The organism is Alteromonas sp. MTD1, assembly GCF_042848195.1.
Lineage (GTDB): Bacteria > Pseudomonadota > Gammaproteobacteria > Enterobacterales > Alteromonadaceae > Alteromonas.
The window spans coordinates 230,686-288,356 of sequence record NZ_BTGG01000007.1 but is presented as its reverse complement, the minus strand read 5'-3'; the positions used below and the strand labels follow the sequence as shown (position 1 = coordinate 288,356).

Annotated in this window: 51 protein-coding genes (2 of these 51 only partly in view); 27 read left to right on the top strand and 24 right to left on the bottom strand. The window is 43.2% G+C overall.

Features of this window, described 5'->3' with window-relative positions:
• Together ACGHAV_RS11620 and ACGHAV_RS11615 are read left to right on the top strand one after the other, a co-directional pair.
• Positions 1-1,446, top strand: partial view of a WD40/YVTN/BNR-like repeat-containing protein gene (locus ACGHAV_RS11620; protein ID WP_390380648.1) — the 3' portion only. It extends 1,818 nt beyond the left edge of the window; the window shows 1,446 of its 3,264 coding nt (coding positions 1,819-3,264); the start codon falls outside the window, past its left edge; its stop codon occupies positions 1,444-1,446.
• A gap of 142 nt (positions 1,447-1,588) precedes the next feature.
• A complete protein-coding gene (locus tag ACGHAV_RS11615; RefSeq protein WP_390380645.1) occupies positions 1,589-3,715 on the top strand; it encodes a TonB-dependent receptor in 2,127 nt (708 codons plus the stop codon).
• 48 nt (positions 3,716-3,763) lie between these two features.
• Here the strand turns inward: ACGHAV_RS11615 and ACGHAV_RS11610 are convergent, their stop codons facing one another.
• Complete coding sequence (locus ACGHAV_RS11610) at positions 3,764-4,306, bottom strand: PepSY domain-containing protein (RefSeq protein WP_390380642.1); 543 nt, start codon at positions 4,304-4,306, stop codon at positions 3,764-3,766.
• 365 nt (positions 4,307-4,671) lie between these two features.
• Here ACGHAV_RS11610 and ACGHAV_RS11605 point away from each other — a divergent pair, with 365 nt between their 5' ends.
• Positions 4,672-5,487 (top strand): DUF547 domain-containing protein, encoded by an 816-nt coding sequence (locus ACGHAV_RS11605; RefSeq protein ID WP_390380639.1) that lies wholly within the window; start codon positions 4,672-4,674, stop codon positions 5,485-5,487.
• Positions 5,488-5,728: 241 nt separating this feature from the next.
• The gene (locus tag ACGHAV_RS11600) at positions 5,729-6,328 is read left to right on the top strand and encodes a DUF1456 family protein (protein WP_390380636.1); all 600 of its coding nucleotides are present in this window, start codon (positions 5,729-5,731) and stop codon (positions 6,326-6,328) included.
• Between the two features lie 165 nt (positions 6,329-6,493).
• Here ACGHAV_RS11600 and ACGHAV_RS11595 read toward each other — a convergent pair whose 3' ends face one another.
• From ACGHAV_RS11595 to ACGHAV_RS11540, 12 genes are all read right to left on the bottom strand, one after another.
• Entirely contained in the window at positions 6,494-6,616 is a 123-nt protein-coding gene (locus ACGHAV_RS11595) for a hypothetical protein (protein WP_390380633.1), read from the bottom strand.
• A 242-nt stretch (positions 6,617-6,858) separates the two neighbouring features.
• On the bottom strand, positions 6,859-7,467 hold the full coding sequence (locus ACGHAV_RS11590; protein WP_390380630.1) for a hypothetical protein: 609 nt from the start codon (positions 7,465-7,467) through the stop codon (positions 6,859-6,861).
• A 122-nt stretch (positions 7,468-7,589) separates the two neighbouring features.
• The gene (locus ACGHAV_RS11585; RefSeq protein ID WP_390380627.1) at positions 7,590-8,057 is read right to left on the bottom strand and encodes an RNase H family protein; all 468 of its coding nucleotides are present in this window, start codon (positions 8,055-8,057) and stop codon (positions 7,590-7,592) included.
• Positions 8,058-8,073: 16 nt separating this feature from the next.
• Positions 8,074-8,832 carry a hypothetical protein gene (locus ACGHAV_RS11580; RefSeq protein WP_390380624.1) on the bottom strand — a complete coding sequence of 253 codons (759 nt, stop codon included), beginning with the start codon at positions 8,830-8,832 and terminating at the stop codon, positions 8,074-8,076.
• Positions 8,833-8,836: 4 nt separating this feature from the next.
• Positions 8,837-9,598 carry a hypothetical protein gene (locus tag ACGHAV_RS11575; RefSeq protein ID WP_390380621.1) on the bottom strand — a complete coding sequence of 254 codons (762 nt, stop codon included), beginning with the start codon at positions 9,596-9,598 and terminating at the stop codon, positions 8,837-8,839.
• A gap of 1,140 nt (positions 9,599-10,738) precedes the next feature.
• Entirely contained in the window at positions 10,739-11,302 is a 564-nt protein-coding gene (locus tag ACGHAV_RS11570) for a recombinase family protein (protein ID WP_390380618.1), read from the bottom strand.
• Between the two features lie 495 nt (positions 11,303-11,797).
• Positions 11,798-12,298: a hypothetical protein gene (locus ACGHAV_RS11565; protein WP_390380615.1), complete on the bottom strand. Its 501-nt coding sequence runs from the start codon at positions 12,296-12,298 to the stop codon at positions 11,798-11,800.
• Positions 12,299-12,858: 560 nt separating this feature from the next.
• Positions 12,859-14,211: a tyrosine-type recombinase/integrase gene (locus tag ACGHAV_RS11560; RefSeq protein ID WP_390380612.1), complete on the bottom strand. Its 1,353-nt coding sequence runs from the start codon at positions 14,209-14,211 to the stop codon at positions 12,859-12,861.
• Positions 14,212-14,363: 152 nt separating this feature from the next.
• Positions 14,364-15,578, bottom strand: coding sequence for a TonB family protein (locus tag ACGHAV_RS11555; protein WP_390380608.1), 1,215 nt, complete (start codon positions 15,576-15,578; stop codon positions 14,364-14,366).
• Positions 15,571-15,963, bottom strand: coding sequence for a BlaI/MecI/CopY family transcriptional regulator (locus ACGHAV_RS11550; protein ID WP_390380605.1), 393 nt, complete (start codon positions 15,961-15,963; stop codon positions 15,571-15,573). Before ACGHAV_RS11550 ends, ACGHAV_RS11555 begins: the two co-directional genes overlap by 8 nt.
• Before the next feature lie 283 nt (positions 15,964-16,246).
• Positions 16,247-18,229: a class I adenylate cyclase gene (locus ACGHAV_RS11545; protein WP_390380603.1), complete on the bottom strand. Its 1,983-nt coding sequence runs from the start codon at positions 18,227-18,229 to the stop codon at positions 16,247-16,249.
• A 112-nt stretch (positions 18,230-18,341) separates the two neighbouring features.
• Positions 18,342-18,911 carry a DUF4136 domain-containing protein gene (locus ACGHAV_RS11540; protein ID WP_390380600.1) on the bottom strand — a complete coding sequence of 190 codons (570 nt, stop codon included), beginning with the start codon at positions 18,909-18,911 and terminating at the stop codon, positions 18,342-18,344.
• Between the two features lie 179 nt (positions 18,912-19,090).
• Here ACGHAV_RS11540 and ACGHAV_RS11535 point away from each other — a divergent pair, with 179 nt between their 5' ends.
• Positions 19,091-19,921, top strand: a complete 831-nt coding sequence (locus tag ACGHAV_RS11535) for a hypothetical protein (protein WP_390380597.1) — start codon at positions 19,091-19,093, stop codon at positions 19,919-19,921.
• Between the two features lie 60 nt (positions 19,922-19,981).
• Here the strand turns inward: ACGHAV_RS11535 and ACGHAV_RS11530 are convergent, their stop codons facing one another.
• Positions 19,982-21,655 (bottom strand): acyl-CoA dehydrogenase family protein, encoded by a 1,674-nt coding sequence (locus ACGHAV_RS11530; RefSeq protein WP_390380594.1) that lies wholly within the window; start codon positions 21,653-21,655, stop codon positions 19,982-19,984.
• Between the two features lie 152 nt (positions 21,656-21,807).
• Between ACGHAV_RS11530 and ACGHAV_RS11525 the strand changes: the two genes are divergently transcribed.
• Positions 21,808-22,920, top strand: a complete 1,113-nt coding sequence (locus ACGHAV_RS11525) for a hypothetical protein (protein ID WP_390380592.1) — start codon at positions 21,808-21,810, stop codon at positions 22,918-22,920.
• Positions 22,921-23,186: 266 nt separating this feature from the next.
• On the top strand, positions 23,187-23,660 hold the full coding sequence (locus ACGHAV_RS11520) for a DUF3718 domain-containing protein (RefSeq protein WP_390380589.1): 474 nt from the start codon (positions 23,187-23,189) through the stop codon (positions 23,658-23,660).
• 104 nt (positions 23,661-23,764) lie between these two features.
• On the opposite strand, the gene ACGHAV_RS11515 is transcribed toward ACGHAV_RS11520, so the two are convergent.
• Complete coding sequence (locus tag ACGHAV_RS11515) at positions 23,765-25,087, bottom strand: M24 family metallopeptidase (protein WP_390380586.1); 1,323 nt, start codon at positions 25,085-25,087, stop codon at positions 23,765-23,767.
• Positions 25,088-25,483: 396 nt separating this feature from the next.
• Here ACGHAV_RS11515 and rlmF point away from each other — a divergent pair, with 396 nt between their 5' ends.
• Together rlmF and ACGHAV_RS11505 are read left to right on the top strand one after the other, a co-directional pair.
• Positions 25,484-26,395: a 23S rRNA (adenine(1618)-N(6))-methyltransferase RlmF gene (gene rlmF / locus ACGHAV_RS11510; RefSeq protein WP_390380583.1), complete on the top strand. Its 912-nt coding sequence runs from the start codon at positions 25,484-25,486 to the stop codon at positions 26,393-26,395.
• A 110-nt stretch (positions 26,396-26,505) separates the two neighbouring features.
• The gene (locus ACGHAV_RS11505) at positions 26,506-27,024 is read left to right on the top strand and encodes a DUF962 domain-containing protein (protein WP_390380580.1); all 519 of its coding nucleotides are present in this window, start codon (positions 26,506-26,508) and stop codon (positions 27,022-27,024) included.
• A 93-nt stretch (positions 27,025-27,117) separates the two neighbouring features.
• Here the strand turns inward: ACGHAV_RS11505 and ACGHAV_RS11500 are convergent, their stop codons facing one another.
• The 3 genes from ACGHAV_RS11500 to ACGHAV_RS11490 all read right to left on the bottom strand — a co-directional run bounded on the left by ACGHAV_RS11500 (position 27,118) and on the right by ACGHAV_RS11490 (position 28,370).
• Complete coding sequence (locus ACGHAV_RS11500) at positions 27,118-27,774, bottom strand: crotonase/enoyl-CoA hydratase family protein (protein WP_390380578.1); 657 nt, start codon at positions 27,772-27,774, stop codon at positions 27,118-27,120.
• A 65-nt stretch (positions 27,775-27,839) separates the two neighbouring features.
• Complete coding sequence (locus ACGHAV_RS11495; protein WP_390380575.1) at positions 27,840-28,025, bottom strand: hypothetical protein; 186 nt, start codon at positions 28,023-28,025, stop codon at positions 27,840-27,842.
• A 15-nt stretch (positions 28,026-28,040) separates the two neighbouring features.
• Entirely contained in the window at positions 28,041-28,370 is a 330-nt protein-coding gene (locus ACGHAV_RS11490; protein ID WP_390380572.1) for a hypothetical protein, read from the bottom strand.
• A gap of 136 nt (positions 28,371-28,506) precedes the next feature.
• Here ACGHAV_RS11490 and ACGHAV_RS11485 point away from each other — a divergent pair, with 136 nt between their 5' ends.
• The 11 genes from ACGHAV_RS11485 to ACGHAV_RS11435 all read left to right on the top strand — a co-directional run bounded on the left by ACGHAV_RS11485 (position 28,507) and on the right by ACGHAV_RS11435 (position 38,498).
• On the top strand, positions 28,507-30,504 hold the full coding sequence (locus tag ACGHAV_RS11485) for an aminotransferase class I/II-fold pyridoxal phosphate-dependent enzyme (RefSeq protein WP_390380569.1): 1,998 nt from the start codon (positions 28,507-28,509) through the stop codon (positions 30,502-30,504).
• Positions 30,485-30,739: a hypothetical protein gene (locus ACGHAV_RS11480; protein WP_390380566.1), complete on the top strand. Its 255-nt coding sequence runs from the start codon at positions 30,485-30,487 to the stop codon at positions 30,737-30,739. Before ACGHAV_RS11485 ends, ACGHAV_RS11480 begins: the two co-directional genes overlap by 20 nt.
• Positions 30,740-30,742: 3 nt before the next feature.
• Positions 30,743-31,048, top strand: a complete 306-nt coding sequence (locus ACGHAV_RS11475; protein ID WP_390380563.1) for a hypothetical protein — start codon at positions 30,743-30,745, stop codon at positions 31,046-31,048.
• A 199-nt stretch (positions 31,049-31,247) separates the two neighbouring features.
• On the top strand, positions 31,248-32,018 hold the full coding sequence (locus tag ACGHAV_RS11470; RefSeq protein WP_390380560.1) for a TrmH family RNA methyltransferase: 771 nt from the start codon (positions 31,248-31,250) through the stop codon (positions 32,016-32,018).
• A gap of 64 nt (positions 32,019-32,082) precedes the next feature.
• Positions 32,083-33,087, top strand: a complete 1,005-nt coding sequence (gene ylqF, locus ACGHAV_RS11465) for a ribosome biogenesis GTPase YlqF (protein ID WP_390380557.1) — start codon at positions 32,083-32,085, stop codon at positions 33,085-33,087.
• A gap of 206 nt (positions 33,088-33,293) precedes the next feature.
• Complete coding sequence (locus ACGHAV_RS11460) at positions 33,294-33,497, top strand: hypothetical protein (RefSeq protein WP_390380554.1); 204 nt, start codon at positions 33,294-33,296, stop codon at positions 33,495-33,497.
• Positions 33,479-33,721 carry a hypothetical protein gene (locus ACGHAV_RS11455; RefSeq protein ID WP_390380551.1) on the top strand — a complete coding sequence of 81 codons (243 nt, stop codon included), beginning with the start codon at positions 33,479-33,481 and terminating at the stop codon, positions 33,719-33,721. The genes ACGHAV_RS11460 and ACGHAV_RS11455 overlap by 19 nt, the downstream gene beginning before the upstream one ends.
• Positions 33,722-33,886: 165 nt before the next feature.
• Positions 33,887-35,944 (top strand): glycoside hydrolase family 97 protein, encoded by a 2,058-nt coding sequence (locus tag ACGHAV_RS11450; protein ID WP_390380548.1) that lies wholly within the window; start codon positions 33,887-33,889, stop codon positions 35,942-35,944.
• 323 nt (positions 35,945-36,267) lie between these two features.
• Complete coding sequence (locus tag ACGHAV_RS11445) at positions 36,268-36,489, top strand: DNA-binding protein (protein WP_334013479.1); 222 nt, start codon at positions 36,268-36,270, stop codon at positions 36,487-36,489.
• 141 nt (positions 36,490-36,630) lie between these two features.
• A complete protein-coding gene (gene upp / locus ACGHAV_RS11440) occupies positions 36,631-37,260 on the top strand; it encodes a uracil phosphoribosyltransferase (RefSeq protein WP_390380546.1) in 630 nt (209 codons plus the stop codon).
• A 212-nt stretch (positions 37,261-37,472) separates the two neighbouring features.
• The gene (locus tag ACGHAV_RS11435) at positions 37,473-38,498 is read left to right on the top strand and encodes a LacI family DNA-binding transcriptional regulator (RefSeq protein ID WP_390380543.1); all 1,026 of its coding nucleotides are present in this window, start codon (positions 37,473-37,475) and stop codon (positions 38,496-38,498) included.
• A 6-nt stretch (positions 38,499-38,504) separates the two neighbouring features.
• Here the strand turns inward: ACGHAV_RS11435 and ACGHAV_RS11430 are convergent, their stop codons facing one another.
• The 5 genes from ACGHAV_RS11430 to ACGHAV_RS11410 form a co-directional block, all read right to left on the bottom strand.
• Positions 38,505-40,010 (bottom strand): tryptophan halogenase family protein, encoded by a 1,506-nt coding sequence (locus ACGHAV_RS11430; protein ID WP_390380540.1) that lies wholly within the window; start codon positions 40,008-40,010, stop codon positions 38,505-38,507.
• 115 nt (positions 40,011-40,125) lie between these two features.
• Complete coding sequence (locus tag ACGHAV_RS11425; protein ID WP_390380537.1) at positions 40,126-43,029, bottom strand: TonB-dependent receptor; 2,904 nt, start codon at positions 43,027-43,029, stop codon at positions 40,126-40,128.
• 322 nt (positions 43,030-43,351) lie between these two features.
• Positions 43,352-43,933 (bottom strand): thymidine kinase, encoded by a 582-nt coding sequence (locus tag ACGHAV_RS11420; protein WP_334013474.1) that lies wholly within the window; start codon positions 43,931-43,933, stop codon positions 43,352-43,354.
• Between the two features lie 5 nt (positions 43,934-43,938).
• Positions 43,939-45,957 (bottom strand): putative bifunctional diguanylate cyclase/phosphodiesterase, encoded by a 2,019-nt coding sequence (locus ACGHAV_RS11415; protein ID WP_390380534.1) that lies wholly within the window; start codon positions 45,955-45,957, stop codon positions 43,939-43,941.
• Between the two features lie 247 nt (positions 45,958-46,204).
• Positions 46,205-48,454: an acyl-CoA dehydrogenase gene (locus tag ACGHAV_RS11410; RefSeq protein ID WP_390380531.1), complete on the bottom strand. Its 2,250-nt coding sequence runs from the start codon at positions 48,452-48,454 to the stop codon at positions 46,205-46,207.
• A 260-nt stretch (positions 48,455-48,714) separates the two neighbouring features.
• Between ACGHAV_RS11410 and ACGHAV_RS11405 the strand changes: the two genes are divergently transcribed.
• From ACGHAV_RS11405 to ACGHAV_RS11375, 7 genes are all read left to right on the top strand, one after another.
• Complete coding sequence (locus ACGHAV_RS11405) at positions 48,715-51,009, top strand: RND family transporter (protein ID WP_390380529.1); 2,295 nt, start codon at positions 48,715-48,717, stop codon at positions 51,007-51,009.
• 1 nt (position 51,010) lies between these two features.
• Complete coding sequence (locus ACGHAV_RS11400; protein WP_390380526.1) at positions 51,011-51,805, top strand: outer membrane lipoprotein-sorting protein; 795 nt, start codon at positions 51,011-51,013, stop codon at positions 51,803-51,805.
• Positions 51,802-52,986, top strand: coding sequence for a hypothetical protein (locus ACGHAV_RS11395; protein WP_390380523.1), 1,185 nt, complete (start codon positions 51,802-51,804; stop codon positions 52,984-52,986). The genes ACGHAV_RS11400 and ACGHAV_RS11395 overlap by 4 nt, the downstream gene beginning before the upstream one ends.
• Before the next feature lie 13 nt (positions 52,987-52,999).
• Positions 53,000-53,530 (top strand): hypothetical protein, encoded by a 531-nt coding sequence (locus tag ACGHAV_RS11390; protein ID WP_390380520.1) that lies wholly within the window; start codon positions 53,000-53,002, stop codon positions 53,528-53,530.
• Between the two features lie 74 nt (positions 53,531-53,604).
• On the top strand, positions 53,605-53,862 hold the full coding sequence (locus ACGHAV_RS11385) for a DUF3081 family protein (RefSeq protein ID WP_390380518.1): 258 nt from the start codon (positions 53,605-53,607) through the stop codon (positions 53,860-53,862).
• A 123-nt stretch (positions 53,863-53,985) separates the two neighbouring features.
• On the top strand, positions 53,986-54,915 hold the full coding sequence (gene lpxL, locus ACGHAV_RS11380) for an LpxL/LpxP family Kdo(2)-lipid IV(A) lauroyl/palmitoleoyl acyltransferase (RefSeq protein WP_390380515.1): 930 nt from the start codon (positions 53,986-53,988) through the stop codon (positions 54,913-54,915).
• A gap of 176 nt (positions 54,916-55,091) precedes the next feature.
• Positions 55,092-55,709: a TcpQ domain-containing protein gene (locus tag ACGHAV_RS11375; protein WP_390380512.1), complete on the top strand. Its 618-nt coding sequence runs from the start codon at positions 55,092-55,094 to the stop codon at positions 55,707-55,709.
• On the opposite strand, the gene glnE is transcribed toward ACGHAV_RS11375, so the two are convergent.
• On the bottom strand, positions 55,706-57,671 hold the 3' portion of the coding sequence (gene glnE, locus ACGHAV_RS11370) for a bifunctional [glutamate--ammonia ligase]-adenylyl-L-tyrosine phosphorylase/[glutamate--ammonia-ligase] adenylyltransferase (protein WP_390380509.1). Its footprint extends 950 nt past the window's final position; the window shows 1,966 of its 2,916 coding nt (coding positions 951-2,916); its start codon lies off the right edge, out of view — the gene reads right to left on this strand; the stop codon is at positions 55,706-55,708. The genes ACGHAV_RS11375 and glnE overlap by 4 nt on opposite strands.

Genomic DNA, 57,671 nt, shown 5'->3' with positions numbered 1-57,671 from the left:
ATTGAGCTAAGCACTATTGAAGGTATTCCTTCAACGTCTTACGTAAACGATATTCGTGCTGACCTATTTGATGAAAATACCGTTTACGTAGCACTAGATAACCACAAGTACGGCGACTACAAACCTTATTTAATTAAGTCTACCGACTTAGGTGCTACCTGGACTTCACTAGCAGACAAGCTTCCAGAGAAGCACTTGGTGTGGCGTATTGTGCAAGACCATGTAAACAAAGACCTTATGTTTGTTGGTACTGAGTTTGGTATTTTCTTTACCGTAGACGGTGGTAAAGCGTGGGTTGAACTTGAAGGTGGTATGCCTACCATTTCAACGCGCGATGTGAAAATTCAGCGCAGAGAAAATGACCTAGTTGCAGGCACATTCGGTCGCGGTATTTACATTCTTGATGACTATGCGCCACTGCGTGAGCTAAACGAAGAAGCGCTAGAGCAAGATGCCTTGCTATTTGCCCCTAGCCGCCCCGTTAAGTGGTTTAATTTAGACGACAATCACACTGACTCAGACGGTGATGACCGCTACGTTGCTGAAAACCCAGAGCACGGTGCAACGCTTACTTACTACCTGAAAGACAGCATTTTAACAGCGAAGGAAAAACGTCAAGAAGCCGAGAAAAAGCTGATTGAAGACAAGCAATATCCTAAGTATCCAAGCTGGGACGCGGTTGAAGCTGAGCTTGAAGAGGCTGCACCTGCTGTATATCTTGAAATAAAAGATAGCAGTGGTGATGTGGTTAATCGTGTAGCGGGTAGCGTGAAAAAAGGTCTACACCGTGTAACGTGGGATATGAAGTATGCGTCTTCAATTCCTCTTACCAGCAAAAATGCGAAAAACAATGGCCTAATGGCATTGCCAGGTAAGTATAGCGCAACCTTGTTTAAGCGTGAAGATGGTAAAGTGTCGCAGCTTGCCGAGCCTGTAAGCTTTGAATTGACCTCTATTTACAAAGGTGCACTTGAAGGGGCTTCTGCTCGCGACATTAAAGCGTACAGAGCATCGCTAACCGCTGCACAAAAACGCGCTATGTCGTCGTCTGCTGTGCTGAAAGATGTTAAAGCAACAATGGAGCTGCTGCGGGTTGCGATTGACCGTACGCCATCTAACGTTCAAAAACTTGAGTCGACCTATGCGAGTTTGCATAGCGAAATAAACAGCATTAATAACGTGCTATACGGGCTTGAAGCAAGAAACCGTAAAGGCATTAAACCTGCAAACGTTATGAGCCGTTTAGGCTATGCGACTTCAGCGCTTTGGTCGTCTTATGGTCCAACGCAGCAGCATAAAGACCAGCTTGGCTATGCTAACGATGGCTTAGATGATGTGGTTAAACGCATTAAAACACTTCAAGAGAAATCGTTACCTGCACTACAAGAGCGTATTGTTAAAGACGGTGGCCCTTGGACATCTGGCTTAACAGTAATTACCAAGTAGTTAACGCTAAGAAGTAGTTAACGCTCCAAAGCGGTTAACGCTTTAAAGCAATAGTGTAATTACAAAGCACAAACGGCAGCCTTAGCGCTGCCGTTGTTTTTATACCTATTATCTGTTTTTAATTTTGAGTAAGTTCGTTTTTGTGAAGATAAGTAAAAAGCTAAGTGCTATTTTGAAGCGCTTGGTTTATCTATTTGTATGGTGCGTGATAACGCACAGTACAGGCGCTTATGCCACACTGAACCTTGATAATATTGAGCGTTTTACGGTGGTTGCCACACCAACACTTGTTAACGATAACCTTGCTTCAATTGCGCCACAATATCGCTACGATGCCTCAAATATTGCATTGCCGTTGCATGTAAACGATATTCTTGTTCAATCTCCTTCAGTGACGCTAAATGGGCAAGGCGGACAGATTCAAAACATCAATATTCGCGGCTTTTCACGCTGGCGAATTCAGTCATTAATTGATGGCGTACCTGTTATAAGTGACAGACGAGCGGGCAGTAGTATTGGCTTTGTTCCGCCATCGCTTATTGATAGCGTGCAAGTAAGTACAGGGGGCACTTCAACCTATTTAGGCTCTGGTGCCATTGGCGGTGCCATAAACCTGATGTTCGCTGATAGGCTTAAGCCCACACTTCGCATAGGCTATGATACAAACCAGTCGATGCAGGCATATCAATTTGCAGGTGGCGGAGATACTACAGATTTTATGCTATCTCATCGCACTGCCAACAATGGCAGCGACGCCAAAGGTAACTCGCTGTTCGATCAATTTACCCAATCTACGTTGTTCTTGCGTTATAACCCTACATCCTCTGTAAACTTCAAACACAGCACAGGTGCTAATAAAAAAGCGAGTAAAAACCCTGTTACATCGGCATGGACGCTTTTTAGCAATAACAGTGACATAGGTAAATCGAGCAGTGATTTCCCAGAGCGTAGAATTACCGAGTACCCTACGAATAAGCACTGGATAGGTAAAGTTCAGTTCGAATTTAATACCACTAATACTGATATTGATGCTGATATATGGTGGCATACCTCAAATTTAGATACTGAAACGCTTCGCCCTGCCCAGCGTATTAACAAAAGCAACAGTGACGCTTCTGACTTCGGGGGCAGCATACGCGGAAATACGTTAGGAAGTTATACACCATCGTTTTTAAATGAATGGAATGTTGATTGGCAAATACAAGTGCGCGGACGTGAAAATGTTGCCATTAATGAAACTGAATTCGCTATTGATGAAGTGTATTCACAATCTGAATTGCAACCGGATCCGCAAAAGCAACGAGACAACCACGAGACTTTGGTGTTTGAGCGACAAACTTTAAACGCAAGTGAATACAACATAGCAGGCTTGCTAGATACCTCGCGCACTTTAGATAACACCACATACGCTTTTGGGGCTAGGGTAGACTGGCAGCATCAACGTAATCAAAACCACAATCAACCTGATAGCCAAAGCTCTATTCAGAGTCTTGGGCAGAGTGGTGATCAGAGAATTGAGCAAAGTAGTAACGCTTACGCTACCAATTTAAGCGGTTTTGTGGGCATTAAGCATGCGGTAAATCGTCATCTTTATTCTAATGTTCACCTTTCAACTGCATTTAGAAACCCATCTCTTGTTGAGCGATTTTTTAGCGGTGAAACGCCTCGTGGTTCTGTTTTAGGAAATAGCGGTTTGCGCACCGAACAGGCCACAAACATTCAAGGCGGTTTGTACTTTAAAAAGAAAGCGAAAGCTAACGCGGTAAGTGCTGCGGTAGAAGTGTTTCATCAACGTATCAGCAACTATATTGAGCGACGCAGTATTGATGAAAACACGCTAACGTACCGTAACCTTAATAGTGCGGTTATTCGTGGTATTGCTTACACATTATCGTGGGAGCCATTGAACACATCTTGGCGCTTTAACACAGCAGGCGCATTTATAAGTGGTAAAGATGATAGTGGCGCGCGTATTGCCGATATTCCGCCTCGTCATGCTGAGGTTTCAGCGCAATACACATATGACGATGCTACGCTGTTTAGCACACTACGCTACCGTGCCAGCAAGACAGATATTGGCGATGGCGAACGCACATTACCTGATGTATATACGCTTGATGTGGGCGCCAACTTTTCGCTTAGTAATAATTTGTCGGTCGCCTTAAGCGTGCGCAATGCAACCAACCAGCACTATTACACAACAGCCGATGATCGCGCGGCTTTTGCACAAGGAAAAAGTATACAAGGGGCGTTAACACTACTGCTCTAACGCCAAGCTTGTTCACGCATGCTCGTCAATACATGTTTTAAGGGCCAGTTAGCTATCTAAGCGGTCTCGTTGCGTTCGATAGTGGCGTTTAAGGTACTTACTTTTTAACGTTGTAATAAGCATAACCATACCGGTTATCCACAAAACGAAAAGAAGCACGGCTGCAGGCAAGAAAAGCCACAACTTAGCGCCTTCAAAAAACCAGCTGCCATCGTGAATAGCTTCAATGGTGTCGGTGCGGCGATAGGCAACCTGCAATACCTCTGCCGTTTGTGCGTTAAGCTGCACTTCCCAGCGGTTCTTGCCGCGTACTTTTATAATGCCTTTGCTAGGGCGAACGTCTAGGCGGTCAATGTCATCCCAGCTTTTTAGGCCAGCTTTTGGCACGGTTTGTAATGCTTGGATTATGGCTTCAAATTCAATTGTAGGCGCGCTTTGCCCTATTTTTTGTGTAGGCGGCTGTAGCCAGTCGAATTCTTTCTTCACCTGCAAAAGCAAGCCACTTCCAATAACGATGAACACTGGAATGAATATGGAAAGAGAAATCCACAAATGTAAACTTCGGCTATGCTTGCGCAGGTTTATCGACATATTAATACTTCATAGGGATGACACGATTTTAGCTCAACAAACTATACGTTATGTTGTTCATTGAAAGAAATGAATAGCGCTAAATTGTCAGTTATTAGCGTTAGCTATCGCAATTGCAGGGTGGGCAAAGTGCAGCTTAGTATCGCAGGTTAACGAGGTAACAGATTCATTCACCGTTATTTTCCCTATACGCTGCCAATTAGCGTGGTCGAGTAGCGCAATACGAGCCGTTGGGCGAACGTTACAAACAAGACAATATGATCCCAATCACGGAGATATCGGCTAATGCACCCACTAATGAATTGCGATAGCGAAGTAATAAATAGGAGACTGTTAACAAAATGAGTTATGAGAAAGAGAGTGTTATGAGCAAGCCGCTTTTTACACAAGCAATACATGCAAAGTTATTCGTCGCTTTAATGTTCCTATGTTCTTTTACTTTTGTAAGTAATTTACATGCCCAAGCAAATAATATTGATAAGTTGCAGCAAGCTTATGATGATGCAATGAAAGATTGGGCATATGTACTGAAAACGTACGTTGATGCGCAGGGTAGAACTAACTTTAAGGACGTGGCACAAGACATTAAGCCGCTTGAAAATGTAGTGGCCTTTATTGGTGAGGTGAGCCCTGCAAACACGCCTTCGCTGTTCCCTAATGCTGATGCAGTAATGGCATTTCATATTAATAGCTACAATGCGTTGGCCATGTACGGCGTGATTGAACGTGATATTCCTGACGGCTTTACCAATTTTTTCTCGCGCGCCAGTTTCTTTAAATTTCGCGACATTACTATTGGTGGGCAAACTACCAATTTGTACGACTACGAAAATGACGTAATACGACCGCTTAACGAACCTCGTGCCCACTTTGCACTAAACTGTATGGTGAAAGACTGTCCACGTCTGCCAATGGAACCTTTTGAAGCTAACAGTTTAAACGCTACGTTAGACGAACTTACTAACGAGTTTTTCGCCAAGGAAAAGCACCTATATTTTGACCATGATAAAAAGCGTGTGTATGTATCGGAAATACTTGATTTCTATACTGAAGATTTTGTTGTGTCGGGCAAAGCGAAAGACTTACCCGAATATATAAATCAGTATCTAGATACGCCCATTCCAAGTGACTATAAACTTCGTTTTATCGAATACGACTGGCGCATAAACGCCCAGCCATAACCACCTTGTTGTAGACATAACCACCTTGTTGTAGACATAACCACCTTGTTGTAGACATAGCCACGTTGTATAGACCGAGAGACGTTGCGATAAACAAATGAGCCATAAAGGCACCGTTTTAAGGCCGAAGCTTTAGGCCGTTAGCAATAACGGCTTCTGCAAAACCATATCAGTGAAGCTTTAATTGCGATAAACTATACTTGATGTTAACCCCTCTTTTTTATCGCTTTTAAGGCTCACCATGATCCACAATGACGTTCTTCGTCGCCTGCGTTACGCACTTGCTATAAACGACACCGCAGCCATTAGTATTTTCAAACTTGTCGATTACGACATGGAAATTGGCTATTTACACTCCATTATGAAAAAAGAAGACGAAGAGGGATATTTGCCTTGTCGCGACAAGTTGATTGCGCTTTTTCTTGATGGATTAATAATAAAAAACAGAGGCAAGCAAGAAGGAAGTACACCTCAAGTTTTAGCCGCTGGCGAGCGTTTAAGTAATAATGAAGTGCTGCGCAAAATTCGTATTGCCATGAGCTTTAAAGATGACGACATGATTGAAGTGTTAAAGCTTGCCGACTTCAGAATGAGTAAAGGCGAACTTTCAGCATTTTTTAGAAAACCCGATCATCGAAACTATAAACCTGCTGGTGATCAGGTTGTTCGCAACTTTTTACAAGGCATGGTGAAAAAGTATCGCCCAGAGTCAACGCGACAGGCGTCTAATGCGGCTAAAAATAAGCCGGGCCAAACTCGCGTTAATACAAAGCCAGCTCAGAGTAAAAAATCGACACCTACTAATTCGGTGTGGGGGAAAATTGAAAAGCCAAAGCGCTGATTCAATGCGCTAAGAAGGGCGCTTAGAAAAAACACTAAAAGGAGCAAGTGCTCCTTCTTAATTTATTTGTGCTGTTTAAAATCAATGGCTTAAAGATTTTTGTGGCGTGGTGTGTAGCGTATAATGTAGCGTGGTTTTTGAATCAAACTCCCCAAAAGCGCAATATCAAAACATCCGATAGTACTGCTTGTACTGCTGAACCAAGTCTTGAGACAACGTGAAGTCACCACTAAGCGCACCTGTTACGGCTTGCTGGTACAACTGCTTAGTCTTCAGGTCTTGGTTCACTGCATAAGCTACCCATTCACGTACTTAATGTGCGCCGTTAAGTTTAAATACCTGCAGCGAACGAGTATCATGTTGGTATCTTATAAAGAAGTTGCTCTGCGGTCACAATTAAACTTATTGAACCGCAAAGTGGAATTTGGTAAGAAGGGTAAGTGAGTTATGCTTAATTAAAAATTGCTTCTAATTCAAAGGCAAAACTGCAGATACCCTAGGACAGTTTTATGCAGGTATGGTCATATCTATTACAAAACATAATTGTCCCAAAAGTTCTTGCCCTCCGATGGAGTTTTGTTCTTTATCTCTGCTAACGTATCTTTTCGACGCTTTGAAATATCAACAAGAAAAGACTGGATTAAATCTACGAAAGTCGTTTTCAGCCGGCTATTCGTATCCCCGCCAGATAATACGCCAGACCTTGAATACAGCTCTGTGTAGAAAACCGCAGTGACTTCATGGCCGCCACCGAACCTCTGCTTCTTCAAATCTATCATATTGACCTGCAATTTGTAATACATCAGGCACAAAGAAGAGTCCGTTTTATAGCCTATAGAATGCAGTATTATTCGGTGCGGTAACAAATCATCGGCGGTCGGATTAACGTTAAATCCGCTACGGGTGAGTTCAAGTTTGACTGCGTTAGAAACAGAGTCCGTATTCGTCCAGCACCCGTCTTTCACTTGGTCATCTACAATAACTGAAAAAGGATTTGTATGTGAATCACTCAGCCTGAGCCATCTAGGGTCGTTTTCAAAAACAAGTGTACTTGATGTTTCATTTTCACTGCCCTGTGCACAACAGACTCCTGCGAGAGTAGCCAGTAAAAATAGTTTGCTCTTCCATAATAATTTCATTACAACATCCTTTTGTTTTCTAATTTCTTTCCTCGAATTGTATACTACATTTTTTATTCAAATAAAACCGTAGGCGCATTCAATTTCATTAGAATATTGAGTTTAGTTAGCACTTTATCGAATTAATAAGTGGCGACCTCAGTAGCCAACCTATCCGCAAGCTCATTGCCGTAGACACCGCTATGACCTCGAACCCACTTAACGACAACCATAGGCTTCTCTTGCTTCAGCTTGTCGATACGTTGCCATAGGTCTTGATTGGCTACAGGCTTCTTACTGGCAGTCTTCCAGCCTTTCAGTTTCCACCCTTTAAGCCACTCGTTGTAGCCTCTAGCAATCATTTCGTTGTCTGTGTGGATAATGTCCTCAGGCTCTGCCAATTCGAGAGCCTTGATGACTGCTAACATTTCACAGCGAACATTCGTTGTTGTCTCTTTACCTTCTACTGGCTCTACTCGTGCCTTGTAGGTCTCTAAGACTTCCTCTTGTTCATTCAACACGACAACGCCTAAGCCACCGTGTTTACATCCGTTCTGGTTGTTAGGCGCTGCACCGTCAGTGAAGATAAGTCGTGGTGTTTGTTTACTCATGTGTATATACCTCCTATTAATGGGTTAACTGTTTAGCTAGGGCTGTCTCAACCTTGGCTAGTTCTGCTTTGTGGTCGTCAAGACGTTTCAGGCTCACCTCTGCTGAACTGATTTGACGTTTCATTTCGAGCAAGTGCTTCTTAATCTCACGGTTAAAGTGAGCTTGTGTCTCACTGACTTGTTGTTGTCGTTCAGTCTCTAAGAGTCCATCTTTTCGATTTAACTCAGCAATCTGCTTGTCTCTTTCGTGTTCCATGCGTTTCGTGAAGTCAATCATCGACTTATTGCAATGCTCAATGGTGTCCTTGCACTGAGTCGTGTTAGTTCTAGTGATTGAATTAAGTAACTCAGAGCGACGACTGATAAGCTGGTCTACAGTCAATTCAGGCACAATGTGTTTAGGACGTTGAGCATCTTCAGGCAACGCTAAGCCACTCGTGATAGTGCTCCAGATGTCGTCTAGTTTCTCTTGTCGCTGCTTCTCGCTCAGGAACACAAGAGTCCAGTAGTTAGCCTCAGCTATGTCTTTGAAGTCAGCCTTAGCCGTGTTGAAGTTGTCTCGAAGTTGTTTAGCTCTTGCTTCAGCTTCTCGACGTTCAATAGCCTCTTGTGTGTACTTGATGCGGTAGTCGTCGAACTTAATGCGACCTTGTGCTTCGCTGTTATACGAGTGACTCAGTAAGTCCTTGCAGATAGCCTCAGTAGCGTTAATGCGGTCTTGCAGCTCTGTTAGACGGTGTTGAAGTTCTCTAATGGTCTCAGTTTGTTTAGTCATGGATTTATCCTCCTAAGTATTTTCGTTCAATGGATTTAAGTGATTTGATTTGGTTGAGTGAAATAGCGTGGTTAGGGTTTCTCTCGTGCTTCTCTCTCATAACGCGCTTCTGGATGTTGGAAAGGTTTAACTTGTATGAGTAATGTCTAAACCAGAGAGCTACGTTATTGATTGGTGCATTCGACAACTCGAAGATAGGCTCAAGAATGTCTAGCATCTTTGAGGCTCTATTTGCGTTAAGTCGATAGCGTTTCGTTTTGCCTGAGCTTGTTATGTGTTTAGGCATGTTAATCATCCTGATAAGGCTCTTACGGCACACAAAGATTGCTAAGGTCTTCCTGTTAGGGAATAAGGCTTTCTTGAAGTTGGCTGCAAGGTAGATACACAACCACTGCTTCATTGTCTCGTGCCTACCTACGGCCTCTACTGATGCCTTCAGCAGATACAACAACTGAGTGCGTACAGGAAGGTCTCCAAGCCTTCTGTAAGGTGATAGTGCTCTGAGCTTTTCAGCTTCATCTAACAGACGACCAAAAGCATTCTCGAAGTGCGTAAGGTCAGCCTCTGAGTACCACTTCTTACCACCATGATAAGCCTTGGTTAACTCTTGGTTGTATGAAGCATGGTGCTTAGATAGTGCTGGTGGCTTAAAGGTTGGATGACCGTTATGCAGATTAGCTTCACGGTGTTGTTTACAGTGCTTGCCATACTTAGCGTTATCGATAGGACGAGAACAACCCCACACTTTGCATGTGGAAGTTGTCATTGTGTTACTCCTTGTTAGTCAGATAATTGTGGATACATTCATTCACGATACTACTAGCGCTTACCTTTACGCCTCTAGTGTCCTGAAGTCGTGCTTGGTACTTCTTCACGGTCTCGAAGTTCTTGCTGGTTAAGTACACGTTGATGCAAGGCTGAGACACAACTTTATGTGGTTTACCTAGTGCATTCATAGTGAGCCTCCAGTAGCTACAACGAGTGATAGTAAATGGTATTGGTTGGTCATAATGTTTCTCCTAATGTTGAAGTTTTAATAAAAATAACTGAACACAGCGACAAGAAGGCTCACAGTGTGCTTGTAGGTATCTTTGGGCGTACCTACTGCAAACCTTCTTGTAGTTGTATTCAAAGCGTAAAGGGGAGCCTAGAGCGAGTGTTGGAGGTGAGCACAAGCCCTAGGAAAAGGAGATAATGAGTAAACAAACTTGGTTAGACCATATACACATGAATCAATACACACGAGTAAGGACGACTAAGACAATCTTTAAGATGTCTAATAGTTAATCTATAAGACTTTTTGTATATAGAAATAACTAATAAGTTAATATGTAGATGAAAGACTATTAGAAGTCTTAAAGATAATCTTATAGACCCCCCTTCCCACATGCGACCACCAGTAGCAGCCCCCCCAAATCTGCTAGGTGTTAATGTCGTATGCAGGGTTACAGTCGTTGAGACTGCCTCAAGCGTATATGCTCGTATTTGTTTATTCGTTCTTCCTCAGTTTACTCTCTGTACGTAAGTCAGGGAGTGGTTCGCTTCTGTCTTTTGAATGTAGTGTTATTCTTAAGTCAGGGAGTCGTCTAAGCCTTGAATTTACTGACCTCATTGAATATTAGCCAAAGCTTATAAGTCTAGAGGGATTTTTTAGTCATTAGGTCTAACCAACAAGTAAGCGACAAGTACTGCTACAAGCCATCATTACAGATCGACAATGGCTCTCTACGGGCTTTTCTAGGCGTGACTAGTACGAATGTATTAGGTGAGACAACTCGATCTTAGGGAGCCTTACAGAGCCTCATTCAGTTAAGCGTGAGACTCTGCTGTGATAGTGCTGAAGATGTCTTTGTGAGGAACTACAGGCCACATGAAACTATAAGTTTTAGTGATTAAATTAGGCGAGTTAATTACTCCTGTTTATGAATTCATTGATTATCTTATGCACCGCTCCCTTACTACAGCTTAATTCTTCAGCAATCTTAGCCATGCTCAAGCCTTCTTCTCGTAGCTGGTGGACTCTCTCACGGTCTACAGACTTCTTACGCCCAAACTTAACGCCTTTACGCTGTGCATCTGCAATACCTTCCATCTGCCTTTCGTAACGTAGAGACAACTCAAACTCAGCTACAGCAGCAATCATGTGGAACATTAGCTTACCGTGTGGTGTTGTCGTGTCGATGCCTTGGTCAATCACAATGAGACCTACGCCTTTATCGTCAAGTAACTTCGAGATATTCGCTAGGTCAGCCACAGAACGACCTAAACGGTCTAACTTGGTCACAACAATAGCTTCACCTTCACGCACGTAATCAAGCATCTTCTCAAGCTCTGGGCGGACTGCTGTCTTACCTGAGCGCTTCTCTTGGTAAATCTTAGCGCAGCCTTTCGCTTCTAGTGCTTGTAGTTGAACGTCTAGCTTCTGGCCTGTGGTAGACACTCGTGCGTAACCGATAAGTTGACCTGTCATGATTAACTCCGTCTTGTTCAATAAAGTCTAAGGGTTATGTGAACAACATATTAATGAACGGAATTTGAACGGTCAATAGCTTTGTTCATTATTTTTTACTTTGGTGGACGGAAAGGAAAAGCGTATTCGTGCCGTGACTCGTGCATTCACTTTTTCTTGCTTAAGTCAGGGAGTCACACAGAAAAGCCACCAGCAGAGCCTGTGCGTTGTCTTCGTGTTTGGTCAAGACATACGTTGCGACTGGCTTGAAGATTGTATTAGCGGTGTTCATGTGGTGCGTAGAGGCACCCTATGGGGGGGGAGTTGAGGCCTCATCATTATCGATTTGGCCTCTCAGATTTTCGTAGTGAAACTTTTCTTAGTATTATCACTTTGTGCCAAAAGCGGACGGTGGTAACGCCCTCATAGTCGGCAAGGAGCATTGCCGGTTTTTTTGCCCACATAGCGGAAGAGCAAAGAGTGCGACAATGTTACTAATCCGAGTTGATGCGCTTGTTATGAACCTTGCTTGTTATGTCTGAAACCGACTTCTTTCTTTTGAACAACACAACCAGAACCAGCAGGCATTAGTAGCACTTTAGCAGCCCCATCTTCAAAACCTGCTATATTTTTATTGATGTCTGTCTTATAGTTAGCGTTCTTCATATAATCTTCTCTTGTAGTCGCCATACAGCTTTTTTCACTATAAAATGTCCTAGTATATGTGTAAGAACATGAACCATCTTTTGTTGGGGCAATTGTAAAATCAACCATTGTCGAGCGATTACTAAAGGTAAGCTCTAGTGTCGCATTTACTAATTGGTCATCAGCTCCCTCTTTGGCTACAAAAGACCAAGAACCGTAGTTATTTCCCTCAGCAAAAAACTTTTCAACGTCCGATACAGTAGTTAGACAAGAATTAACTCCTGATTTTTTCGCATAGCTAGTGACTTGGTCTGCAGACATTGCAGAAAATGACGATAAAAACAAAATTGATAGGGCTATCTTTTTTAACATGTAGTTACTCCTTAGATTCTATTTGGTCCATAACATCTTATAATAGAGAATTAACAGTAACACGCAGCATTGCTCATCCCTGAACTCCCATCATAATTTATTGATATCAATATGTTACATCTTATTATGAGCCAATTTCCAGCGATTTATTTGAGTGTTACTAAGCGTGCGAATCAAAAGCGGCATTAAAAGCAAATAAAACATTTAAAAACAATGGCATAACATATAACTACCCTGGAAAGATTTGTTTAGACTGAGAAGTCTCATTAATCCCAGTTCTGTTTTATACCAAAATGCATAGTTGGTGCGGCATAAATAAACATTTCTTTAGTTTGACAATGCGTGTTACTGATAATTCTCAGTAATTCCGGAAGGAATGAATTTATGTGGTGTCAGCTAATTTGATGGGTTTCAAGTATGAGTGCAGAAGGTCAGCTATGGCCAAGTAACCTTTAATTTAACCGTTAGCTGTTTTCTTCCGCTCTACGCTCTTCACGGCCACACAGTATCAACCAACCTGATGTAATAATTCAATTGAATCTGCAATCAACCTCAAGCAGTCAGCCTCGTGAATCTTCTCGACATACTGCCACAGTTCGTCCTTGCCTTAGTAGGTCTGACGGATACTCTGGCTGCATCAGTGCTGTGTCTATTTGTTTCGCCACTTCTTGCACTGGAAGCCCTTTGCTATATGTTCCAGTACTCATATCGCTAGTCTTGTGACCTAAAATACGATTCATCTGGTATTGTGGAACGTTAACTCTCTCAAGTGCAGTGGCGATATTGTGTCTGAGTGAATGGAATACATAACCTTTTCCATCAACTCCTGCTGCCCGTTTCAGTCTAGCAAACTGGTTACTTACTGAACTTACAGTTTTACCGACGAGGTGAGGGAAAAGATAGTTTCCTGAGCTTTCACTGAGTTTCTTAATAGCATCTCCGACACCAGCCCTAAGCGGAACAATACGTTCACTGTTAATTGTCTTACCTTCACGCACGTTCATACAGATAACGTTATCAATCTCAACGATGTCAGACTTTTTAAGTGACACTATCTCAGCAAGCCTAGCACCAGTGACTATACCGATTCTAAGTACGTGGTGAAACGCATGGTCTGGGCTAGTAGTTTCCTCAAGTAATGCCTCTAACTGTTCACGGGTAAAAGGTTCGTAGCTATTGGCACCTGTCTCTATAACGGCTATTCCATCAAATGGGTTCAGGTGGGCCTCTACATGCTCAAACCTTGAAGCGGCTTCCCAACAGGCTTTAAGTCCAGCCATATAGTTCCTTACGGTCTTATGAGACTTTTCTGCGTCAACCATTGAATCGACGAAGCCGTTAGCGTCTTTACGCGATATATCAACGAGCCTTATGTCTTCTGTGCCGAGGTACTCAAGAAACATCTTTACAGCTGTAACTCTTTTCTTGTAAAGCCCTGTATCTTTATTCCTGCGATTAATGCGCTTTTCTTCGAGCGCTAGCGCCTCTTTCAAGCTAATAGCGTACGTGTCATTGTAGTGCTGTGCATTTTTCAGAGAGCCATCGGAGAGGTATTTGTTTGCATCCGCAATCGCTTTAGCTATAGGCTCAGGTGTTGACTCATCACCATCTAGCTCAGGTGCATTGATAACATCTTCGTTACCATCCCGCTTGGCCTCATCAATCATGTTCATGAGGTAAGCCAAATGTTGCTCGTATTGCTCTTTTCCGTTACCTGTTACCTTAGCCCTTGCTAAGTCAAACTCATAAAGCTGGGCTTGAAGTTGCTTTTCAGCCTCTTTAAAAGAGTCAGTCCGAGTAGATTTATTAATGGTTTTCTTGCCGTAGTACTCAACTAGGTCACTAGGTATTCTCATTTTGATATACCAAGTCTTCCCACTGAAAACTAGATGCTTACTTTGTGTGTTTGCCATATTTTGTAGCGTGGTTTGTAGCGTTGTTTGTAGTGTCTATTGTAGCTGTGCGCCTTTATTTTTCAATCTTCTCTTGATTTTAAAGGGTTTTGGCAAAACACTAAAAGGAGCAAGTGCTCCTTTTAGTATTCTATTGGTTCACAGCTGTTATGCTACATGTTTGATGAACTGAGCTTTTCTTTTGCTTTTACCTTCATTTTTGCATTAAGCGGTTCAGGCGCTAATTTAAAATCAAGCTGCACTAATAGCCCTTTCTGCCTTACCGGTGCGCCGCCTTTGATGGCTGGTTTATATTGCCATTGTTTAAATGCAATCATTGCGCTTTTATCAAACACCCCCTCAGGCGATGACTTCACAACTTCAATGTTATCGGTTGCGCCGCTTTCAGTAATATCAAACTTAAAGACTACGTAGCCTTCTAAGTTTTCTTTTATTGCCTTTGTAGGGTAGGCGGGTTCAACGCGCTTTACTGGCATGGCTTCGTTAACTTTAGCGTCGGCACCTTTAAGTGGTGGAGGCGGAACATTAGCTAGCGTTGTGTTAGCAGTAAGAAGGGCGGCAATAGTTAATGCAGCTGCGCCCAGCATTTTGCTTCCCGTTTTAGGTTTTTGAATTAAATTTAAGCGTTTTATCATGGTGCTTTTTTCTCCAAACGTAGGGTAAAGGTTAATGGTGCTTGAGCAATGCTCGGCACACTGCACAAGTGCCTTTGCATAATTAAGTTTGTCGGCTTGCGTTTTGTTTTGTAGTACAACATGGTCGCACGCTAATTCTTGATTCACGCGAAACGAACGTAGTGCAAGCCACACCAACGGGTTAAACCAAAACGCAATAGCAATGCAAAGCGCTAAGGTGTTCCACCAGTGATCTTTGTGGGTTCTATGTACTTGTTCATGCTCTAACACTAACGCTTGCTGCGACAGTGAGAATGTGGATTTAAAGGTGTAAGGCAGCAGCACTTTAGGCGCGATAAAACCAAACAGCATAGGCGTAATGGCTTTACTGGAATAATACGCATTGGTTTGTACTGCTTTTTGTTTACTAATAGAACGCCACGTTGAGAAGTGATGTACCAATACGTAGGCTGAAATAGCGCTTACGCCTATAGCCCACAGTGAAAACAGTAGGTTTAGTTCCATGTGTTCAACATTTGGTTTTACACCCACAACGAAGCGCGTGAAATTATTCGATGGAATAGCCATCATATTGAAGGGAAGGTTATTTAAAACCAGTAGCACCGGAACAAAGAACCAAAGCTTATAGGTAAAAAGCACGCCCATTTTGCGCGTGTAAAAATGCTCTGCACCAATCAACAATAGCAGCGCTACACACAACACACCTTGCTGCGCAATAATCCAATCAATCATTGTCTTCTTCCCATTTCTGAATAAGCGCTTTTAACTCGTCTACATCCTGTTTCGACAGTGAATTGTTGTTTGCAAAACCCGCCACCATCGGCGCAATTTTGCCTTTAAATAAACGGCTTACAAAGTTAGTGGTTTCTTTCTTTGTATAGTCTTCACGTGCAATTAAAGGGTAGTACAAATACTGACGCTGCTGCTTTTCAAAACCTAATACCCCTTTTTTTACGAGTCGCCCCAATAAGGTTTTCACCGTTTTATCGTGCCAGCTTTTTCGTGAGTTCAACCTTGCTATTACTTCACTTGAAGTGGCGGGGCTGCCTTCCCAAAGCGCATCTAGCACGTCAAACTCGGCATTTGAAATATCAGGTTTTTCTGAAGCATCGGTCATAGTGTTGGCTTTTTATCTTTTGATTACATTTGTAGTCTTTAAGTTAAGATTACACTTGTAATTTCTAAAAGCAAGAAAATAATTGAACAAATTTTCAGCGTTAGTTTTATAAGTTTGTATTAGGTTGGTAGCGATGCAGTGAAGTGGGAGTAATGAAAGCGTTAGCACTGAGGCGCCAAAACAATAGGCTGTCGCAACGACATATACACATTACTCTAGATGAACGAAAGAGATTCGTGAGCGAGTTGGCAAACGGGAATGAGGCGCTGAGCGTTGGTAAGCGTTAATACAAGACGTTAAACGAAATATCAGACGACTCCATAAACTGACCAATAATCCGTGCTTGTTGATTACCTCTAGGTACCATCACATGGCAGGCTGGCTGAGGCGTTACCTCTCTTAGTTCGTACCAAAGGTTGTCCAGTACCTCTTCTCCGTGCTTAAGGAAGGTTTCACCCCAAGTCGTGGTGTAAAGCACTGCTACATCTTCTACCACCGCTTTTTGCCTAAGCGTAGGGAAGTTAACAATAGCCAAGCACGTTTTTATACGTTCGGGTGCAAGTAAGTCGCTACGAGGCAACGTTGAAACTTTTACCGCAGGTAAATACTTACATAGATGTCTTACAAGGTCGTTAAGGTCGAGCTCACTTATCTCGCCATAATTGTAATCTAAGTAAACAGTACTTTTAGCATCAATAACTTTACTTGATACACACCACATCATTAACCCAATGGCACTGGATGCTTGCGCCATTTTTTGTGATTCGTCAATTATTCCAGACTTGCTAAGTAAGTCTCCAGCATAAACCGACCATACTTCTCCACCGTTTTTAAGTTGCTTAAGCGCAACGGTGACTTTTTCACAGTAAAGGCTCACGTCGAACGCGCTACGCAAAAACTCGATTTTGTCGGTCTTCTTTCCGTAAAACGTACTTAGTCGTCTGCCGAGTACGGTCATATCTTTCTGATCTAGCGATTGCTGCTGATTACTAAGCTCTTTTGAAATTCTGCGGTAACACTTAATAAGAAAGCGATGGATACGTGTGCTTAATTGCACTCGTTGCTTAAAACTCCACTCTTGCTGGTTATCAAGGTGATACAGTGTTTTTCTGCTCCAGCCCCATCGCTTAGCATAACTAGCAAGTATCTTTCGTTTGAAATTAGCTTCTTGACCCTCATCCAGTGGTTCGCTTAACTTGCAGGCACATTTCAAGTACAAACACTGCTGTAGAATTAATACATCTTCTGGTTGTCCGTTTGTTTTGTAATGCGCTATTAGCTCGTCGAACATCAACGCGTAGGGGTCTATATCTGATACATGCCCTGGTGCCTCGGCGCCACGATGTACTTGCTTTTTAAGCACGTTACACAAAGGTTGCCCGTGTTCGATATTGGCAAGGTACACCTCTAGTTTGGCCATTTTCAACAGCGACTTAAAAGGCGAATCCATGGCTTTACCCAATTGCCAAATGGCGGCACCAAACAACTCACTGGCATCAAGACGTTCCAAGTTGCCCAAATCCATAAACCAATCAACGTCTGGTGAGCCACCTTTTTCCAAACTGTTGTGAAGTGCAGTGTATTGTCTGTTGTTTGTTTTTTCAGGCGTTAACCACCAAAAAGGGGCTTTACCTGCTACCACGATGTTGGTGTTGTAAAACTCTGCTTTAAGGAAAAGCGCCTGTGCTGAGCCTGCACTTTCACCTTCAGCTACGCCAAAATCGTTTTGTTTTACTTTGTCTATTTCCGAAAGAAAGAAGTGTATCTCGATACCGTGATGTTCTTCGGCCCACATTTCAATGGCGGTCAGTTTTTGTTGAAGCAATGCTAACGCGGCTTCTGAAAAGCGGTTACCATCAACACAAACCCAATAGTCGAAATCTGAGTCGTCAGTTTGGGCAATAGTGCCAACACTGCCCATCAGTACCAGTGCATCTACAGCGCGCTGTCGCGGCCATATGGTTTTTATGTCTTCAAACAATGCTTGTTGCTCGGGAAAGCAATGGTTAAGTGCCTGTTCAACATCGGGTCGAAACGAGTAGTTGTTGATCCCAAAGGGCACGTCTTCTTCGCCTGTACTTTCTACAAAGCCAGGTAAAGATTCATGATTAACATGTACTAAAAACGGTAAAACATGAAACAGAGGTTTGTGTTTGGCAGGCATAAGCGTGAGAGCACGCTCAGTCCTTGCTTTGTTGTATCGTAAAACACGCAATAAACGGATAGTAAGGTTTTGATGAATTGAAAGCGGTTGGTGGGCGCTCATCTCGTGCTTCTGTGCAATTTCATGCTGCCAAGCATAGCTTTATTTCCTGTTCAGTGCTTTAAATTTACGTCAAATGCGTGAAATTAACGTGAAGATAGCATCATATTTGGCGTTATTTACTTGGATATTGCGCTAATAACGTATTCACTAGTTCATCTAATTTCTGCTGTACGCTAATGCTATCTTTTTTCTCTAGTTCAACACTACCAGAGGCGCTATAAATAAACTGTCCACTTCTAACAACATCTATCTGTAGGGTTTGATGAAGCGACACTTGCTCGCCCACAGGAATATTAAAAATACTGCCCAATGAAATTCCACCAGAACGACCATAGCTGCCAGTACCTAAGCCAAGGCTAAGCGTAGTGCCGTCTTCTTTTGATGACGTTGAGGGTAAGTAGCCCACAATAACATCGGCGTTTTCTTCAGATTCACTCGTTAATCCTTTTGCGCGAAGCACATCACTGATTGTTGTTTCAAGGTGTGCTTTCAATGTGTCGTTTATTTGCGTGGCTGGCGCTTGCACATAAAACGTATTTATCTGGGTGAAATTCTGCGTTTCATCAACATTAATCTGAGGCTTGTTTGATGCGCAGGCTGTTAATAACAGAGCGCTTATAAACATAAGCCACACTGCCTTCGCTTTCGACAAAATAGTATCGGGGTTGTTCTTTTTACACATGAGGCTTATTGGCTCCTCGGCATTTTGTAAACTATTCATTTAGTGTATCTGGCGCATTAAATTTGCAAAATTAGACCAAGCTATTTTCTACATTCATCTGCATATTTCACACCATTACCTTGTTTGTTACCTATTTTTAGCTAGGTTTAGATTACACCTTTTAGAAATTTAGTGAATAAATGAAGTCATTGAGTATGCAAATTCTCGTTGTATTGTTGTTACTCAGTATTAACGGCAACGCGAGAGGAAACACTACACAACCGTTTACGATAACGTGGGCCATTAATGACGCTCCACCATTTCATATCATGGACGGTGAGTTTCAAGGCGGCGGTATGTGTGACGTACTTATTGATGTATTTAGCACGCAGATGAAAGATACACGTTTCGACACATTGGTTATGCCCCAAAACCGAATTAACATGCTGACCGAGCAAAAGCGGAATTTGTGTTTTCCTTGCCTCATTAAACGCGCCGACAACGATGTGTGGTTGTATTCAGATATCACCGTTTATCATGCGCCGCTGGGCATTATTGGTAAACCAGAGGTGCTAGAGCCATACGTTGACAGCCAAGGCCGTATTTCGCTACGGCGCCTATCAGAGGCCAAATTACTGCGCATGGGTAAGCCTATCGCTCGGCGATATCCAGAGGTGCTGCAGCTTTATGTAGACAGTGTACAAAAAACGCCATTGCTTGCCGAGTTAAGTGGTGAGAATGCAACGACCCGCGTGCTTGAGCAGATAGAGTTTGGGCGTATTGATTTTACGTTGGAGTATCCCTCAATTTTGAAATACTACTCAGCGACAAGCGGCAGTGAAGAGCTTGTGTACTATGAAACTGAAGAACTAGCTACACAAACAGTGGCGGGAGCGGTGGGCTGTACAAACAATGAGTGGGGTAGAAATGCGGTAGAAAGGATGAACAAAGTTATTCCTCACATTATCACTAACCCCATGTATAAAAAGCAGCAGGCCTTTTGGTACGGCACGCTTACTCCATCTTTATAACATCATGTCGTTAACCCTGCGGTTCACTTTTGCATTGTTGCAATTACACCTTGCTTTACCTTACACCAAAGAAAGAATGTCGTTAAAGGGCGTATCTGCAGGTAAGCTACCAAAGCAATACCCATGTTCACCACCAAGCCTTGTGCGGCAAAACAGAGTGGCAAGTTCAACATTGTCGCTTTGAAGCAACACAGAGGCTTGTAATGCCAGTGCTGTTTGCTCGGTAATATATCGGCTACGAATTTCCAAATTGCTGGTGTCTTCAAATTCTGTTTTAAGCTTTTCGATGTGAAGCTTGTAATGCGAGTTCTTGTCAATATGCTGAATAAGCTCTTTAAATAATACTTGCTGTATATCTGGCTCTTTAGCTAAAGCTCGCAATACGTCTAAACACTGCACGTTACCACTGCCTTCCCAAATTGAGTTAAGCGGAGCCTGCCTGTAATAGCGCGGCATTGGGTTTTCTTCAACGTAGCCAATGCCACCCATACACTCTTGCGCTTCATTGACAAAAGGCACCGTACGTTTACACACCCAATATTTTCCAATTGCTGTAGCTATGCGTGCAAGCGCAGCTTCATGTTCACACGTTGACGCTTTGTCTACTGCTTTGGCCACACGCATGGTGAAGGCTGTTGCAGCTGCACTTTCTAGCGTAAGGTCGGTAAGTACATTTTGCATTAGCGGTTGGTTGATAAGTGCATTACCAAACGCATCGCGATGTTTAACGTGGTGTAGCGCTTCCGCTAGTGCTTGTCGCATTAACGCAGAAGACCCAATCATACAATCGAGCCTTGTTAACGACACCATGTCGATAATTACGCGCACGCCGCGACCTTCTTCACCTAACAGGTATGCTGTCGCTTCTTGAAATTCAACTTCAGACGACGCGTTACTCCAATCGCCCAATTTGTCTTTCAACCGCTGAATACGAACTTTATTTAACTCACCGTTTTCAAGCCGCCTAGGTAACAAAAAACAGCTTAAGCCACCTTCTGCTTGAGCCAATATTAAGTGCCCGTCACACATAGGCGCAGAGAAGAAAAATTTGTGACCAACAATAACGTAGCTGCCATCGGTCTGTTTTGTTGCGGTAGTCGTATTTCGCCGAACATCGGAACCTCCAGACTTCTCGGTCATGCCCATTCCAATGGTGAGTCCATTCTTTTCTTTCGCTGGAATATCTCTGCTGTCGTATGTGCCGTGTACAAGTTTGTCTAACCAATAAGATGGAATGTTTGTTCCACAACGAAGTGCAGGAACTGCTGCGTGGGTCATTGTTAAGGGGCATGATGTTCCAGACTCTGCCTGGTAGTGCATATACATTAATGCTGCACGAACAACATGGGCCCCAGTTTGTGAGGCATGTCGCTGCGAAGCATGTCGCTGTGAAGCATGTAGCCAAGAATAATTGTGCACATTGTGCGCCATGGCACTGTCCATAAGCACATGATAGCTGGGATGAAACTCTACATAGTCGATGCGTCTTCCGTAACGATCAAACGCATGTAAAACAGGCTTGTTCTTGTTTGCGATATCACCATGGTGCATAAGTGAATCGCCAGCTATCGCACCAAACTCAGATAAAAGCGATTCTGGAACACGAGCTTGGTCATCAACATGCTGTAACACATATTGCTTTAACAGTTCGTCGTCCTGCCAAAAGTTATAACTAGGCATAGGAAACGGCTGGTTTTCAACTGTGTGTGTTTCAAAACGTGGCAAATCGGACATGCTGATGCTCAAGTAAAAAAGTGTTTCATAGAACATTACGCTGATAGTGTATTTTGATCAAACCGTGTAATGTTGTTTAATGAATAAATACAAAGCAGTACGTAATGGGTATTCCGTTACTAGCCGAAGTGTAGAAAAGAGCTTGAAAAACAATGACCCAACGCCGCCCGCTATTTAAACATATCCGAAATCACGCCACGTTGTTTGATGAACTCTCTCGGTATCGCGATGCAGCAGTTAAAACCCTAGGGTGCGGTGACTATGAGTTTCACAAAACCCCTATGTTTGTTACGCCTGAGGGGGCTAGGTTAACCATTGAACCTGAACGAAGCATTGTTGTACCATCAGTTACTACTTTTTCAGGTTTAAAGACAAAACTTTCTTCCGCTATTCCTACTCTTACCATGGTGCCAAAAAGTGAGATTGGCTACCGATACCCCACAGCTGCATTGGCAGGTAAAGACGCGCCATTTATTAAACGTATGCGCTCTGAGTATTTTCACCGCGTAGATGAAGATCGCAGCATCTGTCGCCCGGTCAACCTCTCATATGGGATAAAGAGTAGGGGAAAGGCTGATAACCGATTGGAATATGAAGTATGGATGCCTGACGAGGCACCCGATCAAAACCCATTGCCGCTGCTTATCGACAGATATGGCGAAGACTTGCCTGCCGATGTTCGACACTTTGTTGAGCAGCCGTCCAAGGTTCACGGTTGGATGGGGGTTAAGCGTGCGGCATTTGAAGCCTTGTACACGAACACACAAGAATGTGGCAATTTGATAATGTGCATATCAATGAGTGTGGATGCATACAATATAGGCGCAAAGCCCGACTTGTCGTATTCGCCAGAAGCCGAAAGCTCAATTGCCCTAAGTAATGCCGAGTTTGAATGGGAAATAGAAGGGTATTATGCGCCAAGGAACTGGAAATTCGAGCACGACATGGTATGGCACGCAATAAATCACACGCTTGCAAGCTTAAGCGCGCCGCTTGACGATATGTATGCTAACCATATTTTACCCATTGCAGAAAGTAAAACAGAGCGCATTTTATCTACGCTAGCTTCGCTTGGTGTACAGCAGCAAGAAATAGACGCATTGAACCTTCAGCCATGGGAGTTCTTATCAAGCCATAGCGAGCACAGAGTTAAAGCTCACGATCCTAGCCGTTCGGTAAATTTGTTAGGCCGCCTTAATCGTCTGTTCTACCAACCTGAACAAAAGCTTCCCTCACTCAACTGGCTGCACGATCTTACTGCTTAACTTTTTTCAAATTTTTAAGGTGGCTAGCTTAACCACCTTTCCACAAAATCCCTCATTATTGTCGTAACAAATCCGTCTTATTTGTTAATTTTTGTATAAAATTACCATTATTTTGTAAATAACTTTCATTTTTGTGGTGATCTGTTTGTTTTTATCGTTAATTTCGTAATTAAATTACAGAAAATGCTTTATTTATTGAAAGTTTTGTTCATAATGTACTCATCGCTTAAGTGATATCTAATTTAGTTACAAAATAGGAACACATTATGAAACTGTCTACTTTCGCTATTGCTTTTACTTTATCTGTTGCTGCTGCACAGTCTTTTGCTAAAGACGTACGCTTGCAAGCTGTAAACAACAACGTTGAAACTCAAGCTTGCCTAACTGCGGCAAAAGAAGGCTTTGGCCCTGCGTTACGCTTCATTCGTAACAGCGGCTATAACGTGGAAGAATTTAACGCGTCATTACGTTGTAACGGTGAGTCACTTCGTACTTTCGCTTACATGTACAAAAACAACAAAGAGACTAATGCAGCAAAAACAATTGCATTAGTTGCACGAAACAAAGATGTTGCGTCTCAAGCTTGCCTTGAAGCACTAACAATTGGTAAAGATGCTGCACTAGCAAAGTACGGCCTTGAAGGTGAAAATATCATCTGCAACCACAAAAATATTAACGACTTCGTTCGTCAATACAGTGTGGAAAATGTGGTTGTTCGCGCTAACGTAGAAGCGGAATAATACACTAACGCCTAACGGCGATGAGAAGAACAGTTTCATGGCCTTTTCCCCTGCTTTTAGCTAAGCGAAGGGAAAAGGTCTGACACTTACTACGTTATAAAATTCTATTCAGAGCGAATAAGGTGAAACGCTGTTTGCCTGCCATCTAAAAACGTTACGTTTTTACCATCAAAAAACGCGTCTTCTTCAAGCATTATTCTAATTTCTTTACCCCACTCGGGAACGTTACTTGCTGCGTTTAACTCAATAGAATACGCCGTGTCTGGGTACATTGGGTAATCCCCTTTGGTTGGAACGCCTTCTTGGGCATCCCACATACCAATAGTTGGGCCGGCTGCATGACCATGTAAACCCAATGGATGTGTGTAAATAGCAGGTGTAATACCTTCTTCAATGGCTTGCTCTCGCGACATTTTCAATATGGTGTTACCGGTACGACCTCGCTTAAAATTACTCATCAGAATGTCTTGCAGTCTGTTACCAGCAGCTAATGCTGCTTTTAACCCTTCAGGTGCGTCGGTTTCACCTGGCTTCAAAATGTAAGCATGTTGTTGTTGGTCGGTGTTGAGTCGCAAGTAGGTGATGCCAAAATCAACATGAATAAGGTCTCCCGGTCTTATAACATTTTCACCAGGGCGTTTACTGAATGCTTTTATTTGATCGAAGTCTTCATTGTCAGCGCGTTGAATAGATACCGTAGGATGAAACCAATTGGTTAAACCTAGTGCACGGGTTTGATCGCGAAGCCACCATACCACGTCATCGGTAGTGGTTTTGTTGGGGGTAATAACGTCATTGGAAAACGCTTTGGCAATTAAATCATGGCCAATTTGAGTAAGGGTAGGGTAGTGCTCCATCTCCAGTGCACTGCGGGTTTCTAACCACCCAATAGCTAGCTTTTCACCTGAAACAACACGTTTTTTTAGTCTTGGGGTTAAAATAGACATAAAATCGTTGTGCTCCGACGAGGTCATGCCATCAGCCAGCGCAAAGGCATAAGACTTGTTGATAGCAATCTTCTTTGGGTCGCGTTGTTCAATAATATCGCGCAACGCTTGCCATTGGTCGGGCTGTGCCTCTTTGTCCCAGGCTTTCTCGAACAGTTCGCCAACAGCATAGCGAGCAACGGCAAGTCGCTCTAGTGGTTTGCCGTCACCTGGGTTGTAGATAACAAGCATGGTGTGACGTCTAGCCGAAATCCATGTCGAGGGCAGCATGGTTTTTAATACGGGGTCTTCGTTGTATTCTCGCGACATAATGACCCACATATCAATACCTGTGCGGTTCATAATATCTGGCAGTACGGTTTCGAATCGCTCCACTAATATGGCGTCGATTAATTCACTGCGCGCTTTCATGTTCATTATTGTATTGGCGTGAGCAGTGATGCTTAGCAGTGAAAGTGCGAAAATCAGTGTGCGTAGCATAGTAGTTCCTTTTTTATTGCAATGACTCGCCTAAGACGCTTGTATTGTAAGGTTGGTTATCGACGCAATTACCTTTGATAGCTTTGCTTCGACAGGTTTGCATCGATAATTTGGCCCTAATACCTTTGCCTTTATTTTCTCTTTTGTACCATTTGTTATTACTGAATGGGAAGTGCTGTTGGGTGTTTTGTGTACAGTGATGTGTGGGTGTTGAAGTGTATACAATGAAGGAACGAGTGTGTATGCCAAAGCTCGTATGACGTAGCTTGTATTCTATTGCGCGCCTGTCTTTAGTGTGACCTAACAGTTACAATACCCTACATTGTTATCGTAGGTTAAAAACCAAAACGCAAAGGTCAGTAAAAAAGACCTTTGATAGAAGGTCAATAAATCTGAATGCACCCAAAAAATATTCATAAAGACGGCTATCCCATTGCGTTATTGTGTCGGTCTTATCCACCTTTGAAATCATTCGTTATCAATGCCAAAAGCGGTAAAAAAAGTATCGACTTTTCTAACCCTCAGGCTGTTGTAGCGTTAAACAGAGCACTGTTGAAGCACTATTACAATGTGGACTATTGGCAACTGCCAAAAGGTTATTTGTGCCCGCCAGTGCCTGGCCGTGCAGACTACATTCATGGTATTGCTGATTTATTGTCGTCTGCTACATATGAAAATAAACAGCAAGAAGGTGTGACGGGTCTAGATATTGGCGTTGGCGCAAATGCCATTTATCCCATTATTGGTAACAGTATTTACGGGTGGCATTTTGTTGGCAGCGATATTGATGATGGTGCTTTGCAGAATGCACGGGATATTGCCAAGAATAATGCCCACTTAGCTTCACATTTTTCGTTGCGTAAACAAAGTAATGCGCAGGCAATTTTTAGTGGTGTTATCAAGCCTGACGACTTTTTTACGTTCACTATGTGTAACCCTCCTTTTCACAAGTCAGCCAAAGAAGCATTAGCGGGAACGCAAAGTAAAACCAGTAATCTGGCGAGGAACAAACAAAAGCGAGGAAGTAAGCCTGCGCGTTTACCTAAAGACAGTGCGAACCTTAATTTCGCTGGCAATAGCAACGAGTTGTGGTGTGAAGGTGGCGAGCTGGCGTTTATTCAAAAAATGATAAAAGAAAGTACGTTGTTTAAAAATAACGTGGGCTGGTTTACATGTTTAGTGTCAAAGAGCGCCCATTTAAAGCCCCTTGAAACAAGTATTCGTTATTACAACGCCACCAAGTTTAAAATGGTTGAAATGGGGCAGGGTAATAAAATAAGTCGCTTTATTGCATGGTCGTTCCAATAACCTAGACAAAACTACGGTTGTGAATTTGTTGTAATTGTCGGCTTTGCGACAGTTTGAAGTCCGTGGTAGCAATAAACTGCAGAAAAAAGCTACAAAGTGGAAAACGACCAATGAAAAATGTACAGCAATATCTTAGCGAATACGCCGATTATCATCGCGATCAACGCAACATTTATACGCATTACATAGGCATTCCTCTTATTGTTTTTTCTGTTTTTTGCTTATTAAGCAAACCGGTCTTCACGGTTAGCTTGCCAGTGTTGGGAAGCACAATTATTAGCCCTGCTGTAGTGGTATGGTTAATCGGTAACCTGTTTTACTTAAAGCTAGATGTAAAACTTGGCGTGGTCATGGCGGCGGTCACTGCTGCTATGGTGTACTTCGCCATGCCTATTGCAGCTAATAGCGTTTCGGTTTGGCTAGCAATATCGGTAGGTATTTTTGTAGGTGGTTGGGCATTACAATTTGTCGGTCACCATTTTGAGGGCAAAAAGCCTGCGTTTGTTGACGATATTATGGGGTTGGCAATTGGGCCACTTTTCGTATTAGCTGAACTTAGCTTTGAGCTAGGCTTGCGAAATGATCTTAAACAAGAGATAGAAAAAAGAAGCGGGCCTGTTCGCTCTTAATTCGCTTGATGTTCGGCGAAGTACGTTATTCGGTAATGAGAAAAGCAGGCTTTAACTAACAACCTGCTTTTTTTGTCATCTCTTTTTACTTTTTTATGCCTGCATCTTTTCGATAGTATCGCCTCGAAGCTTAAGCTTCGACGTGGCAAATGCATCGCGAGGAAGCATTTTCAATTTCTCGGCATAAGACATTGCAGTAGGTAATACCGCTTCTTGTGCAACCGCTGCATCAATAAAGCCAGCTTTAACTGCTTCTTTACCTTCAAATATCCGTGAAAACAGCAATGCCTCTGTTTGGCTTGTATTGGCAAGTCGCGCTTTTGCTAATTCCATACCAAAGGGTGGAAGCACCATTCCAATAGCTGTTTCGTTTAGGCCGTACTTTGTGTCAGCATCTTTTCCTATGCGTAAGTCTGACGCCATTAGTAAAATGGCACCCATTGCGATGCTATGTCCCTCGGCAGCCGCAATGACTGGAAGCGGATAGCCATATAGGCGAACAATAAGTTCAGCGCCCGCCTGCACTAGCGCGTGTTGCTTATCGGCATCACCCGACTTCATTACGCTTAAGTCAAAACCGCCACAAAACTTGCCTTCGCCGCCGTGTAGTACAACAGCTTTCGCATTTTGTTGTGCATCATCAAGGGCGTTATTAATTTGCTCAATAAGCGTAAAGCCCACAGCATTCACTTTGCCGTCGTCGAAGGTAATAACAGCAATATCATTTTCTATTTTGTAATCGAAAGCCATGTAGAGTCCTGCGTGAATTATGATTAGTGTAGTTCGATGGCGATAATGATACACCAGCGCCGTGATTACTCAATTTCTTGTATGTATTGCTGCGTAAGCGCTTGGGTTAATTTATTTTTGTATCGTCGCTGGCGGCGTCTTGCTTTGGCATTGTTTGCCCGCCACTGCTGTCGCTTGTCTTTTACAACAGTTTCCAAATCATTAGCGTCATTGATGTGTACTATGTCGGTTAAAGACGTTCGTTTGGTCATGAAATTCTCCCGAGACTAGAAAGAAAATGCTTGCTGCTTGTCTCGCCATTTTAGCGATGCGTTATTTAATGTGTGTATACAAACCTGCTGAGTGGCTATTTCAACGCTGAGCTTCGCTGCAGACCTTGCTTGTTCTAATGTCATATTCTTATAAGCTGGCGTTGGAATTGCCTCGTACCACGCGCGTCCACATACGTTGTCTAAAATTATGCGTTGGAAGCAGTGGTCGTGCTGAATAGGCCATCTTGAGGGATGTTGCGCTGCAAGTTTTGGTAGAACTATTTTGCTGTAATGTAAGTAGGTTGCTATCGCGGTTTCTGTGTCAATTTTCGAAACTTTGGTCATTAACTTAATACACACTTTCTAACTATTCATAACACTGCTTTATTACTGGTAAGAGTTTACACGACAACGCATGAATTCGGCGTTACACTAAATTCATATTTAGTTGCGCTATGCGCTTTTATTTCACGGATGTCTAATGCGCCCTCATTTAAAAATACTTGTTATTGAAGACGCCGCCGATTTGCTTGAACAAATAACCTCAAGTATTGGCAATACGATAAGCTACTTTGACCGCAGCGATGTAGAGATAAGCTTAATTGAAGCAAGCTCGGTATCTGCTGCTTTGCAGTACATTAGAGATGATGGTGATATTCAAGCGGTTGTGTTCAGCTGGGATGTAGCCGCAAAAGAAAGCGAACTGGTTAGCGCTTCGGCAGATAGCAGCCCGTTAAACGACATCACGTTAACCGACAACGCGTTAAGTAGTAAGCTCGCATCTGAAAGTGTTCCTGTTGAAAACAATGCTAGAGTTATTGATGCAATCAAAAACATTCGTCCAGAGCTTCCCGTTTATGTACTAGGCGATGCAGTGAAAGGGTTAGACATTGTTAATCAGGCAAAAGGAATAGAGTCGTTTTTCTATCGCAACGATATTATTAGCGATCCCGAGTCAATTCTTGGTTACATCATCAACGATTTCGACGATAGAAACGAGACGCCGTTTTGGACTGAATATAAAGATTATGTGGTAGAGGCTAACGATTCGTGGCACACGCCAGGCCACAGTGGTGGAGCTAGCTTCAGAAATTCACCTTACATCAGTGATTTTTATCGCTTCTTTGGCCGCAACGTGTTTGTTAGTGATTTATCGGTAAGCGTAGACTCTTTAGGCAGTTTGTCTGATGGCACTTATGCCATTGGCAGAGCGCAGTCTGCTGTGGCCAATACGTTTGAAGTACGACACTCGTATTTTGTGACTAACGGCTCTTCAACATCTAATAAAATAATTCTGCAAACTTTACTGCGTGAAGGGGATAAAGTCATTGCCGATCGCAACTGTCATAAGTCGGTGCACTACGGCATTATTCAAGCTCGCGCTATGCCAGTGTATTTAGACAGCGTGTTTAATCCGCAGTACGGTATATTTTCGCCGCCTAAATTAAGCCAAATTAAAACACTTATTGAAGAGAACAAAGACGCTAAGCTCGTTGTTTTAACTGGGTGTACGTACGATGGTTTGCTTACCGATTTAAAGCAAGTGGTAACCTTAGCGCACAAGTACGGCATTAAAGTATTTATTGATGAAGCGTGGTTTGCGTACTCACTGTTTCACCCCGCTTTACGTGACTATTCGGCAATTGCGGCAGGCGCAGACTACATTACGCATTCAGCGCACAAGGTGGTTTCTGCTTTTTCTCAGGCCTCTTTTATACATGTTAACGACCCTGACTTTGATAAAGACTTTTTTAAAGAAGTTTTTGCTATTCACACCAGCACGTCGCCTAAATACCAGCTTATTGCTTCGTTAGATGTGTGCCGTCAACAGCTTGAGATGGAAGGCTACAAAATTCTGAACGAGCTGCTAAGTAACGTGGCTGAGCTAAAGTCGCAAATGGCGAAGTTTAAGCGTCTTAAAATATTGTCAAAAGACGACTTTACGCAAATGTTTGAGCATTTTGAAAGCGACAACATAGGGCACGACCCGCTTAAAATTCTTATTGATGTGTCGGCCTTGGAGTATTCGAATCAGGAAATTCATCGCTTTTTAATGGATGAGGTTGGACTTGAGATAGAGAAATTTACGCATAGTACAATTTTAGTATTGCTAACGTTAGGCGGCATGCGCTCTAAAATTGTGCGCTTATATAATGCCCTTAAGCGTTTAGATGACGGCGCGGTGAATTTAAGCAAACGGAAAAACAAAAGCCCGCTTCCTGCTGATATACCGGCGATTAAACTGGACGACTTACCTTCTAAAGCGTTTTTTAGTAAGCGCGAGCCCATTGCTTGGCAAAACAGTGTTGGCCGAATTGCGGCAGGCTTAATTACGCCATACCCTCCGGGAATTCCACTTATTGTGCCCGGACAAAAAGTAGAGCAAAAACACTTAGATTATTTGCACGCGCTAGCAAGTCAGAAACTCACCGTACAAGGAATTTACGACGGTGATATTTATGTGGTTTGCGAAGATTAGCGACGCAGTTAAAAACTTAGGTAGTCATTCAAAATTACAAGGCGGTGATATTTGTTACAAAACCGCCTTGGGGACAGTTTACGGAAATACCGCTTTCATTAAGATGAGGTTGCCTGGTGTTAGGATAAACGGTCTTAGCTTAGCTGGCGCTGGTGGCTATATTTCTGGAAACTCTTTTTCTCAAGGCAATTCTAGTAACGTTGCTTTACAAGTTGTAACTACTATCGGTGAGTAAATTATGGTTGATGTGAAGGTGTATGGAGACAACATTACCTCAGTAAAGGTACTACGTGTTTTGCGCACAGTATTACCGGTTGATTTAAAGCAAGTGACAGCAATTGCCAATGATATTGAAACGGCACAAGTATTTACCCTGTTACAAGGTGTAAGCGAAGCATACGCCACCGCTTTTATTAACGAGCTTGAGGAAGCCGGTGGGAAAGCCAAGCTATGCTCAAGTGTGTGTGAGGAGCCAAGCGTATGTATGCCTCTTTCCGAGAGCCGACGCCGCTGGAATAAGCTGGGTATGTTGGTAGATGCGTAATTCATCTTCATGTCAGTATAGGAAGCGCTAGTTTTTCTGCGCTCAGTAGCCATTAAGCTAAAACACGGACGCGTGTTTTAGCTGTTTGTTTTTTTGCCTCCAAATAGTCTTGTTTTAACGCCCTCAATTTACTGGGTATGCTTGAGTTTTACGCCAGTTGGCTTAAACTTGCGGCGAATTTCTTGAAAGGTTGGCATAAATGAAACTAAGTGATGTGAAAAAACTCCATCAAAAAAAATATAGAGCGCAGTTTGGGTTCTATTTGGTGGAAGGCGAGCACTTAGTTTTAGAGTTATTAAGCGTGCTAAAACAAGCATCTACTGAAGCACCAAATGCCAGCGGTATTACGCTTTACGCCACTGAAAATTATCGTGACTGGGTTACCTCGCATTTTAGTGCTGTTGATAAACACTATAAACTAGAAATAGTGACTGAACAGCAAATGCAGCAGCTTAGCGATACGCCATCTCCGCAGGGAATTATTGCTAGAGTACCTTTAGTTTTTGCAGGAAATACACTGGCGAAAGAGGCAAAAAAAAGCACAAGATACGTGTACTTATATGAAGTACAAGACCCGGGCAATTTAGGTACTATTTTAAGAACACTAGCGTGGTTTGGTAACTTCACACTTCTGCTAAGTCCAAACAGCGTAGACCCGTTTAATTCCAAAGTGGTTCGCGCCAGTATGGGCGCTATTTTTCATGTAGACATGGAATTAAATGTACCGCTTGAAACGCTTAATTCCCGATTTAGCAAATTTGCTTATTTAGACATGCAAGGTAATCGAATTGGTGACAGTCAATTTGCTGATTATGAATGTTATTTATTTGGCAACGAAGCTCGGGGTGTGCCATCAAATACCATCAGCACACTAAACGCAGACGCATTTACCATAAACGGAAGTGGTAAAATAGATTCGTTGAATCTAGCTAGTGCAGTGAATATTTGCGCTTATGAGTTATCTCGCTAGTAACCTTTAACGCTTTCACTTTCACTCAATCTACCCATTAATTACGCAATAACAGGAAGCAACCATGGCATTACAATGGTTTCCAGGGCACATGCACAAAGCCCTGAAAGAGATTAAAGAGTCGCTTAGTCAGGTAGATATTCTTATTGAAGTGTTGGATGCGCGTATTCCTTATTCAAGTGAAAACCCAGAAATTGCGAAAATTCGTGGCGATAAGCCCTGCATTAAAATTCTGAATAAATACGACCTTGCTGACCCTGAGATAACGGCAAGATGGCAAGAGAGCTTAGAAAAAGAGCGTGGCGTAAAAACCATAACAACATCTAGCGATAACCCGGGTAACAGCAAGCAAATTATGCAGCTCATTCGCTCGATTTGCTCAACGAAAGATGCACAGCCCAAGGCTATTAAGGCCATGATTACGGGTATTCCTAATGTGGGTAAGTCAACACTTATTAATATTTTGGCTGAGCGTACTATTGCCAAAACCGGTAATGAGCCCGCTGTGACAAAAAGCCAGCAGCGTATAAATCTAGGTAGCGGCATTATTTTGTTCGATACGCCCGGAGTATTGTGGCCCAAGTTGGAAAACCCTAACTCCATTTACCGTTTAGCATCATCAGGCGCGGTGAAAAACACGGCAATGGAATACGATGATGTAGGCTTTTTTGCTGCAGATTACCTAATAAAGGCCTACCCAGAGGTGATGCAGGAGCGTTATAAGCTTGAACACCTTCCTGATACTGAAATTGAGTTCTTAGAAGCAGCTGCTAAACAGCGCGGTGCCATTCAAGCCGGTGGTCGCATAAATTTACATAAAATTTGCGAGATTTTATTAAAAGAACTGCAGTCGGGTAAGTTAGGGCGAATTACGCTTGAAACGCCTGAAATGCTGGAAAAAGAAAAAGAAGAAATGGTGTTAGCGGCTGCCAAAAAAGCAGAAGCAAAGGCAAAGCGTAAAGCAAAATTTAAAACTGGCTCATTAACTCCTGACAAAAAAGATCGTAAAGAAAAACGAGAAGAAAAGCGCCAAGAGCAGAGTCGCCGAATGAAAAAAAATCGTAGATAGTTTTCGAATTATTGATAAATCTATGATTTTAAAAATATAAAAAAATACAAAAAAGTTGCATCCAATTACATCTAACGATCGTTAGGCTTACATTCTGTTTGTGAACTCACGTGACGCTGAAGGAAACTTGGTACCGTCTGTATCAAAAACCATTAAGGTTACCGGTGAAATGTCGAACATGTGTATGTAGGTGAAGTACGAGAGTAATGTCGTGGAGTACATCACTCAACAATGTATATGTGTTTACGAAAGAAGTCTTTGCGTTATTTGCTCTTTGTTTGATGGCGCTTGCAGCGCCATCTGCATGGGCACATGGTAATAGTGGTGTGAAAGGTGAATGGCTTCCGGTCATTGATAAAAACACGATTGCCGATACGCCAATAAAGCTCAATTGCAAAGTTCGCCGTTAGGAAGCGAGATTTTAATTGAGTATGCAGGCGAGGGTGAGGTCGCCATTCTTGGCGATGACGCAAATCTCTTTTTGCGTATTGGTCAAGACGGTGTGTTTGCAAATTGGGACCACCCTATGTGGTTCAAAGTGCAAGCGGCAGGGCCGCGCCCTCCACCTGAATGGGTGAAAGATGGCAAAGCGTCGCTTCTTTGTAGTAAAGGCTTAGGCACTGGACATGCCTGAGGAAACAATTCCTGTTTCTTTTGTCCCATTCCCGCAGAGGTTGAGTACAATATTGTACTCCCTTTGCGGTTTTTTATTACCTCATTCTTAATCGATTTAGAAAGTGCTTGCAATTAAACGATATTTATTGATACTTACATTTTGTTTACATTTGTAAGGTTTACTATGCGCTTTTTTGTGTTTGTTATTTTTTGGTTTTCTGTAACCGTTTCAGCCGCTGAAGTGAGTGTACTTTCACCAAATAAAAAACTAAAACTGGTATTTAGCGACAGTGGAAACATTGCTCAATATCGCGTTGAGTACAATGAAAAAGTGGTTTTGGGGAACAGCAAGTTAGGCTTTACATTTGCTACCGCAGCACCAATGTATCGAGATTTTACGTTAACTGAAAAAAGCCGTAATTCTGTCGATGTTGTGTGGGCTCAACCATGGGGTGAACAAACCAACATCAGAGATCACCATAATGAGCTGATAGTTGCTTTTTCACATCTGCACAACAAAGAAAACATGTTTTCTGTTCAGGCACGCGTATTCGATGATGGCATCGGCTTTCGCTATATCGTCCACGGTAATAATGAGCGCACAATTACAAGGGAACTTACAGAGTTCAATTTTGTTGACTCGCACAAAGCGACAGCATACTGGATACCCGCCCACGGCAGAGAGCGTTACGAATACCTTTATCGCACAACACCGCTACAAGAAGTATACAAAGCGCATACGCCATTTACTGTAAAATATGCTGGTGGGCTGCACGTTGCCATTCACGAAGCCGCATTAGTGGATTTTGCTGGTATGAGTTTAGATAAACAAGAACTCGGACGACTCAGTGCTTCTCTTGCGCCAAGTCACGACGGTGCTTTAGTAAGGAAGGTTGGCCCATTCAAAACGCCATGGCGAACCATAACCATCGGTGAAGAAGCGGTAGACTTGGTGAACTCTTACATTGCGTTGAACCTAAACGAGCCGAATAAGCTGGGAGATGTGAGTTGGGTAGAGCCTGGTAAATACATTGGTATTTGGTGGGGCATGCATATCGATAAATTTACCTGGGGTTCTGGAGAAAAGCACGGTGCCACTACAGAGCGCACAAAGGCGTATATGGATTTTGCTGCTGAGCATGGGTTTGATGGTGTGTTGGTTGAGGGGTGGAATGAAGGATGGGACGGCGATTGGATTGCCAATTCGGAACTTTTTTCTTTCACGCAAAGTTACCCAGACTTTGACCTAAAAAAGGTGACTGATTATGGCAAAGAAAAAGGCGTTAAGCTTATAGGTCATCACGAGACCTCGGGTGGTATCACTAATTATGAAGCGCAAATGGAAGATGGATTTGCGCTATATGAAAGTCTAGGTGTATCGCAAATTAAAACAGGCTATGTTGCCCATGGGCAAAATCTTAAAGTAAAAGATACTAATGGTAATATGCGCTATGAGTTTACCGACAGCCAACGTGTTGTAAATCACTTCATCCATAACGTAGCCACCGCTGCAAAATATCAGTTGTCTATCAACACACATGAGTCGGTTAAAGACACTGGTTTACGCAGAACCTACCCAAACTGGATTTCACGAGAAAGTGCTAGAGGGCAAGAATATAATTCAGGCTGGGCTGCGCCTAATCCTCCAAAACATATTCCAATGTTAGCGTTTACGCGTATGTTGGCAGGTCCAATGGATTTTACTCCCGGTATTTTCAATTTCGATTATGTTCGCATTAACGACGGTGGAATAGAGTGGGGTAAAGGCGACTATATGCGGCCCAGAACTACGTTGGCTAAACAGCTCGCCCAGTACGTTGTGCTGTATAGCCCAATACAAATGGCTGCTGATCTTCCTGAAAACTACCTTGCTAAGCCCGATGCATTTCAGTTTATCAAGGACGTGCCTACAGATTGGTCAGAAACGAAAGCACTTCAGGGCGAAGTTGGCGATTTTATTGCGATAGCGAGAAAAGCGCGAAAACACAAGAACTATAGCGGTGACGATTGGTTCCTTGGTGCAGTAACAGATGAAGAAGCTCGAACGCTGAACGTGTCTCTCGACTTCCTTGATAGTGATGAAGAGTACGAGGCACAGGTTTATGTCGATGCGAACGACGCTCATTGGGAAAACAACCCTTACGCCATTGAGATCAAGAAGAAAACAGTGAGCTCAAAAGATGTTTTAAAACTAGACTTGGCACCGTCCGGCGGCGCAGCTATTAGATTTAAAAAACTATAAAAATGCTACTTTCCGTTTTGGAAAGTGATTGCTATTGCCAATTGTGGTGGTATGGTAAAGGATAAGAATTCAGCGCTAAGTGCTTTTTCATCCTCACATTTGGCGAAAGAACTGTTTAACACATCATTGTAAAAAAGAGAATTATCATGCGAAACGTTTCAACTTATTGGTACTTTAATAAATTTAATTACTGATTGCGCCTGACCACGAGTGTTCAGGAGCAAATAGTCGCTTCTGGGCATCACGGTAATAACGTTTTGCAAAAGCCCAGGAGGTTTACACCATCTGGGCTTTTTTATGCCCGAATTCTTCGGAAAAGAACAATGAAAGAATTAACGTTAGGCGACATTAGAAAACAACACAGAGTTAAACAGGAAGTAGTGGCAATGGCACTTTCGGTAACGGCATCGGGCGTCAGTAAGTTAGAGTCGAAACGTATTCAAGATGTATCTCTGCAGCGTGCTGCCGCATACTTAAGTGCAGTAGGTGGTAACATGAAAATTGAAGTAACCATGCCAGACGGGGCTACTCTGCAGGTTGGGTAACATAGCGCGGGGCTTAGCTATAAGTTGTCAAATCAGTAGCGGTTAGCGTTTTTTGAAAGGCGTTTGTGCGCTAGACTATGCTGACTCTTTGCCAATACTTTGCACAGACACTGTGCCTGAACCACTGTTTAGGAGCTAATCATGGCCGTTCACGAAATTACTCATCCGTTAATTGCACACAAAATTGGTTTGATGCGATACGCGAAAATTAGCAGCAAAGACTTTCGCGAGTTGGCCTCTGAAGTGGGTAATTTGCTAACTTACGAGGCCACGCGTACGCTCCCAACTGAACGCGCTACTATAAAAAGCTGGTCTGGTGAAAACGTTGAAGTTAAACAAATTAAAGGTAAGAAAATAACCATAGTGCCAATTCTTCGGGCTGGCTTAGGTATGCTCGACGGTGTGTTGAACTTGATTCCCAATGCAAAGATAAGCGTAGTAGGGTTGTATCGTGACGAAGAAACACTTCAACCGGTTGCCTATTTCGATAAGGTGGTTAAGAACATAGACGAGCGTACAGCCCTTATCGTCGACCCGATGTTAGCCACCGGGGGCACGTTAATTGCCACCATCGACCTTCTTAAAAAGAAAGGCTGTACTAAAATTATGGGGCTTTTTCTTGTGGCTGCACCAGAGGGAATTGACGCCGTTGTGGCAGCGCATCCCGATGTGGATATATTCACGGCTGCAATTGACGAGCGTTTAAACGATAAAGGTTATATCTTGCCTGGGCTAGGCGATGCGGGTGATAAAATCTTCGGCACGCGATAACTAACCCAACTTGTCCAAAAAAATAAAATACTTAAATTTTAATTCTTATACTTATGTACACTAAAAAGCATGAGTTAAACGTTTAAGTTAATGTTATTATAATCGAGCTTGTTATATCTAGCGCGTAAACCCAGCAAACGCTGAATTTACGTGCTTTAGGTAACTACTGTTTAGTGAACAAAAAGCCTGCTTCACGAAAAGAGCTCATAATAATGAAAAAAACAAAATTAACCCTTAAAGATGTCGCTCTGCAATTGGGCGTTTCAACAGCCACCATATCTAACGCCTTCAACCGTCCTGATCAGCTATCTGCTTCAAAGCGCGAAGAAATATTGTCGCAGTGTAAGAAAATTGGCTATAGCGGGCCTAACAAAGCGGCACAGATTTTACGAAAAGGTAAATCGAACATTGTGGCGCTGGTACTCGCTGACAGTATATCGTATATGGTAAGCGACCCCGTCGCCAGCACATTTATTAAAGGCGTGTCTGGGGCGCTGCAAAAAGAAGGGAAGCATCTACTGTTATACCCAGGCGATTCAAAAAGCATTTTAGATGTTGTTGATTTCGTTGATGGGTTTATATGTTACGGTGCGCCGCGAAATGCAATGCTGGTAGACGAGCTTGCCGTATCACCAAAGCCTATAGTTACCGTTGATTTTGATATTGATGACAAGCCCTCAATTAATATTGATAATGAGGAAGCAGCCTTTGAGGTGGCCGATCACGCGTTAAATGAAGGCGATAACTTGGCTATTTTTGGTCTGCGCCTTATCGACTCACCTTCGACATGTCGAATTTATGATAACCCTTTAATTGGTGTTGAAAGCTCTATTTCGCATCGTCGTCTTGACGGCTACCTTCGTGCCGCCAAAGCGAAAAATGTGAATGTGAGTCGAGAGCGTATTTGGCACTTACCTGAAAGTGAGCGTAGCTTTGCGCGTCAAGCAGCAAAAGAACTACTGACTAGCTCGCCTCGCCCTAATGTCGTGCTGTGCATGAGTGACATTATTGCTTTAGAGCTGCTCCATCTTGCGTTGGACATGGGCATAAAAGTACCTGAAGAGCTTCGTATTACAGGATTTGACGGTATTGAAGAATCGCAGAGAACTCGCCCTACTTTAACAACTGTTTGCCAGTCGAGTGCTGCGAAAGGAGAGAATGCTGCTCAGGTACTACTTCAAGCGGTAAGTGGGAAAACGATATTACCGTTTGAAATGCGTAAAGGTGAAACGGTATAGCGCCAGCTATACCGTAGAAGTAAACAATGTTTTTTGTTTCTCAAAGTTTAATGAGCATCGATTAAAAAAGGTGCTCAGCTTGTTTTCTTCAAACAAGTCTCCTTGCTCTTCTAGTGAAGCGGGTTGATGTTGGGCGATTTGTGGAAACACACGATAACCAGCTAATAAGCAGTGCCAAGAGGCTGCACTAAAGTGTTTACCGATGTCTTGCCGCTTAATCTCTTGAACAATATCACCCTTTCGATACCACACATCAAGCAGGCTTAATAATGACTCTGATAGCTGCATGTTTTCTCTGTTATCCATCCAATACTGACTGTCAGTTCTGCCATTAAGCTTGTAGTGGCACACAATGTAGTCGCGTATGCGCTCAAAGCGCTCGGTTATATCGCTATTAAAGTGTTGCTGATACTTCTCTGTATAATTGCCTTTCGCGTAATACGTAGCAAATTGTTCAATGGTAATTTGTACAAGGTGTAAAGCGGTTGCTTCAAGGGGCTCAATAAAACCCTGAGATAAACCAACAGCAAGGCAGTTTTTCACCCAGTGTTGTTCGCATTGCCCAACACGCATAGTTAGGTGACGCGCTTCAACATCGCTATCTAATAAGTTTAACTTATTGCGCAGCTCGTATTCTGCTTTGTCTTTATCTTGATATTGTTGACTATATACATAGCCATTACCGGTGCGATTACGAAGCGGAATTTGCCAACACCAGCCATTCGACATGGTGCTAGATTCAGTCTCAACAGGCATGTGATCGATAGCGGGTGTAGCAAGCACAACAGCTGAGTCGTTGAAAAGGTTATTGTTGAAAGACATGAACGGTACATTCAACGTTTTTTGTAAAAGCAAGCTGCTAAAGCCAGTGCAGTCGATGAAAAAATCGCCTTTCAATACTTGGCCGTCTTTACATGTTAGGTGGCTTATTGCGCCTGATGCTGAGGTGCCTACTGAAGCAATGTTGCCTTCGATATGCTCTACGCCTAGTCGCTTAGCGTGCTGTTTTAAAAATTCGCTGAGTTTGTGCGAGTCAAAGTGATATCCGTATTCAATAGCAAAAGGGAAGTTATGCGATGGAATTGGCGCCAAGTTCTTTTTGGCTAAATATCCTCCCATAAAGAACCTGTCAGGCGTTGTTTCAACATCAAGGCCTAACCGTCTTGTTAGCGCATTAACATAGAATGAGCGCTCACTGTGTACGTCTAGCTGACTAAAAAACGGATGTGAATACGATGCATTGTCATCGCCACTCCACCCATTGAATTTAATGTTCACTTTATAGGTTGCGTGGCATGCTGGCATCCACTGGTGCTCAGCTATATCCAGAGTTTGAAAAAAGCGTTTAAGCGTTGGTGTAGAACCCTCTCCAACACCTATAGTGCCAATATCTTTTGATTCAATTAACGTTATATTAATAGGTATTGCAGCGAAACGATGTGCAAGTAAGTTTGCAGCCATCCATCCGGCAGTACCGCCACCGGCAATTACAATTCTAAGCGGTTGATTCATGTCGCACTCTGCTTGTTATAAAATTTACATGTGGACGTAGGTCGTTGAATGCCTTGTGGCAAAACAGAAGCTGTAAAAGTAAGGCTGCTCTGATGAGCAGCCTTGTTTTTGGGTTTTAGTAGAATGAGTAGTTAAGGTTAAGCATGTAAGACGGGCCAAACTCGCGACGAAGCGTCACAATGCCGTTGCCATCAATTGTCTCTTCCTTCTCGTCAGTTAAGTTTTGACCTTGTAGTGCAATACGAAGACCTTCTAGGTATTCAATGCCGCTTCCCGCAAAGTCATAACTGATTTGCGCGTCAACCTGAGTAACTGCACTACGTGTCGCTGCGTCGATTTTATTCGAGCCACCACGCTGATAAGTCAAGAATTCTGAGCGGTCTGTTGCTGCAACCCTAATTTCAAAACCATTCATTTCGTAGTAAGCCGTTACGCTATACGTATTGTCTGACTGACCCGGTATTTTTGTACCGTCTTCTAGTTCGGCATCAAGAATTGTGGCAGACGCCGCAATACCGAAACCGTCTAGCATATCAGATGCCATGCGAAGAGGGATGTTCGCAGTAAGCTCAATACCCTTCATACTACCTTCAAGGCCATCTTCGAAGAACGAGTAGAAACCAAAATCAGGTGGTGTTACTAAGTCGCCTGCTTGGTAAGGTGTATCTGCAGGGCCATAGTTTCCGTCAACATCAATTACACGGTCGTGGAACCCAGGGATGAAATAATTCGCACCGCCATTCGTTGGGTCATTAGTGAAGTCGATTAGCTGGTTGCCGTCACGGGTCCAGTTAACAAGGTCTTTATAGAACAATGCCACCGACACATAACCTTCGTCTTCAAAGTAGTTTTCGAACGAGATATCAAAGTTATTCGCTTCAAGTGGACGAAGAGTAGGGTTACCTGTGAACTTAGACCATGGTGAACCAAAATTACGCACTGCTTCTTGCGTATTTGGTGTTGCAATTAGCTCAATGTTTTGGTCGAACTTAACAAAACCAGAGGCCTTCATTTGGTCAATTCGAGCGCGGCTAATAGTCTTAGACGCGGCAACGCGCAAATAGCGATTCTCATCAAGTTCCATGCTTACGTTTAAACTTGGTAAGAAGTGTGAGTAAGAGTCACCCTCAGTAATGATACAATCGGCATCAACAACTTGGTTACCGTCATCATCACATACAGCGAAGTTGTCACCCACGATACCAATAAAACCAGAAGAACTTTGGTCTGTATCTACGTATTGAGCACCAACATTACCTTTTACTGGAAAGCCACCAACCTCAGTTTCGAAGTCAAGCTGAGCGTAAAGCGTAATAACTTCTTCGTCTATTGTGTAAGTATCACCTAGACGATCAGGCTCAAGAAGGCCAGCATCGTTTAGCGTGTATTCACCGTCGTTGTATGGAGCAAAACCATCATAAGCCACAACGCGACCGAGGCCTGCCCATGTAAGGTCAGCCAAACCGTTGTATAAATACTGAGTCGGGATTGATTCAGAGAAAGGGTAAGACGAAGCGGTAGCAAAGAAGCCTTTGTTGTCTTTAGCTTTGAATCGATCACTGTAGTTTACACCTGCTGTGAGGGTGTTAAAGATACTCCAGTCAACAAAACCTTTTACTTCGAATCGTGCTGTAGTTAGCTCTTCTTCGAAGTCTGCAAAGTTCAAGAAACCGTCCTGCGCGTTGAAGTAGCTGTATGGTTCGCCGTTTGCCTGTAGTTCGTTAGTAGCAAACTGATCGGCAATATTCGCCATACCGCCACCCCATACTTGAGGTCCAGCAAGTTGTAGTAGTGCAGGGTCAGAAAACGCGTCTAAGCCAGTGCTATCGGTGAAGAAAATTCCATCCTCGCTCATTTGGAACTCGCGTGAACCAAGTTCATCAGCACCTAGGGCACCAGAACGAGCCAGACCTGCATATGATTCGCCGCGCAAGTCACGCTTTTTCGACTCGCTGTTTGCTACATCCACCATTACAGACCAGTTGTCGTTCACATCGTAATTAATGTTTAGACCGAATGTTTGTAGTTCACCGTCTTTTTGTGCAGGGTCAGTACGAAGCACTGGGTTAGCGTTAATTTGCGTTCCCGAGTTGTTAACTCCGGTACCTGTTACGTTAGCGGCTGCAAAGGGTTCGATGAATCCACGGATTACGCCTGAATCTGAGTAATCAATATCAAGCACGTCGACGACAATGTCTAAATTGTCAGTAGGACGCCACTGGAAAATAGCAGAAACGGTATCGCGTTCTAGAACACGGCTGATAGCTTGTGTATCAAGACCGAACGGCAAAATTTGACCATCATCGTTTTCGCCATAGCCCCATACACCATATTTTCTTTCGTTACGCGGTGATTCTGTTGATGCTAATGCCACAGCAAGACCGATTGTATCGTCGGCAAATTTTTCAACGAAAGAAAGCGCGAATCGGTTACCAGTGTTGTCGAATTCAGGGTTATCTGAATCGTTACCACCCATCTCGTAAACGCCGGTAAATGTGAGCGTTTCTTGTGCCGCCAACGGACGCACAGTTTGTAAATCAACCGTACCACCCAAGCCTTGTACAACAAGTGATGCGTCAGCTGTTTTATAAATAGTTGCACCCGTCATAATTTCTGCTGGATACAAATCGTATTCTACGCCTCGGTTGTCACCAATACCGATAAGCTCACGACCGTTTAATGAAGTACCAGTAAAGTCTTCTTTAAAACCACGTACAGAGATACCTGATGTACGGCCACCTACGCGTTCGCCCGACAGACCTGGTAGGCGCGCTAACGATTCTGCAATAGATGCATCGGGTAGTTTACCAATGTCTTCAGCAGAAAGCGCTTCTACAATTGAGTCATTGTCCATCTTAACGGCTTGAGCTCTCATTAAAGAGCCGCGAATACCAGAGACCTGAATAACTTCAAGTTCTTCGTTGTCTGGTGTCTCTTGTGCTAATGCCATTTGACCGTGAAGAGCGGTGGTAATAGATAGCGCTATTAAAGCGGGTTTAAATGTTCCAGTATGCTTCATTGTGTGTACCTTGCCGAATGTGTGTTAAACAAAGTTTATTTTTTTACATCGGGTTAACAATAGAGTGGATTTTACAATTTAGCAAGCACTTTCTTAATTGTTTAAGTTTACCTTTAGTATAATCTGTAAGGCGTTTGTTTTGGTTGTCGACTGCCTTGCTTAATCAATTTAATTTGGGTGAAAGAGTAGTATGCACCTTGAGGGAAGGTTGTTAAGAGTTGTAAGGTAAAAGAAATGAAAAAATGGTGATTTTAAAGGGAAAGAAGGTGGTGTGATGCACGAAGAGAGAAGACGGACCGTGCATCACGCAGGATGTTTATATTTATCTATCCCAAACCAATTCTTTGAAGTGTTTTCGGCACAATGACTCATAGGTATCATTACCACCGATTTGAACTTGATCGCCATTAGTCACTGCATTGCTATTTTCATCTCGCCTAACAACAAAGCTCGCTTTACGACCACAATGGCATACTGTTTTTAATTCAGACAGTTTATCGGCCCAAGCTAACAAATAGTGACTGCCCTCAAAGGTTTCACCAAGGAAGTCAGTCCGCAATCCGTAGGCAAGCACCGGAATTCGTAACTCGTCTACAACATCAACTAACTGACGCACCTGCTCTTTAGTTAAAAATTGTGCCTCGTCAATAAAAACGCAGTCTAGCTTTTTGTCTTTGCAATCGCTGCTAATCGATTCAAACAAGTCGTCGCCTTTTGCATAAAGCTTTGCGTCGGCCTGTAATCCAATTCTCGATGTCACTTTGCCTACGCCATACCTGTCATCAAGTGCCGCGGTGTAAATAATCGAATGCATACCGCGTTCGCGATAGTTATAAGCTGATTGAAGTAAAGACGTCGATTTTCCCGCATTCATTGCGGAATAGTAGAAATATAGTTGAGCCATGGTGATTAATAGTTTTCGTTATACCAAGTGATAAAGTTACTGGCACTCATGGGTTTGGCGTAGTAAAAACCTTGCAGGTAGTCGGTTCCAAGCGCTGCAAGATGCTCACGTTGGGCTTCTGTCTCTATACCCTCAGCAATAGTTTTGCAGCCAAATTCACGGGCCATCAAAAGCGTAGCGCGTATAATAGTATCACTCTCTTCCGAGGTATTCTGTACAAAAGAACGATCTATTTTTATAAAATCGAATGGCACTGACTGCAGTCTATGAAGAGATGAGTAACCAGTTCCAAAGTCGTCTATCGACACTTTGATATTACGGTCTTTGAGCTGGATGAGGCGATTGGTGACGAGTTCTGCATTGTTTGCAAACACACTTTCAGTAATCTCGAGACATAAACGTCTAACATCTAATTGGCATCCTTCAAGTGCGCTATCGAGGATTTTTAAAAAGTTGTCATCGATTAATTGTGCAATCGAAACGTTGACAGATAAACGAAGGTGAGACGTAAAGTGCCAATGCGACAAGTCAATTAATGCACGGTTTAACACCCACGCGCCAATTTCAGGCATCAAACCGCTTTTTTCGGCAAGGGGTATAAAAATAACAGGCGAAACTGACTCGTCATCACATTGCCATCGCAATAATGCTTCTACCGACGCTACTTTATCTGACTTTACGTCTATGATTGGTTGATAATAAACCGTTAACTCACCGTTACTGATAGCACTTCTCAAGCGTTCACATAGATGTTGCTCGCGTTTAATCTCTTCATGAAGGGCCCCGCTAAACACGCCCACCGAACCTCGCTGCTTTCGCTTTTGATCGTACATGGTCAAGTCGGCCTGCTGAATGAGGTCAACCGCTGTTTCACCGTGTTCTGGATACATTGCAATGCCTATGGTGGCATCTAGCGTTATCTGATTGTCGCTGGCAATAATAGGCACGGTAACGCTGCTACGCATAGCATGTGCTACCGCTTTAGCAGTATCAACAGTTGCATAGGGTATTACCGCAAGAAACTCATCGCCTCCCCAGCGCGCCAGGTGGTTTTTTTCGCTGTATTTTTGAAGTCTGGCCGCAATTTCAGCCAAAACGATATCTCCTACCTTATGGCCTAAACTATCGTTTACTTGCTTAAATCCATCTAAATCTATGAACACAATGGCAAGTGAGTTGTGAATAGCATTCGAAGCATCGAGCAGGCTATTTAAATGCTCTAAGAAACCATTGCGGTTTAATAGATTTGTAAGCGCATCTCGATTGGATAATCTGAATATATCTGCAGTGCGTTTTTTAACTTCATTCTCAAGGTTAGCATTGGAAGCATCAAGCTTTTCGTTGGTTTCAACAAGCAGCCTATTTACTTTTTCTGTAGCTATTCGCTCGTGCTCCATTTTTTCTCTCAATATCGAATAGTTAGCTTTGATTTGCACTGTCTGCAGAAAAAAACGGTTATAACGAAATGCGCTGATGAAAATTCCAGCCCAGAAAACAAAGCCTAATACGCCGAGAATGAAAAACTGCTTGTTGTCATCAATCAACGCACAAATAGACATGGGCACTAATAAGGCTGTGCTGTAAAAAGACACCAAAACTATACTGGGGGATAAAACTGTACCGGCACCGCCAGACATTGCTGCTAGCACAACCATTGAAGCCGCTAGTTCCACCGTTCCCATAGTGGGGTGAAGCGTGATTGCATAAAGCGCCCAAATAGTCCCTGTTACGTAAAGGCCCAATGAAAAGCGTATAAAGACAGGTGAAGGGTTATAAGTAGTATGAGACAGGGAATACTTCCAATAAAGGGAATCGGTAAAGCGCAAACTGCAAACCACGACCATTGCAAGCCAGAATTGACGTTTGAGTGTGTTGACTTGTTCGAACTGGTTATCAAAGAAGAACACCAGGCCACTGAATGCAAGCAATGTCATAATGAGGCCCACAAAACTGTTGCCTACTAACATTCCTACTGTGTCACGTTTTACATCTTCCGCAGAGACTGCGTGCTCATCGAGTTTCAAGTGTTTAACTAACCTTTTTCTTATCGTCTCTGTTCAGTGATATAAAGCATATTTAAGCTTGTTTATTAAGGGTTTAAGTGTAGCAGGTTTTTAAGCATAGCAGACGTTTTATAAGAAAGTGTATATATTTTGTACTTGTCGATATTAATTTGTATACAGCCAGCTGAAATTAAAGTGTCGAGTGCAGAAACTTCATTACAAAAAAAAGCCCCAGCATTTGCTGGGGCTCTTGGATAGTGTTTCGCGATTATGCCGCGCTTTGACCACCGTCAACCGCTTTAAGCGTTTGTGAAGCAGGAACAAGCTCTAAGTCGAACGTGTACTCGTCTACACGTACCGCAAGCTTGCGCTTCTCATTGTAGTCGTGCAGCTGTGCAGCTTCATCAGCAGTAACCACACCTTTTTCTTGCAGCTTGTTAAGAGCGTGCTCGAAAGAAATAAATGGTACTACAGGCTCTTTGCGAAGTGCTTTTTGCACTTTGCCTAACAGGTGCGCAACAGCGTGCTTCGCTTTAAACGCTTGCTCGTTGATGTCGTTACCGTCGCCTGGGCTTACTTTAACAAGGTGAGTAAGCTGCGCCTTAACGCTGTTGTCTTGCATTGATGCTAAAGACAACTCACGTACTAGGTCATCGCTGATGCCAGCAACACTATTAGTGTAAGTGTTGGTCAGCACACGCATTAGGCCACGCGTAGCTGTATTCGGGAAATTGTTGATAAAGTTAACAATTGCCTGATCCGCTTGTTGTAAAGACCACTGCATTGCGTACTCGAAGTACGGTAGTGCAAGTTTTCTGTCTTCAATGCGCTGCTCGTAGAAACGAATTGCAGCCATCGCGCCATATAGGTAGCTCATTACGTCACCTAAACGTGCAGATAGAAGCTCAGCCTTCTTCAAGTCGCCACCAAGTACCGCTAGTGACAAGTCAGCAAGAGGTGCTAGTTTTGCAGAGATGCTGTTTACACGCTTCTCATACTTACGTACCTCTGGAAGTGCAGACTCGCTACCACGAAGGAATGGAAGGTATGCTTTACCGAAGCTACGGAATGCATTCTTCACGCTGAAACCTACAGTTTTGCGTAGTACTTTGTTGAATTCTTTATCCGCAGAACTTTCGTTGCTGTGGATTAGGTCAACCATATCTTTTAGGTATGGGTGACAACGCATTGCACCTTGACCGAAGATCATAAGGTTACGCGTTAGAATGTTTGCACCTTCTACGGTAATCGCAATAGGTAGTGCCGCATAGCCGCCAGCCAACGTGTTTTGTGGACCGCGCTGAATTGCTTTACCCGCTTGGATATCCATAGCAGAGTTCATTACATCGCGACCAAGCTCAGTCATGTGGTATTTAGCAATTGCTGTAACTACAGACGGCTTAACACCAAGCCCTAGGCCTTCTGTAGTAAGAACACGCATTGCTTCTAGTAGGAACGTTTTACCAGCGATATCAGCAATGTTTTCTTGAATACCTTCGAAGCGACCAATTGGAAGACCAAACTGTTCACGCACGAAAGAGTACTCAACTGTACCTTTAAAGGCTGATTGCGCTGTAGCAACGCCCATTGCTGGTAGTGAAATACCACGACCTGCACCTAGACAGCTTACAAGCATCTGCCAACCACGGCCGATGTTCTTCTGACCGCCAATGATGAAGTCCATTGGGATAAATACGTCTTGACCACGTGTTGTACCGTTGTAGAAACGCACGCCCATTGGGTCGTGACGATTACCTAGCTCAACACCAGGGTGTGACTTAGGTAGAAGGGCACAAGTAATACCCAGTTCTAGCTTGTCACCAAGTAGTTGGTCTGGATCGAACACTTTAAATGCAAGGCCAAGTACAGTAGCGATTGGAGCAAGTGTAATGTAACGCTTGTCCCAGCTTACGCGTAGGCCAAGAACTTCTTCACCGTTGAATTCGCCTTTAGTTACGATCGCTGCATCTGGAATAGCGCCTGCGTCTGAACCCGCTTCCGGACTAGTAAGTGCGAAACATGGAATGTCACGACCGTCTGCAAGGCGTGGTAGCCAATAGTCTTGTTGGTCGGTAGTACCGTAGTGCATTAATAGCTCGCCCGGGCCTAACGAGTTAGGAACCATTACTGTTACCGCAATCGCGCCACTTTTCGCTGCAATAGTTGCAACGATAGTCGAGTTCGCATAAGGGCTGAACTCTAGACCACCAAATTTCTTTGGAATGATCATAGAGAAGAAACGGTTCTTACCTAGGAAATCAAGAATTTCCTGAGGAATGTGCTTACCATTTCCTAATTCAAAATCGTCAACCATGTTCAGTAGCTCAGCTACTGGACCGTCCATAAATGCTTGTTCTTCTGCGCTCAGCTTCGCCTGAGGGATATCGCGTAGCGCCTGCATGTCAGGCTTACCCTGATAAATCGAAGATTCAATCCACACGTCACCCGCATCTAGGGCTTCTTGTTCTGTGATTGAAATTGGGGGTAATACTTTCTTTAAGCTAGTTCTTAAACTCATAATAACTCATCCGCTCATCTGACCAGTTGTGATGATTAATACTACAACATATTCACAAAAGATCAAAAAAATTCGCTCAAAATTACGTTAACAACCGTTAATGTTTCGTTAAAACAGCGATTTAGCACGGTAATTTTGAATCCCAACACATCCATTCATACGGTTGTATTGCGTTTTATGATGATTAAATTTCTGTGTGAGTTATGTTAATTGCTGATTTGCATGTAGAATTTCAGTAATGACTAACAAAGGATAGTGTGATGAGTCACAGCCCTAGTGCCCCGCCATTTAGTATAAAGTTTCCGCTTGTATCTCTTGTTTTAGTGCTATTGCTTACCTGCATTGCAATGATTGGCGCGCAAAACCTCTATTTTAGGGGCGACTATAAAGTGTTTTTCGAGCCGGATAACCCTCAGCGCTTAGCATTTGAAGAGATGCAAAACATCTTTAATAAAAGCGAAAACGTGTCTTTCATGGTGGTGCCAGATGACGCCAATGTAATGAAGCCTTCAACATTACAGCTGGTGGTTGAGTTAACGGAAAAGGCGTGGCAGCTTCCACTATCGACTCGCGTTGAGTCAATTTCGAATTACCAACACACCTATGATGAAGATGGCGATTTAGTTGTTGAAGACCTGATAACAGAAGAGTCAGCCACCTCGGATAACATACCGTTCATTCAGCAAGCATTGATAAATACGCCAGAAGTGTACGGCAGACTGTTGTCTCGCGGCGAAGATGTTACGGTTATCGATACAACGATTCAGCTTCCAGACGGTGACCAAACTCAGGAAGTCATTCAAATTGCCACTGCAGCAAAAGAAATAAAACGCGAGATGGAACAAGCGTATCCGCAGCACAAAATATACCTTAACGGTATGGTAATAATGAATGATGCTTTCGCGGTGGCGGCACAAGAAGACGCGCAAACATTAATCCCTGCTATGTTTGGGTTAATTTTTGTTGCTATTGCTTTCATAGTGCGTTCGCTATGGGCAGCAGTATTTACCATGGTGGTGGTAATGGTTTCCGTGGCAATCACCATTGGCGTAACAGGCTGGTTAGGTGTGTACCTAAGCACGGCAACGGTTAATGCGCCCACCATGATTACAACGCTAGCGGTTGCTGACTGTATCCATATTATTGTGGGGGTGAGGTATTTCCTTTCGCAGGGCAACACCAATCAACAGGCCATTGAAAACAGCGTAAAAGCGAACCGAAAACCTATTTTTATTACCAGTATTACTACTGCTATTGGTTTTTTGATGCTTAATTTTTCTGCGGTTCCTGTGTTATCGCACCTGGGCAACATGACCGCGTTGGGCGTTATGCTGGCGTGCGTGTTCTCCCTTACCATTTTGCCATCGCTGCTTATGTTAAAACCGCTATCAACGAAGAATGCCACGCAATACGTCATCTTCAATCAGTGGGCGCAATTCGTTTACATGAAGCACAAACAATTACTAGTAATCTCTGTTTTCGTTATTGCAGCAATAAGTGCATTCGCCTCTACTAATGTGCTAAACGACGTAGCGGTTAAATACTTTGATGAACGCAGTACTTTTAGACAAGCTGTAGATATCAACGAACAAAAGCTTGGCGGTATGTCGACAATAGACTTTGTTGTTTACACCGACGAGCCCTATGGAATAACTGCCCCTAATTTTTTAAACGAAATTGATTCGTTCGCCGAGTGGTTAAGAGCGCGAGATGAGGTGAATCATGTACTTACGTTCACCGACACACTGAAGCGGCTTAACAAAAATATGAATTTTGACGACGAGGCGTTCGCCAAAATTCCTCAAGACGGCGACCTTGCCTCTCAATATGTTTTACTTTACGAAATGTCGCTACCTTTTGGTCTAGACTTGGGTAACCAAATGGATATTGATAAGTCTGCATTACGTATTATTGCGCTTATCGAAAACTTAGGCAGTAACGACATTACTGCGCTTGAGAGAGAGGCGAAAGCCTATTTTGACGGGCGTGATACTGGGTATCGTATAGAGGCAGCTAGCCCTCCATTGATGTTTGCCCATATTGGCGAAAGAAACATGAAAAGCATGGTATGGGGCAGCATAGTTGCACTTGTTCTTATTTCTTTCCTTATTTTATTTGCACTTAGGTCGATAAAGCTTGGTGCGATAAGTTTGGTGACAAACTTGTTGCCGGCTGCCGTAGGTTTCGGTGTATGGGGCATGATTTCTGGTGAGATCAATATGGCATTGTCGGTGGTTATCAGTATGACAATGGGCATTATTGTAGATGACACCGTACACTTTTTAACGAAGTACCAGGCCGCACAAGCTAATAATAAGTCGACTAGGGAAAGCATTATTTACGCTTTTGATACGGTAGGTATGGCCTTGACCACAACAACCGTTGTGTTGGCGCTTGGTTTTGCTGTTTTAGCATCATCGAGTTTTGTGCTTAACGCACATATGGGCATGTTGACTATTATCATCATTGTGGCAGCACTTATCATCGATTTTATATTCCTTCCGGCGCTGTTAGCGTGGGTTGGCAGCAATAAGACAATCCCAAAGGAGTCTTAAAATGAAAGTAATGACTTTATCTGCCGTGTTACTTGCAGGGCAATTATTGATAGGCAATTTGGCTAGCGCAGATGTGATGGGCGACCCAAAAGCCATTGAAGTAGCAAAAGAACGAAAAGCGAGAGACTTGGGGTGGGGGACAACAGAAGCCACCGTAACGATGGAGCTAAAAAATGCGCAGGGCCAGAAAGCAACAAGGGCTCTTCGCGTTAAATCGCTTGAGGTACAGGGTGATGGTGACAAAGCGCTAACGGTATTTGATTCACCAAGAGATGTTAAAGGCACTGCCTTTTTAAGCTTTTCACACGCATTAGAGGCAGATGAGCAATGGATTTATCTACCTGCATTGAAACGCGTGAAGCGTATCGCGTCTAAAAACAAAAGTGGACCGTTTGTAGGGAGTGAATTTGCGTTTGAAGATATGACGTCTTTTGAAGTCGAAAAGTTTTCTTACGAATACGTGGGTGAAGAAACGGTTAACGATGAAATGAGCTTTGTTTTGAAGCAAACGCCTGAGTACGATTTTTCAGGTTACTCATTTATGAAAGTATGGGTGGACCAGTCGCACTATCGCGTTCAAAAAGTAGAGTATTACGACCAAAAAGGCGCCTTGTTGAAAATACTTCTGTTAAGCGACTACAAGTTGTTTAAAGACAAGTATTGGCGCCCAATGAAAAACCTAATGAGAAACGTACAAACTCGCAAAAGTACAACGTTGGTTACAGAAGAAATGACGTTTGATACAGATTTAAGCGACGACGATTTTGATAAGAACAGCCTTAAGAGAGTGAGATGATAAAAAAAGTCGCATCCTTTGTGTCGCTTGGCACAATCGCGTTTTCCAGCGTTGGTGTAGAAATAACCGGCTCTTCGGGGGTAGAAATGCGCTACTACCTTCAAGACGCGCTATACCCAGAACAAGAACGTACCTATGGGTCTTTCTTTGTCTCTCCAGAAGTGTACACCGAATTTAATGACGGTAACGATTCTCTGCTGTTTAAGCCTTTTTATCGAGTAGATGAACACGATGACGAACGTACTCATGGCGATATTCGAGAACTCCAATGGGCGCATTATGCCGATAGTTGGGAAACCAAAGTTGGCATAGGCAAAGTTTTTTGGGGCCAAACAGAGTCTATTCACCTTGTAGATATTATTAACCAAACCGATGCTGTTGAGTCGGTGGATGGCGAAGCAAAACTTGGGCAACCAATGGTGAACGCGTCTTATTATTCTGACATGGGCACGTTTTCAGTTTTTGTTTTACCGTATTTTCGTGAAAGAACATTTCAAAGCTCTGAAGGTCGTTTAAGACCACCTATTGCTATTGGTGATGCGATATATGAGTCATCAAATGAGCAGCGTAATATAGATTTAGCTGTGCGTTGGCAATCTTCTATTGATGACTGGGAAGTAGGGCTGTCTTACTTTACTGGAACAACCAGGGAACCAGAGCTTGTTGCCGGCATAGATGCGAATGGTAACGTTGCAATTAATCCTTTCTACGCACAAGTTAATCAAGCCGGTGTCGATTTACTAAAGGTAAGTGGTGCGTGGCTTTTAAAATTAGAGAGTATTTATAGAACAGGGCAAAGTGAAGATTTTGCAGCGTTAGTAACCGGTTTTGAGTATACCCAGCAAGGCGTATTTGACTCGCAGTATGGATTAGGGTATTTACTTGAATATCAATACGATGAGCGCAATGACAACTTCTTTGCTGTAGGGCAAAACGACCTTATGATGGGGTTGCGCGTTATCGTTAATGATATTGCAGGCACTGAAATGTTGATTGGATATGTGCAGGACTTAGACGAAAGTGCAACTTACTCTGCTTTTATTGAAGCTAGTAGTCGCCTGTCTTCGAACTGGCGTTGGAAATTAGACGGCTATTTCTTTTCATCGGACGATGTAGAGGACACGTTCTTTTTCCTTCGAAGAGACGATCATATTCAGTTGTCTTTGGAGTACTTTTTTTAAGGTTGAAGTTTAAATGAAGCAGTTGTTTTGGATGTTAGGTGCGCTAGTAGTTGGGCTTTCACAGGCTAACGCTGCACCTAAAAACTATGGAGTGGTGACGGCCGGCTATAACGATTTTGATTTTGCGCAAGCAAGTGATAGTGAGTTGGCCTTTGGAGCTGCATTTGGTAAACAAGTTCATCAGCAGTGGTATGCAGAGCTTGGGTATTTAAACCTTTTCGATTATTCCGACGATACAGTGAACGCCGAAGGTGAGGCGCTCTACTTAGTCATGTTAGGCAAGGCGTCGGGAGGAACAGGCGAACTTTTTTATAAAGTGGGTGTGGCGAGAGTAGATATTGCAACCGATTTTGCCTGTGACGATTCTGGCGTTGCGCAACGCTGTGCAAGCGATAACGGTATTGCTGCAGGTTTAGTTGGATTAGGGTTCGACTACTTTGTTTCGCTAAAGTCTATGGTTCGCGTGGAATATGTACATTTGTCTGGCGAAGACAGTTTCTCTACCCACATGCTAAATATTGGGTTTAGATACAATTTCAATTAATTCGCAGTGGGGGCGCAAATCCAAATTGTATTGTGCAAAGTAAAAACAGTACATGGATTATAAAAGGTGCCCCTATGAAAAACGAACTTGATAGTAAATTTTTACTTCGAGTGTTTGATAAAATTCGTCAACACGGCGAAAAAGAAAACGAGCAATATAAACTGCTTGGGATCACCGCATATACTGACCACGATGGCTACACCTTGTTTATTGAAGATGTGCATGTGAAGCTGCGTTTCGGATTTCACAATCAATACCATTTCGATTACGAGTCGAACAGTCATCTTGAAGGCTTTGAGAAAAAGCTGAAGAAAATCGAAAAAGAATACTAATCACTATAAGTTTTGCGGGTGGTGTGCGCCCGCGTAAGCACCTGTCTCAATAGCCGATCAAAGTACCTTCTGATACAATGCCGCCATATTAATTTGAAGTGTTAATTTAAAAGGAACGCTACATTGGCAGCGGCAATAAAAGCTCCCACATTCAAACTAGCTTTTCTAGGGCCGAAGTTTTGGCCCGTATGGCTTGGTGTAATTATTCTTTACCTTATTACTTGGCTGCCACTCCCAGTCATCCGGGCTATTGGTGCAGGCACAGGTAAACTAATCGCTAAAATAGTGCCCAAAAGAGCCAAAGTTGCCAAACGAAATATCACGCTATGGAACCCTGAATTAAGTGAGGCGCAAGTTGAAGCGCTTTACAAAGAAAATATTCGCAGAACGGGTATGGCATTGTTTGAAACCGCAATGGGGTGGTGGTGGCCAAACTGGCGTATTCAACGCGCTTTTGAGATTGAAGGAACAGAGCATATCGAAGCTGCGTTTGCAAAAGGCAAAGGCGTGTTTGGTATGGCGTTGCACAACATGAACTTAGAGTTCGCTTGTCGGGGCATTGGTTTTTACCATCCAAGCATTGCTTTTTATCGCAAGCACAACAACCCGCTAGTCGATTATCTTCAGTATCATGGCCGTAATCGTTCTAACAAATATATGATTGATAAGCGCAATGCAAAAGCGTTGCTGCAGGCCCTTGATGAGAAAGAGCTGTGTTTGTATTTACCCGATCAAGACTACGGCCCCAAGCAGAGTATTTTCGTGCCTTTTGGCGGCGTGAAAGACACGGCAACCACCACAGCAACATTGATGTTTATAAGACGCAGTGACTGCGAACCCATGTTAATTTCATCGCAGTACACCAAACGTGGCTATAAGATAAAAGTCTTTCCTGCCCTTGATGGTTTAGGGGAGATGGAAGACACAGAAGCGTTAACGCTATTAAACCAGCATATTGATAAAGCGATTAAAGAGCAGCCGGAAAGCTACCTTTGGATGCACAAGCGGTTTAAAACTAGACCGGCTGACAACCCATCATCACTTTATTCGTAAACACAGCTCGGTTGAACAGCGCTTGGCCAAGCAAAAAATATCGATAAATAGTTTAATAGGTTTTACCTCAAGCAGTGCACTACAATAAAAGGGTGCTCAAATATAAGGGCACTTAAATGTAAGAGCGCTTCACGCATAGGTTTTGGTAAAAAGTTGCAAGTAGGTATACAAAGGAAATGGGACAAACAACGTACTCAAGCTCATCGTTTTGGGCAAGGCAAGTCGCTTTGGCCGTGGCGCTAATTGTGGCAGCTGCGGTGCTTATTTATGTGCTTTCGCTAAATGACGACAATCCTGTACCTGACTCAGAGCCCGAAAAAAAATCGGTAAGTCGTGGTTTAAGTGAGTTTTATCGCGATATTCGTATGTCTGCGACCAATCCTGAAAAGGAAGAATCGAGTGATTTCGTGCTCGATATTGCGGGAGTCGACCCAGACCTAGATGGCAAGCTTGCACAGATGTCTAGCCAAACTAGACCAGTTGAAAAGAATTGGACTGGCGAGCACAAATACAGAACTTTTAAAGAAGGTAACACCCTACGCGAGGCTATATCGCAATACGCGCAAGCCGAAGGCATGCAGCTAATTTGGAACTTGCCGCAAGATTTCGTCATAAAGCACCAGTTTCAGTTAGACAATACCGTCGCAGGGTCACTTGCTAGTATTGCTAGCTCAATCAACAGTAGCTTTGAAGGTGAAGTGATGGCCTACCTATGTGCAGGCCAACGTTCACTGGTGGTAACAGCGCAGCGCTCAGAGTTTCTTGATAACGAATGCGAAGTAGTTAGGGATTAACCCACTTCTTCTTTAAATAAAGTAGCCCATTGCTTTGTCACTGTTTCACGGATAGCGTCGAGCTCATCGCTTTCATCTGCATACTTGGTATCGGCCAGCGTGAGGTGGTGGTACTGCTCGCGAAGGGCTAAATACGCATTCTGCAATGTAGACGCCGTTTCCTCGCTGAGTAAATGGCTTTGCGCTGCTGCTTCGAATATCCGAAGGTTATCAGGGTATACCGTAAGTGTTTTGTGTTGGTTCGCATGGGCAAGTACCCAAAATTGCGCCATAAACTCGATGTCTGTAATGCCGCCCACACATTGTTTTAAATCTACTTTATCGTTAGTGTTTGAAAGTAGGTGCTCGCGCATTTTTACGCGCATACTGCGTACATCATTGGCAAGGGCGTCTATGTCACGAGGTTGGCATAATACGCGTTCCCTCACTTCACAGAACTGTGTTAATAATTCGGCGTCACCACAAATTCCACGTGCCCGCACTAGCGCTTGATGTTCCCACGTCCACGCTTCTTCATGCTGATATTTTTCGAAACCGTCTATATGACAGCAAAGTAAGCCGGCGTTTCCAGATGGGCGAAGCCGTAGATCGGTTTCAAAAAGCTGTCCAAACAAGGTTTTAGTGTTGAGCAGATGCATAATGCGCTGCGCTAGTTTTATATAAAACTGTTGGGCCTCTATTGCTTTTTTACCGTTCGTAGTACTTGTTCTTGGAGCATTGTGTAAAAAAACTAAATCGAGATCTGAACCATAGCCCAATTCATAGCCGCCAAGTTTGCCATAGCCAATAACGGCAAACCCCTTGTTTTGCCCTTCAAGGTGTTCGGGAACACCAAATCGCTCGCTAATTTGCATCCAGGCAGCGTTCACAACATTTTCCAGAATTACCTCAGCAAGTACCGTTAATTTATCGCTTACATTGTTTATCGGAAGCGAATCACTAATATCACTTGCTGCAATACGAAGCTGTTGGCAAAGTTTAAACTGTCTCCATGCATCCATAAGCATTTCAACGTCATCTTGCTCAATGCGAAGCATGTTTTCACGAAGCTCTTGTTCGTATTCCTTTTTACTTGTAACAATATCTGTGTTTTGTTGCCCCAAATACAATGGTGTTAGCAGCTCGTCCAGCAACAAAGGGAAGCGCTTAATTTCTTGTGCTATCCAGTCGCTACGCTCACATAAACGCACTAGCTGCTTTAATACATCGGGGTTTTCTAACAGCAAATCCAGATAAGTAGTACGCCCTGTAATGGCTTCAATTACTCCTAACAAGCGCGACAGCACATTAACAGCATGGTTAGGGTGCTGCTGCACTAATACATACAAAATTTCGGGCAGAAGTTTATTTAGCGTATCTTCACCTTTTTGACCTATGCGGTAATTGCGCTGCTTTTCTTTGAATGACAATACTTGAGGGTAAATACCTTCTATTTCATCTACTGACAAATGGTCGCTAAATGCGTCACCAAACTCCTCTTGGTTTAACGACAGTTGCCACGCATCTTGGCAAGCAGTAAACAAAGTATCTTCTTGTGAGTGAGTTTCACTTTGTTCTTCAACCAAATCATTAAAGTGTGAGTGTATACGTGCCATAGCATCCACTAACACGGCATTAAACTCATCATAACTCTCATAGCCCATCACTTGTGCTAGCGCGTGTTTACGCCATGCTTCATTGGGAAGTGTTTGTGTTTGTTCGTCGTTGTTTTGCTGAAGCGTGTGCTCTATTTTTCGCAAAAATAGATAGTCTTCGGTAAGCGCATCCGTGGTTTCTTGTTCTACAATATCAAGTTCGCTCAGTGCTTCTAGAGTAGTAAGTAATGACTTACTTTGAAGCATGGGCTCGCGTCCGCCGTGAATAAGCTGAAAACTTTGGGCAAAGAATTCGACTTCCCGAATGCCGCCCGCACCTAATTTAATATTGTTACTTAATCTTCGCCGTCTTATTTCTGTGGCAATG

What these genes read in the sequence shown, in the direction of transcription:
- ACGHAV_RS11585 (WP_390380627.1), bottom strand. Translation starts at nt 8,057, where the DNA reads ATGAGTAAACAAACACCACGACTTATCTTCACTGACGGTGCAGCGCCT.
- ACGHAV_RS11590 (WP_390380630.1), bottom strand. Translation starts at nt 7,467, where the DNA reads ATGAAATTATTATGGAAGAGCAAACTATTTTTACTGGCTACTCTCGCA.
- ACGHAV_RS11445 (WP_334013479.1), top strand. Translation starts at nt 36,268, where the DNA reads ATGAAAGAATTAACGTTAGGCGACATTAGAAAACAACACAGAGTTAAA.
- ACGHAV_RS11385 (WP_390380518.1), top strand. Translation starts at nt 53,605, where the DNA reads ATGAAAAACGAACTTGATAGTAAATTTTTACTTCGAGTGTTTGATAAA.
- ACGHAV_RS11530 (WP_390380594.1), bottom strand. Translation starts at nt 21,655, where the DNA reads ATGTCCGATTTGCCACGTTTTGAAACACACACAGTTGAAAACCAGCCG.
- ACGHAV_RS11405 (WP_390380529.1), top strand. Translation starts at nt 48,715, where the DNA reads ATGAGTCACAGCCCTAGTGCCCCGCCATTTAGTATAAAGTTTCCGCTT.
- ACGHAV_RS11540 (WP_390380600.1), bottom strand. Translation starts at nt 18,911, where the DNA reads ATGTGTAAAAAGAACAACCCCGATACTATTTTGTCGAAAGCGAAGGCA.
- ACGHAV_RS11580 (WP_390380624.1), bottom strand. Translation starts at nt 8,832, where the DNA reads ATGACTAAACAAACTGAGACCATTAGAGAACTTCAACACCGTCTAACA.
- ACGHAV_RS11475 (WP_390380563.1), top strand. Translation starts at nt 30,743, where the DNA reads ATGGTTGATGTGAAGGTGTATGGAGACAACATTACCTCAGTAAAGGTA.
- ACGHAV_RS11515 (WP_390380586.1), bottom strand. Translation starts at nt 25,087, where the DNA reads ATGCTACGCACACTGATTTTCGCACTTTCACTGCTAAGCATCACTGCT.
- ACGHAV_RS11480 (WP_390380566.1), top strand. Translation starts at nt 30,485, where the DNA reads ATGTGGTTTGCGAAGATTAGCGACGCAGTTAAAAACTTAGGTAGTCAT.
- ACGHAV_RS11390 (WP_390380520.1), top strand. Translation starts at nt 53,000, where the DNA reads ATGAAGCAGTTGTTTTGGATGTTAGGTGCGCTAGTAGTTGGGCTTTCA.
- ACGHAV_RS11410 (WP_390380531.1), bottom strand. Translation starts at nt 48,454, where the DNA reads ATGAGTTTAAGAACTAGCTTAAAGAAAGTATTACCCCCAATTTCAATC.
- ACGHAV_RS11485 (WP_390380569.1), top strand. Translation starts at nt 28,507, where the DNA reads ATGCGCCCTCATTTAAAAATACTTGTTATTGAAGACGCCGCCGATTTG.
- ACGHAV_RS11610 (WP_390380642.1), bottom strand. Translation starts at nt 4,306, where the DNA reads ATGTCGATAAACCTGCGCAAGCATAGCCGAAGTTTACATTTGTGGATT.
- ACGHAV_RS11420 (WP_334013474.1), bottom strand. Translation starts at nt 43,933, where the DNA reads ATGGCTCAACTATATTTCTACTATTCCGCAATGAATGCGGGAAAATCG.
- ACGHAV_RS11545 (WP_390380603.1), bottom strand. Translation starts at nt 18,229, where the DNA reads ATGAGCGCCCACCAACCGCTTTCAATTCATCAAAACCTTACTATCCGT.
- ACGHAV_RS11600 (WP_390380636.1), top strand. Translation starts at nt 5,729, where the DNA reads ATGATCCACAATGACGTTCTTCGTCGCCTGCGTTACGCACTTGCTATA.
- rlmF (WP_390380583.1), top strand. Translation starts at nt 25,484, where the DNA reads ATGCACCCAAAAAATATTCATAAAGACGGCTATCCCATTGCGTTATTG.
- ACGHAV_RS11525 (WP_390380592.1), top strand. Translation starts at nt 21,808, where the DNA reads ATGACCCAACGCCGCCCGCTATTTAAACATATCCGAAATCACGCCACG.
- ACGHAV_RS11505 (WP_390380580.1), top strand. Translation starts at nt 26,506, where the DNA reads ATGAAAAATGTACAGCAATATCTTAGCGAATACGCCGATTATCATCGC.
- ACGHAV_RS11470 (WP_390380560.1), top strand. Translation starts at nt 31,248, where the DNA reads ATGAAACTAAGTGATGTGAAAAAACTCCATCAAAAAAAATATAGAGCG.
- ACGHAV_RS11520 (WP_390380589.1), top strand. Translation starts at nt 23,187, where the DNA reads ATGAAACTGTCTACTTTCGCTATTGCTTTTACTTTATCTGTTGCTGCT.
- ACGHAV_RS11460 (WP_390380554.1), top strand. Translation starts at nt 33,294, where the DNA reads ATGTCGTGGAGTACATCACTCAACAATGTATATGTGTTTACGAAAGAA.
- upp (WP_390380546.1), top strand. Translation starts at nt 36,631, where the DNA reads ATGGCCGTTCACGAAATTACTCATCCGTTAATTGCACACAAAATTGGT.
- ACGHAV_RS11555 (WP_390380608.1), bottom strand. Translation starts at nt 15,578, where the DNA reads ATGATTGATTGGATTATTGCGCAGCAAGGTGTGTTGTGTGTAGCGCTG.
- ACGHAV_RS11430 (WP_390380540.1), bottom strand. Translation starts at nt 40,010, where the DNA reads ATGAATCAACCGCTTAGAATTGTAATTGCCGGTGGCGGTACTGCCGGA.
- ACGHAV_RS11490 (WP_390380572.1), bottom strand. Translation starts at nt 28,370, where the DNA reads ATGACCAAAGTTTCGAAAATTGACACAGAAACCGCGATAGCAACCTAC.
- ACGHAV_RS11435 (WP_390380543.1), top strand. Translation starts at nt 37,473, where the DNA reads ATGAAAAAAACAAAATTAACCCTTAAAGATGTCGCTCTGCAATTGGGC.
- ACGHAV_RS11575 (WP_390380621.1), bottom strand. Translation starts at nt 9,598, where the DNA reads ATGACAACTTCCACATGCAAAGTGTGGGGTTGTTCTCGTCCTATCGAT.
- ACGHAV_RS11395 (WP_390380523.1), top strand. Translation starts at nt 51,802, where the DNA reads ATGATAAAAAAAGTCGCATCCTTTGTGTCGCTTGGCACAATCGCGTTT.
- ACGHAV_RS11450 (WP_390380548.1), top strand. Translation starts at nt 33,887, where the DNA reads ATGCGCTTTTTTGTGTTTGTTATTTTTTGGTTTTCTGTAACCGTTTCA.
- ylqF (WP_390380557.1), top strand. Translation starts at nt 32,083, where the DNA reads ATGGCATTACAATGGTTTCCAGGGCACATGCACAAAGCCCTGAAAGAG.
- ACGHAV_RS11570 (WP_390380618.1), bottom strand. Translation starts at nt 11,302, where the DNA reads ATGACAGGTCAACTTATCGGTTACGCACGAGTGTCTACCACAGGCCAG.
- ACGHAV_RS11535 (WP_390380597.1), top strand. Translation starts at nt 19,091, where the DNA reads ATGAAGTCATTGAGTATGCAAATTCTCGTTGTATTGTTGTTACTCAGT.
- ACGHAV_RS11560 (WP_390380612.1), bottom strand. Translation starts at nt 14,211, where the DNA reads ATGGCAAACACACAAAGTAAGCATCTAGTTTTCAGTGGGAAGACTTGG.
- ACGHAV_RS11550 (WP_390380605.1), bottom strand. Translation starts at nt 15,963, where the DNA reads ATGACCGATGCTTCAGAAAAACCTGATATTTCAAATGCCGAGTTTGAC.
- ACGHAV_RS11495 (WP_390380575.1), bottom strand. Translation starts at nt 28,025, where the DNA reads ATGACCAAACGAACGTCTTTAACCGACATAGTACACATCAATGACGCT.
- ACGHAV_RS11400 (WP_390380526.1), top strand. Translation starts at nt 51,011, where the DNA reads ATGAAAGTAATGACTTTATCTGCCGTGTTACTTGCAGGGCAATTATTG.
- ACGHAV_RS11375 (WP_390380512.1), top strand. Translation starts at nt 55,092, where the DNA reads ATGGGACAAACAACGTACTCAAGCTCATCGTTTTGGGCAAGGCAAGTC.
- ACGHAV_RS11425 (WP_390380537.1), bottom strand. Translation starts at nt 43,029, where the DNA reads ATGAAGCATACTGGAACATTTAAACCCGCTTTAATAGCGCTATCTATT.
- ACGHAV_RS11500 (WP_390380578.1), bottom strand. Translation starts at nt 27,774, where the DNA reads ATGGCTTTCGATTACAAAATAGAAAATGATATTGCTGTTATTACCTTC.
- ACGHAV_RS11565 (WP_390380615.1), bottom strand. Translation starts at nt 12,298, where the DNA reads ATGTTAAAAAAGATAGCCCTATCAATTTTGTTTTTATCGTCATTTTCT.
- ACGHAV_RS11605 (WP_390380639.1), top strand. Translation starts at nt 4,672, where the DNA reads ATGAGCAAGCCGCTTTTTACACAAGCAATACATGCAAAGTTATTCGTC.